Origin of the sequence: Kitasatospora sp. NPDC059973 (assembly GCF_042737525.1) — a bacterium.
Classification (GTDB): Bacteria; Actinomycetota; Actinomycetes; order Streptomycetales; family Streptomycetaceae; genus Kitasatospora.
In genome coordinates, this window is sequence record NZ_JBHWUI010000012.1 from 1 (window position 1) to 53,962 (window position 53,962).

A 53,962-nucleotide genomic window follows, 5' to 3' on the forward strand; every position below is an offset into this window, starting at 1 on the left:
GTGCGGCAGTCATGACTGCCGCACGCCGCTCCCCGTCGTTTCCCGCCTACTGCTACGCGCAGAGGGTCAGTTGATGTAGACGTGCGGGTTGCCCGCGACCGAGCTGTCGATCACCGGCCCGTAGGTGGCGGTGAAGTAGCCGGTGGCGAAGCAGGTGCTCGGGCCGGACACCTTGGCGAACGCCTGGGAGGCGAACCCGATGGTCTGACCGGTGTTGTCGGTGGTGCCGGAGATGCTGCCGGGCGCGCGGTAGACGCAGGTGGTGGTACCGAGGATGGTGTTCAGCACGACCGTGGTCTGGAGCGGACCGGCCGCCGTCGGGCTGAGGGTCACGGGGTTGCCGGCCGCGTCGCTGACCGAGTTGGTGTACGGCAGGTTGTTGACCGTGATGCTCTTGACGCCGGTGACACCGATGACGTTCGCGGTGCAGGAGCTGAAGGTGTGGCTGTTGAGGCTCTCGGTGGCCACGCCCGGGGCCGCCGGGTTGCTGGTCACCGTGGCGGAGAAGGCGGAGACGGCGCACTTGATGCCGCTCGTGCCGGTGGCACTGGAGTAGAAGGTGGCGTAGCTGCCGGGGACCAGGTTGGCGGTCAGGACGTCGCCGACGGCGACGGCGGGGCCGCCGACGGAGGTGTGGGTCAGCACGGCTGAACCGGCGGCCTGGGCCGGGGTGACGGCTGCGGTCGCCAGGGCGACGGCGGCCAGGGCCGCGGCGCCGAGGGTGCGGCTGATGCGCATGAGGGTGCCTCTCTCCGTACGAGCTGGGTGGGGGAGCCCGCGGATTCGCGCTGGGATCGCGCGGCGGGAGCTGCCGCGGTGCACGCGGCAGGGTGGAGCGGAGTGGGGGTGCTGAGAACCTGCGGACACGCGTCCCGTGCCGTCGGCGGGCCCGGCGCCACGGGCCCCGCCGTCCGGCGAGGAGGTGCGGGAGGTGCGGTGGTGCGGGGGATCGCGGCGGTGCGGCCGTGCGATGAGGTGCCTGAGTGGTGCACGTCGACGGCTGCCACCGCCGGGCATGCGTTCGCCATACTGAACAGTCGGAACGCGTGGAGGTTTCCGTCGGCTCAGCGTCGTTCGATTGGAAACCTGCGAGTGTTGTAAACCAGCCCTTGCGTCAATGTCAATACTGAGCACAGGAGTTGGCGATGGACCTGGATGCCGTTCACGGTGCCGAGGCACTGCTGCTGCCTGGGGCGCGGACCGGCCGCGACCCGGCGCGGTCGATCAAGCGCGGCCCGAGCCGGCTGCCCCCCGGCGTGGTCGCCGCCACCCAGCGGGAACGCCTGCTCGACGGACTGGTCCACACCGTGGCCGAGCACGGCTACCAGCGGGCGACGGTGAGCGACATCTGCCGCGCGGCCGGGGTGACCAGGCCGGTCTTCTACGAGCTGTTCAGCGGCAAGGAGGACGCCTTCCTGGCCACCCACCGGCACGGCACCGGCGTGGTGATCCGGCGGATGGCGGCGGCCTTCGCGGCGGCCCCGAACTGGTGCGCCGGGATCCACGACGCCCTGCGCGCGATGCTCGACCTGCTGGCCCGCGTCCCCGCCTTCGCCACCATGGCGGTGATCGAGGTGGAGTCGGTCGGCCCGGCCGGCCGCCGTGAGCGCGAGCAACTCCTCACCCGGTTCCGGGCGTTCTTCGCCGAGGTGCCCCCACTGCCGGGCGGCGTCGAGGTGCAGCCGCTGGTGGACGCGGTGGTCGGTGGCGTCTACAGCACCCTCTACCGCTGTGTCGACGCCGGCCGGACCGGCGAACTGCCGTCCGAGCTGCCGATGTTGAGCCTGTTCTGCCTGGCGCCCTTCCTCGGTCCGGAGGAGGCCGCCCGGCGGCTGGCCGCGGCTCAGGACCTGGTGCCGGCGCCTGCCTTGGCTCCCGTCCCGGCTCCCGTTCCGGCTTCGGAACCGGCCCTGGAAGCGGGCCCTTCGGTCGCGGACGATGATCCTTCGTGCACCCGTATTGACCCGCCGTCTACTGAGCAGTAGCTTCCCAGTAATCCATCTGCGGTCCGACCGGGCCCGCCCCGCTGCCGAGGGGCGGCCCACCCGGCCGGACCGCAGAACGCTGTCCGCGCCAGGACAACGTGCCAGTGCCTGCACATCCCACCACCCTAGGGAGCACACATGGCCACGTCCGATGACGCCGCCCCCACGCCCGAAAGCACCGACGCGCCCGCCGAGTCGAGAGGGCGGGTCCGCCTCCGGCGCACCGCCCTGATGGCCGTACCGGCCGTCGTCGCCGGCGCCGTCCTCATGACCCTCACCGCGCAGGGCGTCCTCGCCGCCCAGTTCGCCATCTCCGGCATGCCGTTCACCGTCACGGCGGACAGCCTGGAGGGCGTCGGCTTCGAACAGTTCGGCAGCCTGGACCACATGATCGAGGGCAGCCCCAACGAGGGTGACACCGGCGGCCAGGTCCTGGTCGCCGTCTCGGCGATCAAGCAGGCCCAGCTCACCAAGCTCTGCCAGAGCGTCGACCTCGGCGGCATCAATCTGCTGATCAAGGCCGGCGACGACGGCACCCCCGTCATCGCCACCGACCTGACCACCGACTCGGACATGCTCTCCGGTGACGCGTCCTTCAAGAACATCGAGATCGGCGGGGACGCCAGCACCTACACCAAGGCGGGCGTCCAGGGCCTGCCGGGCGTGTTCGGGCAACAGGCCGACACCGTCACCATCAACAACCTGCGGCAGCACAACTACGCCACCACCGCGGGTGCGTTCAAGCTCCCCCACCTGCGGCTGAGCTTCAGCTCGGAGGGCTGCTGACGGTGACCGATCCTGTACCCGACGGCGCCGGCCCGGCCGGGCGGGGCGCCGATGCCGCGGAGGCCGGGGCGGCCGTCGGCGCCGGGGTGTCCGGTGCCGCCGGTGGCTCCGCTGCTTCAGGTGCTCCAAGTGCTTCAAGTGCTCCAGGTGGTTCCGCCGCTTCCGACGCTGCCGCGAGCACGGTGGCCGTCGCGCCCGCACCGCCGTCGACGCCCGTGGCGTCCGCCGGCCCCGCCGGGCCGGCGCACACCGGGCGTGGCTGGCGCGCCTGGCGGGGCCGGCGGCCGTTCTGGGGCGGTCTGCTGGTGCTGCTGGGCGGCGCCGAGGTCCTCTTCACGCTGAAGGCACCGCTGCCGGTCATCCTGCACATCGGGATGCAGGGGATGGCCGGCTACCTGGTGCCGGCCGTGATGACGATCTGCGGCGTGCTGATCCTGTTCAACCCGGCCCAGCGGCTGTTCTACTCCGTGCTCGCGGTGATCAGCTCGCTGGCCAGCTGGGTCACCTCCAACCTGGGGGGCTTCCTGATCGGCATGATCCTCGGAGTGGTGGGCGCCTGCCTGACCTTCGGGTGGCTGCCCGACCAGCCCCCGCGCCGGCGCCGGCTGCGCCGTGCGACCGGGGGCGAAGCGGCCGGCCCGGCCGGAGCCTGAGCCGGGCCGGCGACGGCGCGGCGTCCCGCCTGCGGTGAAGGGAGAGCACCGGAGGCGGGACGCCGCGCCCGTCAGGGTGCCGCCCCTGGTGCGGACGGCGGGGTCGGGAGTCCTGGACACGGGGAGCCTGACGAAACCGGTGGGCCAGGGCCGGCCAGTACGGCACCGTGGAACACCCGCGGCTGCCGCACAGCTGGCGGCAGTACGCGATGGGCTGCCCGACGCACTGCTGCTCGGCCCGCCGCTGCCCGGGGAGGACCTTCGCGACCCGCGGCCGGTCGCCACCGGTCTGCCGCCCGCCCGCGACCGCCATGCCCCGCTCCAGGGGCGGCGCTGAGCCCCGGCCCCGACCTCAGCGGAAGCAGTACGAGTCCGAGGAGGCGTCGCCGCCCGCCAGGTGGGTCTGGTGCACCCGCAGACCGCCGAACTCCGCGCCGTGCGGGTAGAAGTGGGGGTCGACGCTGAGTCCGCCCGCCTCGGTGTCCGCGTCCAGCTTGATGATCCAGGGCTCGATGCCGTCCGGGTAGAACTGGTCGTCCCAGGCGCCGTACAGCGAGTTGGTGAGGTAGAGCCGCCGGCCGTCCCGGCTGATCTCGACCATCTGCGGGCCACCGCTCAGCGGCCGGCCGGGCTCGGCCGGGTGCGGCGTCCGCGCGGCCACCCCGCCGAGCCGCACCGAGCCCGCCGGGCGCGGGTGGAACGGGTCCGAGACGTCGAACTGGAACAACTCCCCGGTGCCCCAGGCGGATACGTACAACCAGCGGTCGTCCACCGACAGGTTGAGGTCCGTCACCAGCGGCGGCACCGCGCCGAACGGTTGCAGCGCCGGCGGCAGGTCCTCCGGCTTCGCCGGCTCGGCCGGTATCTCGATCACCTTGCGCGCGGTGAAGGCCGCCCCCTCCCGGTACCAGAGCCAGACCGAGGAGGAGAGGTCCTCGACGTTGGCCACCACGCCGACGAAGCCCCACTCCGCCTGCGGGTCGTGCGCCGGCCGCAGCTCCAGCACCATCTGGTACTGGTCGCCGAGGTCGACCCGCTGCAGGTGCCGCCCCGAGTCGAGCTCCCAGAAGTGCAGCGCGTGACCGTACTTGCGGCCCAGCAGCAGCTCCGGCACCACGCCGTCCTCGACCATCCACGGCGTGCCCCACTCGCTGGTGACGCCGACGTTGGTCCCCAGGTGCCACCAGACGTCGTAGGCGAAGTGCTGCGGTCCGCGCTCCGTCTCCCAGGCCCGCAGGACGTCGAAGGTGGTGTGGTCGAGCAGCGCCACCCCGCCCGGCCCGTCGGCGCCGTCCCCGCTGCCGAGGCAGGACAGGAAGACGCCGTCCGGCCCGCAGTGCAGCGTGTGCGGGCGGGAGTACCCCGCTCTGGCCGCCAGCTCCTCGGCCGGGACGGTCTTCACCAGCCGCGGCCGCACCGGGTCCGGCCGGGTGTCCATCACGTGCAGCCGGGAGGAGCGCAGCCCGGGCAGCAGCAGGTAGCGCCGCTCCGGGTTCCGGTGGCAGGCGTGCGCGAGCGCGCTGGAGCAGGCGTTCCAGCCGAAGTGGTGCAGCTCGTCACCGAGCCCCGGCAGCTCGGCGAAGTTCAGCACCCGGCCGTAGCTCGGCGAGGCCGGATCGGTGTCCACGGTGATCAGCGCGTCCGGCCGCTGCGCCGACCGGTCGAATCCGGCGACGTAGGCCAGCCGCTCCGGTGGTGCGGCGATCGCCTCCGCCGCTGTGCGGTAGAGGGAGGGATCGTGGTGGCCCGGCTGCGGATGGTCTCCGTGCGGCATGTTCGCTCCTCAACTCGCCTCGTGGGCAAGGAAGGTGACAGTGGCCCGGGCAGCGTGCCACAGAACCGCGGGCGCACAGCAGGCGCACGGGGGGCGGAGCGGCCCGGTCCGGCCCCGCCGCGAGGCCCGCCGGCGCGGTCCGCCGGACCTTTCGCCGCGCCCGGGGCGGCTCCCGCCGGGCAGGGCGGAGCTACCGGCCGGTATCGTCGGTGCTCCGGATGGGCGGTCCTGCCACGGCAGGCGGAGCAGAGAACGGGTACGGCGGACATGGAGTTCCGAGAAGACATCCTGGGTGCCCCCTACGAGGCGGTCGAGCTGCCGCTCGCCCCCGACGAGGAGGGCGCCGTCAGCGCCACCCTGGTACGCCGGCTCGTCCCGGGCAGCGACCGCGCGGTGCTCTACGTCCACGGGTACGTGGACTACTTCTTCCAGACCCACCTCGCCGACCACTTCGTCGAGCGCGGCTTCTCCTTCTACGCCCTCGACCTGCGCAAGTACGGCCGCTCGCTGCGCCCGCACCAGTCGCCGAACTTCGTCCGCGACCTCGCCGCCTACGACGAGGAACTCGACGCCGCGGTGCGGGTCGTCCGGGAGACCGACGGGCACCGCGAACTGCTGGTCAACGGCCACTCCACCGGCGGCCTGGTGACCGCCCTGTGGGCCGGGCGCCGCGCCGGGCGGGGCGTGGTCGACGGACTCTTCCTCAACAGCCCGTTCCTCTCGATGCCCGCCGCCCCGGCCGTCCGCACCCTCGGCGGCCCCGCCGTGCAGGCCCTCGGCCGCCTCGCCGCCACCCGCAAGCTGCCCTCCACGCTCAACCCGCACTACGTGCACAGCCTGCACCGCGACCACCGCGGCGAATGGGACTTCGACCTGGGCCTCAAGCCGGCCGAGGGCTTTCCGCTCTACGCCGGCTGGCTGGCCGCCATCGACCGCGGCCAGCGCCGCGTCCGGCGCGGGCTCGGCATCGACGTCCCCGTGCTGCTGATGGCCTCCACCGCCTCGATCGCCACCACCACCTGGCAGGCCAGGCTGCACCACGCCGACGCCGTGCTGCGGGCCGACGACGTCGCCGCCCAGGGCCCGCGCCTGGGCCGGCACGTCACGATCGTGCGGATCGAGGACGGCATGCACGACCTCGTGCTGTCCGGCGAGTCCGCCCGCACCCAGGTCTTCACCGAGCTCGACCGCTGGCTCGGCGCCTACCTGCCGGCGTCCGGATGAACCCGCCGGGCCCGCACGAGGAGGAGCCGGTCCCGGTCGGGCGGCCGACCGACCTCGGGTACGCCAAGCTCATGCCCGACATCGACCGCGACGGCGGCTGGCTGCTGACCCTCGACGGCACCCCGCAGTCCTACGTCGACCTCGGCGACCCGACCCACCTGGAGTTCGAGTACACCCGGCGGATCGGCCACCTGGTCGACGCCCTCGCCCCCGCCGGGCGGCCGGTCGACGCGCTCCACCTGGGCGGCGGCGCCCTCACCCTGCCCCGCTACCTCGCCGCCACCCGCCCCGGCTCGCGCCAGCGGGTGGCCGAGGTCGACGGCCCGCTGCTCGCGCTCGTCGAGGAGCACCTGCCGTGGCAGGGCCCGGGGGCGGACATCACGACGACGGTCGGCGACGCGCGGGCGGCCCTGGCGGCCGTCCCGGCCGGCTCGCTGGACCTCGTCGTCGCCGACGTCTTCCACGGGTCGCGCACCCCGGCGCACCTCACCTCGGTGGAGTTCCTCCGGCTGGCGGCCGCCGCGCTGCGCCCCGGCGGCTGCTACGCCGCCAACCTCGCGGACGGCCCGCCGCTCGCCTTCGCCCGCGCCCAGGCGGCGACGGTGCGCGCCGTGTTCCCGGAGGCCTGTCTGATCGCCGAGGCGCCGGTGCTGCGCGGCCGCCGCTACGGCAACATCCTGCTGGCCGGCTCCACCGGCCCGCTCCCGGTGGCCGACCTCTCGCGCCGTCTCGCCGCGGACATCTTCCCCGCCCGGCTCACCGAGGGCGCCGACCTGGCCGCCTTCACCGGCCGCACGGCGGCGGTCACCGACGCCGCGGCGACGGACTCCCCGCCGCCCCCGGACGGCGCCTTCAGCGTCGGCTGACAGGCTGCCGCCAGCCCGGCGCGCCGGAGCGCCGCGCGCCCTGGTTCACGCCCCGCGGTGTCAGAATCGGCGGGTCCGAGCCAGGAGCACGTCCGAGAGTCCGAGGGAGCGCGTGATGAGCAACGGCGAGCGGCCCGAGCTGGGGGAAGTGCCGGAGACGGCCCTGTGGACGCTCTGGCACCGGGCGGTGGAGGCCCGGCGGCCGGACACCGTGCTCGACGACCCGAAGGCCGTCGAGCTGGTGGAGCGGATCGACTTCCCCTTCGCCGAGCGCTTCGGCGCCAGCGCCCTGTCCGCCCAGCTCCAGGCGCTCCGGGCGGCCTGCTTCGACCGCGAGGTCGCCGACTTCCTGGCCCGGGAGCCGCGCGGCACCGTGGTCTGCCTGGGGGAGGGGCTGGAGACCCAGTACTGGCGGGTCGACAACGGGCGGGCCCGGTGGCTCACCGTGGACCTGCCCGAGTCGGTGGCCCTGCGCGAGCAACTGCTCCCGCCCGGCCCGCGCCAGCGCTACCTGGCCGCCGACGCCACCGAGCTGGGCTGGACCGAGGAGGTGGACCGCGACCAGGCGGTCCTGATCACCACCCAGGGCCTGCTGATGTACCTCCCGCCGCCCCGGGTGAAGGCCCTGATCGCGGGCTGCGCCGAACGCTTCCCCGGCGGCTCGCTGGTGCTGGACGCCGTACCGCGCTGGTTCAGCCGGCTCACCCTGACCGGGAGGATGCGCTCCCACGACTACGAGCCGCCGCCGATGCCGTGGGCGATGGACGCCCGCGAGCGGGGCGGGCTGCGCACCGCGAGTCCGGCGGTGGCCGCGGTGCGCGACGTCCGGCCGGTCGGCGCCCGAGGCCTGCTCGGGGTCCTCCTCCCGCTCGCCCTCACCGTCCCCCCGCTGGCCACCCACCGCCCCTCGGTCACCGTCCTGGACTTCGCCGGACAGCCGTAGCCGGCGGGATCCCCCGGTGGATCAGGAGGGGCCTCGGCACCAGCTAGGCGCCTTGGCCCAGCGCCGTCTCCGGGGTGAGACGCCGTCAGGCCCGCCCCCGGGTGGGGGCGGGCCTGACGGCGTCGGGGTGACCCGGGGGTCAGTCGGAGGGCTCGACGTCGATGTCGACGCGTTCCTGGTAGAAGGCGATCAGCCCGGTCAGGGCCTCCATGCCGCTCAGCGGGACGGGGTAGGACCAGGCGATGGAGCCGCCCTCGCCGTGGGAGGCGAGCGCGTAGTGCACGGCGTTGCCCTTGTAGGGGCAGTAGGTGCTCTCCCAGGAGGGGGCGAGCAGTTCGCGGCGCACGTCCTCGGGCGGGATGTAGTAGCGGACGGGGTAGCGGCCCTCCAGGACCACGATCGGCCGCTGGCTGTCGGCGAGCACGGTGTCACCGGCGCGCACGACGATCCGGCCGCGTCCGGGCTCCACCAGGATGCCGGCGTTGATGTGGTGCACGGAGCCGGCGGCGGAGAGGTCCGGGGCGGCGCCGGGCCGGGTGCCGTGGTCGGAGCGCTGGTCAGCCACGGGACACCGCCGGGCTCTGGACGGTGCCCGCCGCGCCCGCGCCGCCCGCGGTGCCGCCGGGTGGCGGTGCGGCGGCGGGGGTGCGGGCTTCGGCGAAGCGCGCCCACAGGGCCACGCCCGCCCCGACCGCGCACAGCACCGCGGCGACCAGGACGGCGTGGTCGGTCCCGGCGGCCATCGCGTAGCGCGGCCCGCGGTCGTCGGTGGCCTGGCCGGCGACGGTCAGCGTGATGGCGACGCCGAGCGCCGAACCCAGGTAGCGGGCGGTGTTGTTGGCGCCCGAACCCATGGCCGCCCGGTCGGCGGGCACGCTGCTGACGGCCAGCCGGGCGAGGGCCGCGTTGAGGACGCCGCTGCCGACGCCGGCGAGCACGAGGCCGGGGGCGAAGTGCGTCCAGGAGCCGTCGGGGGTCATGCCGTAGAGGGCGGCCTCGCCGATGCCGCACAGCAGCAGGGAGGCGGCGACCTGGGTGGTGGCGGACATCCGGTTGGCGAGGCGGCGGGCCTGGAGGGCGGAGACGACGGACAGGCCGGACCAGATCGCGAGCACCAGGGAGGCCACCAGGGGGGTCTCCCCGGCGGACTTCTGGAGGGCCATCGGCAGGTAGCTCATCAGGCCGACGATGGCCAGGCCGGTGAACAGCGCGCCGCCGCTGGAGGCGATGAAGCCGGGGCTGCGGAACAGCGCGAGGTCGAGCATCGGTTCGGCGATCCTGGCCTCGACCAGGACGAACAGCACGAGCAGCAGCACGCCGAGGCCGAGCAGGAGCAGGACGGGGGTGCGGCCCCAGCCGTGCCGGCCCTCGGCGAGGCCGGCGATGAGGCAGGAGGCACCGGCGCCGAGGGTGGCGACACCCAGCAGGTCGAGCTTGCGGGGCCGGTCGTTGCGGGACTCCTGCAAGCCGTACGCGGTGAGCGCGATCAGCAGGGCGGACAGCACCGCGAGCACCCAGTACACCGAGCGCCAGCCGCCGGCGCGCTCCAGCAGCGCCGCGTAGACCGGGCCGACGGCGATGCCCAGGCCCACCGAGGCGCCCCACATGCCGAGCGCCCGCACCCGGCCGGGACCGACCGGGTAGACGTGGCCGATCAGGCCGAGGGTGGGGGCGAGCACGGCCGCCGCGGCACAGCCCTGGAGGACGCGGCCGATCAGGAACACGGTGGGGCCGGTGGCGGCCGCGGAGACGGCGGTGGAGATCAGGAGCAGCACCGCGCCGGCGCCGAAGACCCGCTTGCGGCCGTAGTCGTCGGCGGCACTGCCCATCGTGAGGAGCAGGGCGGCCAGGCCGACCAGGGTGCCGGTGAGCACCCAGGTCTGGGCGGAGGAGCCGAGGCCGAGGTCGGCGGCGGTGGGCGACAGGGTGGTGAGCGGGGAGGTGTAGTCGACGAGGACGAGGAGGGTGCCGAAGGCGGCGATCGAGAGGGTGAGGGCCGGGCGGCGGCCCTGGGGCGGCGGGCTGGGCGTCATCGGGGTGGTCCTCGCTGCGATGGGAGGTGGGAGAGGGTCCGATCTAAGGTCTGTTCATTGAACTCAACTGAATCTATCACGCCGGGTTCGGTGAAGGAACCTTCGGCTAGACTGGTCCGCATGGCGCTCGGAACCGATTACGCACAGCAGGACTGCTCGCTCGCCCGGGCGCTGGAGGTGGTGGGGGAGCGCTGGAGTCTGCTGATCGTCCGCGACGCCTTCTACGGGGTCCACCGCTTCAACGACTTCCTCGCTCACCTCGACATCCCGCGTGCGGTCCTCACCAGCCGTCTGCAGGCCCTGGTGGCCGCGGGCGTGCTGCACAAGGAGCCCTACCAGAGCTCCCCGGTGCGCTACGGCTACGTCCTGACGGCGGCCGGGCGCGAGCTGTGGCAGCCGATCTACGGGCTGGCGCAGTGGGGGGAGCGCAACGCCTCCAGCGGCGGGCCGCGCACGGTCTTCAGTCACGCGGCCTGCGGGACGCGGCTCGACCCGCTGGGCGCCTGCCCGGTGTGCGGCGGAGTGGTCGCTCCCGAGCACATCACGATGCAGCCGGGCCCGAGCGCACAGGCCCGGCTGCGCCAGGACCCGGTCTCGCGCGCGCTGGCCAAGCCGCACCGGCTGTTGACGCTGGTGTCGCCCGACGCGGACTGACCCGCCGGCCCGGCGCACGCGCGAACGCCCGCCCGCCCGGCCCCGGAGGGCTGGGCAGGCGGGTCCGTCCGGCGCCGGCCGCGCCCGCGCGGCCCGGCAGGGTGGCAACGGCGAGGTCCGGGGTCCGGGGTACAGGGTCAGCGCGGCTCGGCGACCAGCAGCCGGCTGTCCAGCGGCAGGTCGTGGACCGCCGCGAGGGTGAAGCCGGCCCGCTCCAACAGGCCGGAGTACTCCGCGGTGCTGCGCTCGAAGCCGCCGGCGATGGCGAGCATGTGGACGTCGAACCAGGCGGCCAGGGACGGGGTCCCGTCCTCGGGGATGACGCGCTCGATGATCAACAGGGCGCCGTCGGCGGTGACGGCCTCGCGGATGCGCTCCAGCACCCGGACGCACGCCTCGTCGTCGCGCCCGTGCAGGACGCGCGAGAGCAGGTAGACGTCACTGCCGGCGGGGACCTTCTCGTAGTAGTCGCCGCTCTCGAAGCCGATGCGATCGGCGCCGGGGGAGTCGGCGAGCTCCGTGCGGGCGGCTTCGATGACGTGCGCGGTGTCGAACAGGACGCCGGACAGGGCGGGGTGGGCGCGCAGCACGGTGGTGAGCAGGGCGCCGTTGCCGCCGGCTATGTCGACGACGGTACGGGCGCGGGAGAAGTCGTAGAGGGCGGGGACGGGCTCGAAGAAGGAGGAACTGGCGGCCATCGCCCGGTCGAAGCGGGCGGTGAGCTCGGGGGTGCGGGCGAAGTAGGGGTACATGGCGGCGCCGTGGACGTGTTCGAAGGCGTTCTCGCCGGTGCGCACGGTGTGCAGCAACTGGCCCCAGCCGGCGTAGAACTCGTCGCCGTAGAGCAGGGCGAGGTCGCGCATGGAGCCGTGCTCCTCGGTGCGCAGGGTGCGGCCCAGGTCGGTGGTCCGGTAGCGGCCGTCGGCGTCGGTGGCCAGCACGTCGAGCTCGACGAGGAAGCGCAGCAGCCGGGTCAGCGAGGGCTGGTGGGTGGCGGTGCGCTCGGCGAGTTCGGCGGCGGTGGCGGGCTCGGCGGCCAGGAGGTCGGCCAGGCCCAGGGTGGCGGCGGTGTGCACGGCCTGGGTGGCCCAGGGGCCGATGAGCAGGTCCATCATGCGGCGGGCGGCGGTGTCGGTCATCGTGGGGACTCTCCTGCGATCGGGGTAAGGGGGCCGGAGGGACGTGCGGTCAGGCGAGGGCGAGAGCACGGCGGCGCAGGTTCTCCACGCCGGTGTGCAGGCAGCCGCGGGCGATGGCGTCGCCCTGGATGAGGGTGCGGGAACCGACGTGGGGCCGGGCGCCGATGGCGGTGACCCACTGGACGGACTCGACCGGGGGGCCGTAGGAGAAGCGGCCGCGGTGGGCGGTGCCCCCGGAGTCGAGCAGGCGGAAGGAGACCTCGGCGACGTCGAGGCCGCCGGTGGTGTAGGGCTCGCCCTGCGCGTCGGGGATGACGTGGGGGCGGGCTCCGCCGGTCTCGATCAGGCGGCGCAGCAGCGGATCGGTGGCGCGGCGCACGTCGGTGAGGGCGAGGTGGGCCTCCAGGAGGGCCTCGGTGGCCAGCGGAGCCTCGTCGACGAAGGGGGAGGAGACGAGGAAGCGCCCGGTGGCCTCGTCGGCCTCGACCTTCATGCGCGGGCCGACCAGGTGGACGGTTCCGGCGCGCACGAGGGCGTCGAGCTCCTCGACGCGGGCGGTGGGGGGGCCGCTGGCGATGTAGTTGTTGAGCCCGCTGAACCAGCGGTCCACGTGGTCGCGGTAGGAGCCGCCGCGCAGGCCCTGGTGGGATATCACCTGGCGGATCTCGTCCCGCAGGTCGCGCATGATGGCGGCGGTGGCCTTGAAGGGGCTGCGGGCCGGGCCCAGGGCGGACTGTTCGAGGTCCCAGCCCAGGCGGCCGGTGATCCAGTCCCGGTAGGCGGCGCGGTCGGCGAAGCGGCGCTCGAGGCTGGGGCGGTCGACCTGGTCCCAGTCCCAGTGCTGGTCGGGGTCCTCGAACCGGTCGGTGATCAGCTGCCGCATGGCGGGGGTGTCCCAGTCCAGGTCGGCGTAGGCGGCCAGGAAGCCCTCGCGCTCGGCCTCGGGCGCGTCGGCGAGACGGCTGCGGTAGTAGACGTAGCCGACCTCCTTGGCGATGTAGGGCCACAGGTCGGCGCGGAAGTCCAGTTCGCCCCGGCCGGCGGCGCGGCGCAGGCGGGTGATGACCTCGGCGGTGAGGAAGCGCGGCTGGTAGCGGGGGACGACCTCCAGGTGCACCTCGGCGCGGGCGAGGTAGGGCACGCCGCGCCCCGAGCCGGCGTACAGCAGCGGTTCGCGGCCCGACGGGTGGTAGTGCAGCACGCCGTCCCCGTCGCGCTCGAAGCGTCCGCCGCGGCCCTGGGTGAAGAGGGTGACGTAGTCGTAGAAGCTGAGACCCAGGCCGCGTAGCACCAGGGGCCGGCCGGCCGGGATGGCGTCGAGGTCGCATTCGGCGGGGCTGAGGGGTTCGCGGTAGAGCAGGCCGTGGCGGTCGGCGAAGTCCTTCAAGTCCTGCTGGCCCTTGGTCGGGGCGACGTCGAAGTGGCCCTGGGCGAGGACGACGGCGTCGCACTCCAGGGGCTGCTCCTCGCCGTCCAGGTGCAGGAGCTGGGTGCCGCGGTCGGTGTCGTCGACGGCGGTGGCGCGGGTGGCGTGGACGTGGACGGTGACCTGGGCGGGGGCGGTGCGGATGATCTCCTGCAGGGCCCAGCGCAGGTAGGCGCCGTTGAAGGCGCGGCTGCCGTAGGACCAGGGCAGCATGCCGGAGGCCTCCTGCCGTTCGGCGTCGGTGACGTCGGTGACGCGGCCCTCGGCGACCAGGCGGGCGAACTGGTACTGGGTGGGGCCGGGCAGGATGGGGCCCTCGCAGGGGACGGACTCGTCGGTGAAGACGGTGACGTCGGAGGCGACGGTGTTCATCAGCAGGGAGCGGTCCTGGTCGCGTCGCCAGACGCGGCCGCCGCCGGCGGGGTACGGGTCGATGAGGTGCACCTCGACGGGGACCGTGGGCGCCACCAGCGCGGCGTTGGCGCACAGCCGCTCCAGGGCGACGACGCCGCGCGGTCCGGCGCCCACGATCCCGACACGGAGGATGGCTTGGCTGGTGGTCACAGGGCGGGTTCCTTTCCCGGGGTGGAGGTGGCGCTGTCGGCGGCGGAGCCGCCCGGGGCGGCGGCGTCCTGGGGGAGTTCGCCGAACAGCAGGGGGAAGTAGTCGATGTCGCGGCGCAGGGCCTGGAAGAGCTCCGAGCCGGGCAGCTCGGTGGTGCCGGCGCCGGGGCGGGCGGGGCCGTCGAGCAGCCGGCGGTTGCGTTCGGTGCTGGCGCGGGAGAGCGGCAGGCGGCCGGGGGAGTGGTAGCGCACGGCGCCGTCGCGGTCGCGGCGCGGGATGACCTCGGAGCGGGCGTGGCGGCTGGCGCTGAAGGGGATGTCGAGGCGGCCGGCGGCGAAGGCGGTGACGATCGCGCTGTCCAACCGCGGGGCGGCCAGGACGGGTTCCACGATCTCGGCGGTCTCGCGCAGGATCCACTCCAGTTCCTCGGCGACGGCGCCCTCGTCGACGGTGATGAAGTCGAGCAGGGGGGAGCGGGCGACGGCGGCCAGGCGCAGCCCGGCGGCGTTGGCGGCGGCGTCGGGGATGCCGTGGGCCTCCTGGTAGGTCTTGGTGATGAGCTTGGAGGCGCCGCCCAGGCGGGCGGTGATGGCGCCGTAGAAGATGAGGTCGTCGGCGTGGTGGCGCCGGCGGGGGAAGACGCCCATGAACTCGTGGAGCACGGCGTGGACGTCGAGGCCGGCGGGCAGGTAGCGGGCGGCCAGGACGGGCACGGCGCGCAGGGCGGCGATGTCCTGGGCGAGGTGGCCGCTCTGCGGGTAGGAGACGCTGATGCACCGCACGCCCGCCGCGGCCGCGGCGACGGCCTCCAGCACGCTGATGGCCAGGCTGATGGACGGCGGGATCAGGACCGCGGTGAGGGTGCCGAACAGCTCCCGGTCCATGACCACGCCCAGGTGCGCGAGTTCGCCGCAGAGCTGGTCGACCTCGGTCCAGGCGGCCAGCGAGTCGGCGAGGGGCACGTCCTTGGAGTAGGGCAGGTTGTAGGAGATGCCGCCGCCCTCGAAGGAGGTGATGCCGCAGGCCACGGCGGTGGCGAAGAGCTCGCGCGGGTCGGGGGAGCCGTGCCGGATCTCCAGCGGGACGGCGACCAGTTCGTTCAGCTCCCGTCCGCGCTGCCAGCCGTGCGTGACCAGCGGATAGCCGTTGAGGGTGCGGTGGTCGGTGCGCAGGGCCCGGGCGGCGTGCTCGAAGCGGCGCAGCCGGGTGTGCGAGTCGATGGTGAGGGTGAGCAGGTCGGGGCGGCCTTCGGTCTCCAGCTCCTTGAGCAGGACGGCCATTTCGCGGTGCCCGCCGACCCCGCAGCGCGGCTGCAGGGCGGTGCGTCCGCTGGTCCGGGCGCGGGCCAGCACCTCGGCGGCGGTGGGCTTGCCGAGCTGGGTGATGTAGGCCGCCGACTCCTCCAGGGTGGGCGGCGCGGGGGCGGTGGGCACGGGGGTCACCGGGCGGCGGCGGCCGGGACGCGGTCGGACGCGGTGGGGGCGTGCAGGGCGTCGAGGGTGGGGACGAGGTCGGCGGCGCTGGCGAGCACGCGGTCGACGCCCAGGTCGTAGAGGCGGGTGACGGAGGACTCGTCCTTGACGCTGCCGACCGAGAGGTTGCCGCCGACCACGACCGGGCAGTGGATGCGGCCGGAGCGCTTGGCCTCGGCGAGGCCGTGCAGGTCCTCGTGGATCTGTCCGTTGAGGCTGCCGATGAGGACGGCCTCGGCCTGCGGGTGGCGCTCGCACGCGTCGGCGAACTCGTCGACCGGGGTGCAGGTGCCGAGGTTGACGACGGTGAAGCCGTCGGCGCGCAGGGCGTGGGCGATCAGGTGGTTGGCGACGGCGTGGCTGTCGCTGGCCGCGACGCCGAGGATCACCAGGCGGCCGCCGCGGTCGGGGGCGCCGGTCGGACGGGTGGGCAGGGGCATGGGCGTGGGCATGGGGAACCGCCTATCCGTGGAGTGCGGGCGGGTACGGGGTGGTGTGTGGGGCGGAGCGACCCGAGGGCCTGGCGGTCGTCGGGTGCGGGCGCCCGGTCAGTCGTCGAAGGCGGCGAACAGCTCGCGCTTGCTGACCGAGCGGATGCGGGCGACGTCGAACTCCTCCGGGTCGGCCGCGGAGAGCGAGTCGAAGACCCGGTTGATCGCGGCGACCAGGCCCCACTCGGCCGTGTAGGCCGGCCAGTTGCGGTGGCCGTCGACGAGGTCCTGCTGGCGGGCGAAGATGTAGTCGTGCCACTGCCGGCTGGCGGGGTAGCGGTGGTGGTAGTCGTGGACGACGGTGTCGCCCGTCAACACCAGGTAGCGGGTCGGGAAGTGCACCAGCGCCATCCGGCCGCTCCAGCGCAGCCAGCGCAGCGCGGCGGTGGCGGCGGGCAGGCCGGGGGCGGGCGCCGCCTCACCGATGAAGATCGCGTTGGTCAGGCTCCCGAAGTACTCGCGGCCGCGGCGCACCGTGGTTCCGGGCGCGGGGAAGGTGTGCTTGACGCACAGCCGCAGCGTGTTGCTGATCTGGTAGAGCACGCCGACCGGCACGAACCAGACCACCAGCACGGCCGGCCAGGCCCCCAGCAGTACCGCCGCGACCCCGCCGCCGCCGTACAGGGCGACGGCGACGGCCTTCTCGGCGGCGGCGCTGTTGTGCCAGAAGGAGCGCACCCGGGAGATCGCGAAGGCCAGGTGGAACCGGGGCGAGACGGCCTTGAGCAGCACCCTGCGCCACATCCGGCGCCGGGTCATGCCCGGGTGCAGGTCGAGGCTGATGAGGAAGGCCTGGACGGTGGGGTCGCGCAACGTCATGTGGTGCACGGCATGGTGGTCGGCGACATGCTCGCGGCTGTAGCGCTCGAAGTTCTGGATCACCAGGAGGGCTGAGATGACGTTGCCGATGACGGTGTCCAGCCGGCGGTGTCCGAACATGTTCCGGTGCGAGCACTGGTGGTAGATCATCATCCGCAGGTTCCGCTGGCCGTGCAGGGTCATCGCCCAGCCGGGAAGCAGCAGGAGCAGGAACCAGGTGCCCAGGACGAAGCCGGTCGCCGAGACCGCGGCGCCGGCCAGCACGGACAGTGAGGCGGTGGCCAGGTGGAAGCCGGGTGACAGGGCCACCGGGCGTTGGCCGGCCAGCGGGCGCCCGGTCAGGAAGGTGAGCGGCAGCTGGAGCGGGCCGGGCAGGCGCCGCATGCTCTCGCGCACCGGGTCGGCGGCCGTCTCGTCGCCGGCCGGGCGTGCTGCGGCGGCCGCCTTCGCCGCGGCGGTGGTGCGCGGTGCGGTGGCGCCCTGCGGTGCGGTGGTGGTGCGCGGCGCGGTGGTGCTCGGTGGCGCGGTGGTGGTCTGCGGCGCGTCGTCGGAGTCGGTGTGGCGCGTCGTCGGAGAGTGCGACGCGGTGTTGCCAGGTCTCATGGTGGGCGTGCCTTTCTGCCGGGCGGCGGCATGACGCTTCGCCCGCTCCACCCCGTGGTGCGCACGGGCATGGCGGAGCGGGGCACGGCGATGGTCGTGAAACCGCTGTTCGAACAGCACACAGGTCTGGACAACGGGATGGCGCGAGGAAATGCCCGGCCCACGGCCGGTAGGGCCGGATGAACCGGGAGGAACGCGGGGGCGGCCCGAGGGTGGACGTCCCAGGCGGCGGGCGGCGGGCGGCGCGGCGCCATAGTGGCGCAACCTTGTCATGTCGCCTGCGGTCAGTGCGGCTTTACGCTAACCACGGCTCTCGGATCAAGTCAAGCCGCATCCGAGTGGCGAGTGACATCCCGTCAGCTCTGGTCAGTGCGAACGCGAATGGGTTACGCTCGCCAGAACTGGTGAACGAACCTGACTGGCAATCAGGGAGTGACTCCGCCGGCGGACGAGGGAACGCGACGGGGTCCATTCTGATGCCTGGTGGTACGCAAGGTGCCCCCACCTGGGGGTTTCCATAGGGGGAAGGAACTCACAGTGCAGACCATGCGACAGCCCTGTGGTCGAACCGGATCCACGGCCGCGGCCGGCGCCTTCCGTGCGCCGGTCACCAGATCCAGACACCTCGCGAACCCAGCGCTCTCCGCCCGCACCGTCCGCGGCCTTGCCCGGCCCCGCGCCTGCGCACCCGGCGGCAGACGGCGGCCGCACGACATCTGCGCGCACCAGTGGTCATGAAGGGTCGGCAGGTCCCTGTTGCGCGCCTCCTCGACGAAGGACGGCGCGCGTTCGTGGTCACCGTCCTGCCGGCACCCGGAGCGCAGGGGCAGCGGCACCGCCCGCCGGCCGGTACCGCGCACCGGGCCGACCGCCTGCTGCGCCTCGGCGGTCGGCGCGCCGGACCGCACGGCGCACCCGCTGTGCCGTCGCAGCGCGCCCCTTGCCGTCCTCGGTCGCGTCCGGCCCGCCTGCTCGTCATGGCTGTTCGGGGTGGCCAGGCCGTCCAGAGCCCGGCCCGCCGGCCGGTCGGTCTTCGCGGTGCGCCCCTGCCGGCCCCGCGCCCCCGCGCCCGCCCGGTGTGTCGGAGTCGTCGGTACGGGTGTCAAGTGATCGGCGCCGGAAGGCAGTTCTCGTGACTGTTCGACGGCTCGGCAGTGCGGTCCGTCCGTCGCCCCGATCCCCGTCCCGACCGCCGCCCGCGTCGTCGAGACCTGCGACCGCTGGGCCGCGGGTGCCTGCCGGGCCTCCTGTCGGCTCCCGACTCCCGCCGACGGGCGTCCGGGCGTGCGCTCCATCGCCCGGGGCTCCCCGGGCGGCCCGGTCTGTGCGGTGGCGGCCTGCGCCCGCGCGGAACCGGCCCGCGCCCGGTCGGCGCCGCGCTCGGCCGGTGGTACGGCCGGGCCTGCGGCGAGCCGGCCGCGTGTCCGCGGCGAGCGGCGGGGGTTGTCCGTCTCCAGGCGCGAGCGGTGGTCGGGCGACACCTGGCCGACGGCCAGCCGGGTCTGCTCGGCGTGCCGCTCCGGGCGGAAGCGCCTCGGCCGCCGGCCCGTCGCCGGCTGCTCCGCTGTCGTCACCATGTCACCGCCGCTCCCGCTCCGTCACCGTCACCGTTACCGCTACTGCCGCCGTTCCGTCACCGCTCGGTCGTCGTCACCGCTTCCGCCACCGTCACCGCGCCGCCACCGTCACCGCGCCGCCACCGCCGCCGTCCCGGTGCGCCGATCGCCCCCGAGAGGAGGGACCCTCGATGCCGGTGCTGTCGGACGCGTTCGCCACTCGCATTCCGGCTCCGTTCGCCGAACGGTCTCGGGCCCGCGTGGCGCGGCCCCGAGGGCGACCGCGGGGAAGTCCCGCGGCCGGCGGTCGGGCTCCGGCGACCTGGAACGGCCCGGGCCCGCCCCCTGGCGCACCCCGCGAGGGGTGGCCGGTGCGGCCCGCGGCCGTCCCCGCGCGTCCGTTGTTTGCGACAAAGCTATGACAGGGTTTGTCAACTGGCAATGCCCGGAGCGCAGTCGGCGCCGTCGGAGGGTCTGCTGGTGCCGGTCGTGTCCTCCGCCAGGACGAGGGCGAGCAGGCCGGGGAAGCGCGCGTCGAACTCGGCCCGGCGCAGCCGGTTGAAGCGCCGGGCGCCGGCGTCGCGCTGCTCGACCAGGCCGCTCTGGCGCAACACCGTGAAGTGGTGACTCCTGGTGGCCTTGCTGACGCCCAGTTCGAACGTGCCGCAGGCGCGACTCCAGTCCGCGCTGCCGGCCAGCTCGCGCACGATCGTGCGCCGCACCGGATCGGCGAGCACCTGCAGCACCTCGTGCAGCGTCACCTCCGCCGGGTCCGTGTGCTCCAGGCCGCGCGCCCGCCGGGAGAGGCTGTCACCCGCCGGAGTCACCGCACTTGACGAACCGTCACGGCTGCGACTTTCATTCATGGTGATCGACCTCCATCGAACACTATAGACCGCGAACGCCTCTCGCGGACCAGGACCGACGACTTCCCATCCGAAGGAGGGCCGCCCCGATGAGCGAGGCCATCGAGACCCCCGGGCGCGCCCTGCTCCCGCGCCGCCGCCCCGGCGCCGGCGGGCCTGCCGGCACCTCCGGGCCCGGCGCGGGCGCGCTCGGCTCGGTCTGCCTCGGCTTCTTCATGGTCCTGCTGGACGGGAGCGCGCTCAACGTCGCCCTGCCCGACCTCAGCGCCGAACTCGGCGGCTCCCTGGCCGCGTTGGAGTGGACGGTCAACGCCTACACCGTCGCCATGGCCGCCTGTCTGCTCGGCGGCGGCGCCCTCGCCGACAAGCTCGGTGCCCGCCGCCTGTTCCAGGTCAGTCTGCTGCTCTTCGTCGCGGCCTCGGCCGCCTGCGCGGCCGCCCCCGGCATCGGGGCCCTGATCGCCGCCCGCGCCGTCCAGGGCGTGGCCGCGGGCGGCCTGCTGCCCGCCTCCCTGGCGGTTATCGCGCACATGTACCCCGAAAGCGCCGCCCGTGCCCGGGCCTTCACCATCTGGGGCGGCGTCAGCTCGCTGGCCCTGGTAGCCGGTCCGGTGGCGGGTGGCGCGCTGACCGCGGGCGTCGGCTGGCGGGCGATCTTCCTGGTCAACGTCCCGATCGGACTGGCCGCAGCCGTGGTCTGCGGGCGCAAGGTCGCCCCCTCGCCGGTGCGCGCCGTCCGGCTGGACGTGCCGGGCCAGCTCGCCACCGCAGCCCTGGTCGGCTCCGGCATCGGCACCCTGGTCCAGGCCGGAGCGCTGGGCTGGAGCGCGCCCCTGACCCTGGTCCTGGCCACCATCACCCTCGCCGCCGGCGTCGCCTTCGTCGTCGCCGAACGCCGCGCCGCCCACCCCGTCCTGCCCCTGGACGCCTTCCGCCGCCCCGGCTTCACCCCCGCCCTCACCGTCGGCGCGCTCTACCAGTTCGGTGCCTACGGCGCTCAGTTCGCCATCTCCCTGCACCTGCAACGCCATTGGGGGCGGGACGCGCTCGGGGCCGGCCTCGCCTTCGTCCCCTTCGCGCTCTGCTGGAGCCTGGCCTCCTTCGTCCTGGCCCGCGCCGTCCAGCGCACCGGGGTGCGGGTCCTGCTGATCATCGGCGCGGCCACCGCCGCCGCAGGCGCCCTCACCCTGCTGCCGCTGGCCGCCACCCCCGACTGGTGGCTGTTCACGGCCGGCAGCTGCCTGCTCGGGCTCGGCGCCGGCCTGATGGGCCCCTCGCTGCCCACCCTGGCGCTGCGGGCCCTGCCCCCCGACCGTTCCGGGCTCGCCTCCGGCTCCCTCAACGCCTTCCGCCAGGTCGGTGGAGCGGTCGCGATCGCCCTGTTCGGCCCGGTCCTGGCCGGCACCGGCGCCGGCGGCCTGCGCATCTGCCTGGCGCTGGTCGCGGCCGGCTTCGTGGCCGTCAGCTGGGCGGTGCACCGCAGCGTGCGCTGACCCCGAGCAGCTCCGGCCTCCCGGCCTTCCCCCTCCCATCCCGACCGACGATCCGAGGAGAACGAACACCCATGCGTGCAGTGGTGGTCCACCAGCCCGGCGGCCCCGAGGCCCTCACCCCCGTCGACCTCCCCGACCCGGTGCCGGGCCCCGGCGAGGTCCTGGTCCGTACCGGCGCCATCGGCGTCAACTTCAAGGACGTCTACGAACGCGAGGGGCGTACCGGCGCGACCGTCCCCTTCACCCCCGGCTGCGAGGGCGCCGGCACCGTCGTCGCCACCGGCCCCGGCGTCACCTCACCCGCCGTCGGGGACCGCGTCGCCTGGTGGGCCGCCCCCGCCAGCTACGCCGAACTCGTCGTCGTGCGGGCCGACGCCACCGTGCCGGTGCCCGACGACATCCCCGACACCGATGCCGCTGCCGTCCTCCTCCAGGGCCTCACCGCCCACTACCTGACCACCAGCACCTGGCCCGCCCGCAAGGGCGCCACCGCGCTGGTCCACTCCGCCGCCGGCGGCCTGGGTTCCCACCTGACGCGCCTGCTCGCCGCCGCCGGGGTCCGGGTGATCGGCACGGTCTCCAGCCCGGCCAAGGCCGCCGCCGCCGCCGCGGCCGGTGCCGAGGAGGTGATCGTCCGCACCCAGCAGGAGTTCGCCGCCCGGGCGCGCGAGCTGACCGGCGGCCGCGGCGTGGACGTCGTCTTCGACGGCATCGGCCGCGACACCTTCGGCGCCGGCCTGACCTGCCTGGCGCGCCGCGCCACCTTCGTCCTGGCCGGTGCCGCCTCGGGCCCCGCCCCCGCCCTCGACCCCCAGTCCCTCGCCGGCCACGGTTCCGTCTTCCTGACCCGCCCCACCCTGGTCGACCACGCCACCGACCCCACCGAACTGCGTGCCCGCGCGGCCGAGGTCTTCGACTGGCTGCGCGAGGGCCGCCTCACCCTCACCATCGCCGCACGGCACCCCCTCGCCGATGCCGCCGCGGCCCACACCGCCCTCCAGTCCGGCCACACCACCGGCAAACTCCTCCTGCTCCCCACCGCCTGACCGCCGTGCGGGCGCCCCCGTCACCGGCTCCCCGGGGCGCCCGCCGGCCACGGTACGGAGTCGTCACGAGGTCCCCGCTGTGCTCAGCGGCCTGCTGTTCCGGTCACCCGCCGCGGCTTTCCCGGTCCCCCCGCATGTTGCGGATCGCCCCTTCGGCCCGGGAGGGCGAACCGCAGGCCGGGAGGAGCGCCGGAGCCGGCCAGGTCACCGCCCCACCGACGGCTCAGCCGCGGGAATCCCGGCAGGCTACGCCCCTGGCTGCCACGAGTACGGCGTCAGGCCGCGTCCGGTAGGGCCTGCCGGCGGGGCGGCCGGGTGCGTGCTGCGGGTGCGCACCCTCGTCGTCAGTTCCCGTCCGAGTGGGCCCGGAGGTCGGCCAGAACCCGCCGGAGCCCCTCGACCGTCCGGTCGAAGGCCGCGGGCTGCTGCTGGGCCCGGGCCAGGACGTACCCGCCCTGCACGGCCGCCATGACCAGTGAGGCCGTCGCCGCCGGGTCGGTGCCGGGCCGCAGCTCGCCCGTACGCACCCCCTCGGTGAGTACCGCGGTCAGCCGTTCGTCGAGCCAGCCGAAGAACTCGGCCAGCGGGGCGCGGAGGCGCTCGTCGGTGACGATGTCGTAGTCCTGGGTCAGTCGCCCCATGCGGCAGCCCGCCAGCGGGTCGCGTTCGAGGTCGAGGAACGCGTTGACGCGGTCGACGGCCCCGCCCTCGCCGCCCAGCGCGGTCTCGGCCCGGGTGCGGAGCTCCTCGCTCATCCGCGCCATGGCCGCCAGCGCCAGCTCCGCCTTGCCGGAGAAGTGGTGGTACATGCTGCCCTGCCCGGCCTGCGCGCGCTCCAGGACCTTGGCCGGACTGGTGCCGGTGTACCCGCGTTCCCAGAGGAGTTCGGCCGCGGCGCGGGTCAGCGCCTCCTTCTTCGTCATGCCGCTCAGTGTACCTACCACTCGTTACAGCGGAACCGGGCAAGACCGGACCGGAAAGCCGGACCACAGCCCGGTGCACCGGATACGGACAGAGGCGCGACAACCCGCCCGAACCTCAGGCAGACGGTCAGATTCCTACCCTGGTGGTTAGACTCCAGCACGGAGGCGAGTTCCTTGGACCGGCCTCCTCCTTCTGGCCCTGCCCAGTGGTTTCAGTGTGGCCCGGTCACGACTCCGGGCGGCGATCGTCGAGGACGGTGGCTCTTTGATCGGCGCGCAGATCGCCGGCTACCAGCTGGAACGCGAGATCGGCCGTGGCGGGATGGCCGTCGTCTATCAGGCGAAGGATTTGCGGTTGAACCGCATGGTGGCGCTGAAGCTGCTCGCGCCCGAGCTGGCGCGGGATGACGTCTTCCGTCGACGCTTCATCCAAGAGTCGCGTGTTGCCGCGGCTATCGACCATCCACATATCGTGCCGATCTTCGCGGCTGGGGAGTTCGACGGTTTCCTGTACATCGCCATGCGCTGTGTCGAGCTGGACCTGGGAGCCCTGCTGGACCGGGACGGGCGCCTTCCCGTGACGACTGCGCTGCTCATCGCCGGGCAAGTGGCGTCGGCACTGGATGCGGCGCACGAGCACAACCTCGTCCACGGGGATGTGAAGCCCGGGAATATCCTGGTTGCCAGGAGCAGCGGCAGCGAAGATCCCTACTATGCATATCTCACGGACTTCGGGATCACGAAATCACCGGACGCCCCCATCGTGTTGCAGCACTTCATCGGAACCGTGGACTACGTCGCGCCGGAGCAGATCTTGGGCAGTCCGGGGGACGGGAGGTCCGATCTGTACAGTCTGGCCTGCGTCGTCTACGAGGCCCTGGCCGGTGAACCGATGTTCCAGCGTGACGATGACCTCGCGCTGTTGTGGGCGCACCAGTACGAGCCGCCGCCGGACTTGTCCCGGAAGCGCCCGGGGATCGCGCCGACCGTCGACCGCGTGATGGCGAAAGCCCTGGCCAAGCCTCCTGCGGATCGCTACAGATCGTGTCGGGAGTTCGTGACCGCGTTGCGTTCCGCCGCACGCATCGGGGAGACGGACTCTCCGTAGCGGAACGTCGGATCTGACGCGACTCAAGCCGTCAACGCCGATGGCGCCGTGATGCTCCGCTCAGGTGACGTGCGAGAGGCCGGGGGTCCCACGGCCACCTCCAAGTTCCGGGCTCGGGCATGCTGCAGTGGTGACCCGTGGACGCTGGTGGCAACGCCGATCGCAGAATCCAAGCGGTCGGTACGCGCCAGACCTATGGCCTGTGTGGATCGTGGCCTGCCTTGCTGTTGTCGCGGTCTGCTGTGCCGGAATCGGTGGGTACTGGTTGGTGAGTCGGCTCACGGAAGGGCCGGCCGACGGGCCGAACTCCGCAGAGACCACCAGCGCGGCAGACGCCATCAGACTCACCATCGCCATTCTGACGGTGTTTGGTGCGGTGCTCGCCGGCGTCTACGCCTATCGGAAACAGCGAATCGCCGAAGGGGAAGCTCATCGGTCGGACGCCACCCAGTTCGCCGAGCGCTACACCACCGCGGCCGGCCAGCTCGGCCATGACACACCGGCGGTACGCCTTGCCGGCGTGTACGCGATGGCCCGGCTGGCCGATGACTGGGAGGACCAACGCCAGGTCTGCATCGATGTGCTGTGCGCTTATCTGCGCATGCCCTATGAATGGGACCCCGAGTCCGAGAGGTACCGGAAGGGAGAACGGGAGGTCCGGCACACCATCATCCGGGTCATTCGCGACCACCTTCAGGGGCGGCAGGAACGGACGTCCTGGTCGGCCTACGCGCTTGATTTGACGCGCGCCACCTTCGACGGAGGTGACTTCTCCGGCAGCCACTTCCACGGCAGCGTCTCCTTCGCCGGTGCCGAATTCATCGGAGATTCGTTCATCTTCGACGAAGCGCGGTTCAGCGATGGCACGGTCGTCTTTCGCGGCGCACGGTTCAGCAGCTGCACGGTCAGGTTCGACAAAGCCCGATTCGACGGCGGCACCGTCAACTTCGACGAGGCGCGGTTCAGCAGCGGTACTGTCGCCCTTCGTGGCGCTCTGTTCGACCCGTCCGGAACAATCACGTTCCAGGACGCGCGGTTCAGTGGCGGGACGGTCGCCCTCGACGAGGCCGAGTTCAATGGTGGCACGGTCAGCTTCGAGCGGGCGCGGTTCACCGACAGCACCGTCACCATCAACCATGCGAGGTGTACCGCCGGCTCGCTCGCCTTCCACCGTGCGCAGTTCAAAGGTGGCACGGTCAGCTTCGACCACGCGCAGTTCGTCGGCGGCGTGGTCGCCCTCGACGATACGGAATTCACGGACAGCACGGTCAGCTTCTACGCCGCGCGGTTCGCTGATGGCACCATCACACTTGACTACGGACAGTTCACCGGCAGCACGGTCACCTTTCATCACGCACGGTTCGGCGGGGGCAGGGTCACCCTCGACCGCGCCAGGTTCACAGGGGGCATGCTCTCCTTCGTCCGTGCCCAGGTGACCGAGGGCGTCGTCGCCTGCGAGGAAGCGCAGTTCAGCGGCACCAGCGTCCGCTGGGGCCGCCTGCGGCCACCGGAGGGGTGGAGGGCGTGACGTCGTGGCCCTCCGACGTGTCCGGTCGCCGGTCGCCGGTCGTCGGTCGCCGGTCGATCCTCCGTCACCGTCCTGGACTTCGTTCCGGGGCCGAAGGCTGCGACCCCGAGGCACTCACCCCGGAAGCCCAGGGGAGGGTGAGGCTCACCTGGAAGCCGCCGCCGGCGGCCGGGCCGGTGGTGAGGGTGCCCCGCAGCATCGTGGCGCGCTCGCGCAGGCCGGTCAGGCCGTGGCCGCTGCTGGGTAGGCGGAGCGGTGGCCGGGTGGTCGGGTCGGGGGGCCCGTTGTGGACGCGGAGGCGCAGGAGCGTGGGGTCGCGGTCGAGGCGGATGGACACGGTGGCGCCGGGCGCGTGCTTGCGGGCGTTGGTCAGGCTCTCCTGGACGGTCCGGTAGACGGCGTGCACCACGGGCCCCGGCAGCTGGTGCTCCGCAGGTCTTCGTTCTGCACGATTACCCCCCCCGTGATGAGGAACTGCCGACATCGGCACTCGAAATACCCGCTTCATGACCAGGGAGGAAATCCGCCACCCGGGTGGGCGGCCGCTGCGCCCGGCCTACGAGCTGTCGCCCGGGAAAAGGGGCACTGGCAAGGAAGGTAACCGGGCTTGAGGCCGCATTTCAAGAGATTTGGAAGTGCCGGAAATGATGATCGGACCAGGTCTCGCCGGAATGCCCATGGACGAATGGAAGATCCGGACGGCCAAGGGGCGTGAATACGTCTTCGACAGCGAACAGGAAGCCCGCGAAGCCCTGCCGGAATACGGCGACGGCAGCACCGTCTGGAAGCGGAAGGTCTATCGCGGGATCGCCGACGTCACCATGTCACCCGAGGGCTGGACCCAGATCCACTGACCGGCCTACCGGGGTGCGGTGTGGTCCAGGCGGTCGAGGGCCCGGCGGATCACGGGCTGCCGCCGGTACGGGGCCAGCCGTTCGCGGTACCGCCCGGCGATGCCGGGGGCGAGGGCCCCGGTGAGGTCGACGGCGTGGTGGGTCGTGGCCGCGGCGAGGTCGAGCTCGCCGAGCGCGGCCATCGCCGCCCTGAGCCGGCTGAGGGGGTGCGCCATGGGGATCGACCTCGGAGATCGGGGCTGCCCAGGGCGACCGGTTGGCCCCGGACGGTGAAGGCTCGTTCCCAGCGTACGCACACCGCCGGCGCACCCGTCGTCGGGTGATTGATCGACGGTAGGGCTCGATGCGCGGCGGTGGACGGATGGCGCGTCGGGAGGTGCCGTCGCGGCGCAGGGGTGCCGGGCCCCGTTGGGCGGGGCCCGGCGTCGGGGGGCGCGGCTCAGGCGGTCGTGCCCGGGGCGGGGCGTTCCTTCTGGGCGTCGACGACGGCCCGCTCCAGGACGGCGGTGCGCTCGGTGACCGTGCCGGGCTTGATGTCGTTGACCTGCTTGACCTGGATGCCGCGGCTGCCCAGGTAGGTGAAGGTCGTACGGTCGAAGACGAGCTCGGTCCGTTCGCCGTTCTGCTCGTCCAGGCGGGCCAGGGCGAGGCCGGTGCGGCCGACGGCGTCCTGGGAGTTCTGGACGACGACCACGCCGGGGATCTTCGCGGCGGCCCGGTAGAGCGCGGCGGCGCTCTGGGCGGGCACGAGCTGCTCGTTGACGATCGCCCTGATCGTCTCGAACGCCTGCTGGTCCCGGTCCCGCGGACCGGTGACGGTCGTGTAGATCACCTTCAGCAGCGCGTCCGGGTCGGTCGGCTGGGCCTTGAGCCAGTCGTACGAGTGGCGGAGCGGCTCGCCGGGGATGTCCTGGCCGTTCACGGGCTTGGAGTGGGGGCCGTCGCTGTCCAGGGTGATGCCGCCCTCGGCCTGGTAGCCGGGCTCGTCGAGCCAGCCCTTGAGCGCGTCGGGGGTCCGCCAGACCTCGCGCTGGTGCAGCGGCTGCACCCAGGTCCTGGACTCGTCGGTGTCGCCGTTGTGCGAGGAGGACAGGAAGGAGACCTTGCTCTTGACGTAGATGTACTGGCCGGGCTTCGGCTCCGGGGTCGGCTGCGTGCTCACGGCGGCGGCGATCTGCTGGACGGTCGAGACGAGTTGGAGGGCGCTGCCCTCCTCGACCGGCACGACGGGCGCCTCGACGGAGGCCGCTCCCGTACGCGGTCCGCCGACGCCGTTGGTCAGCGCGCCGACGGCGAGGACGGCGGTGAGCGCGGCGGCGGTGACGGGGAGGGCGATCAGCAGGGCGCGCCGGACCGGCCGCTTCGTGGCCGTGGGGGCGGGTGTGGGGGCTGGGGTGCGGATCTCGTTCAACAGGTGCTCCTCGAACAGCAGCTGACGGTCGAGCGACATCGGAGGGGCCGACGGGGGCGGGAGTAGCCTGGCGAGCTCCGCGTGGTCCGACTCCCCGTGGTCCGGCTCCGTGCGGGTCAGGGGCTCGGACCGCTTCCAGAACTTGCGGGTCATCCGTACGTCTCCTCGTGCGACTCGTGCGACTCGTACGACCGGGCCGCGTGAGTGCGGCCGCCCTGTACTTGTCCGGGGCGCGGAAGCGGTTCCCGGTTCTTCGTCAGTTCCTGTCCGGCGAGTTTGCGCAGCCGCGTGCGGGCGCGTGAGAGGCGCGAACGCACGGTGCCGATCGGGACCCCGAGGGCGGCGGCGGCCTCGGCGTACCCCAGCCCGGACCAGACGCACAGGGTGAACACCTCGCGCTCCGCGCGGCGCAGCTTGCCCAGCGCCCGCTGGGCGGCGGCGAGTTGGTCGGCGTCGGCCAGGCGTCCGACGAGTTCGTCGGCGAAGTCCGGGACGGTGTCGCGGGCGGGCAGACGCCCGAGGGCCGCCTGGTGGCGGCGTGCGGCACGACGGGTGTTGCGCAGCACGTTGACGGCGATGCCCATGAGCCACGGACGCGGGCCGGCCTCGTGGTCGAGCAGCCGGTCCCGCAGCCGCCAGGCCTCCAGGAAGGTCAGCGAGACGACGTCCTCGGCGAGGTCCCGGTCACCGCTCACGCGGACGGCGTGCCGATGGACCAGCGGGGCATGGTCACGGAAGAGTTCCCTGAACGCTTCGGGGTCCCCCGCGCGTATCCGGGCGTGCGATGAGTAGTCCACACCGTGCCTTGTCCGCCGCGGGCGCCCGGTTCCGGTGACCTGCCTCACACGGGGCGATGCTCTGAGGGATGTCGGGCGGTGACGGTTCTCCTCCGGGCTCGCGCACCGCACCCGAAGTCAGGGCGAGGCCCTGACCCGGAACTGTACCGGCCGGTCCCGCCGCCCTGACCGCGCCCCGGGCTCCCTGACCAGGGCGGAGCGGGTGTCGGGGCCGGACGTGCGGTACGGGACCGGCGGCGTCCGACTCCGAGGGGTCCGGCCGGCTTCGGCGGCCCGGTCGTCACCGCGGCGGCCGTCGCCCGACCCGCCGACGGCCGGTCCGGCCGAACTCGACCCGGATGGGGGTGCGTGACATTGCTCCGGCGGGGCAGACGGCAGACCCGCCGTGACGAAACTGGGGAGACCAGAGGGATGGATGTGTTCCCGACCCGCACCACGATGTGCCTGCAGACCGACCCGGACACGCTCGTGTCGGTAGCCGTGGAGCTGTCCTACAGCAGCGACGACCCGTACGCCGTCCACTGCTTCTTCCCCGATGAACCGGTACCCGTGTCCTGGACCTTCGGCCGTGACCTGCTGGCCGCCGGGCTGGAGCGCGTCTGCGGCGAGGGCGACGTCCGGATCGAACCGGCCGACCGGCAGCACACCTGGATCGCCATCTCCGACGGGGACAGCCGTGGCGTGGCCCTGCTGCTCGCCCGCACCCGCGACCTGGCCGATTTCCTGGCCCGTACCTACCAGGCCGTACCCGTGGGCACCGAGGGCCGGCACATCGACTGGGACGCCTGCATCGGCCACCTCCTCAACCGGGAGAGCGGCCAGGACTCGCGCACGGCGTAGCGGGCCGGACGCCGGCGGGGTCGAACCCGGCGGCGGGCGCTGCACGAGGTGTCGCGGGAGCGGTGCACCAACCCCGACGGGCGGCGTGCATGTCCGCCGGCCGGGTAGACGCGCAGTGGCAGCCGGCCGTCGGGTCGGAGCCATTCATCCGCCAGGGGCCGGAGTCGTCGTCCGGCCCCTGACCGCGCCCGCAGGCGGCTGACCGCGCCCGCAGGCGGCCCTGGGGTCAGGACAGGCAGGCGGCGGAGATGATGCGCAGCCCTCGCGCGCTCCGCAGGATGCGGTGCTCGCCGGTGCAGGCGATCTCCACCTGGAGGGCGCCGTCGCTGTCGGCGAAGACGCGGTGCCCGGCCGGACCGGTGCGGGTGCTCGCCGTCACGACGGCGGGGCGGACCGTGCCGACCGCGTCGCGCAGGCGCAGGGCGTAGGCGCTGCCGGGGGAGATGGTCATCGGGGTCACCCCGTGAGCGGGCGGAAGCCGAGGAGCCAGCCCAGCGTGTGGGCCGCGCCGCGGGCCCGGGCGCGGTCGGGTTCGGGGAGCGCGGGGTCGCGCGCGGCGTCGATGGCGGCGCGCTCCTCCGCGGCGAGGTCGAGTTCGGCGAGCGGCAGGGCGACGGCCCGGCCGGTGACCGGCGCGGGCCGGTGGGGATCCAGGGCCCGGCGGTAGGCGCGCAGCGCTCCCCGGGCGGCGGCGTCGGCGTGCTGGGCCGGCCGGTCCGCGGTGGCCTGGACGACGTGGCGGGGCCGGACGGCGATGAACGCCTCGCTGCCGTCCTCGGACATGCGAATCAGCTCGCGGACTCGGCGGACTGTGCGCTCTGCACGCGCACGCGACCCACCTTGCCGCGCCGGACGGGGTGCGGCGCGGCAGCGGGACCGATCGTTCGCCCAGCCGGGGGACGGCCCGTACCGGGGCCGTGCCCGCGCGGTCGGCCGCGTCTCAGCGACCGCCGCGGCCTGCCGGCCGGTCGGCGTCGTCCTCCTCGTCCTCGTCCTCCTCGTCCTCCTCGTCCTCGCCGTACTCCTCGTCCTCGTCGTCGTACCCCTCGTCCTCCTCCGCTTCTTCCTCTTCCCCTTCGTCCTCGTCCTCGGCGTAGTCGTCGTCCGCGTCCTCGTCCTCCGGTTCCTCGTCCTCGTCGTCGTACCCCTCGTCGTCCTCGGCGTCCTGGCCGGTCGCCTCGTCAACCTCGCCGTCCTCGGTCTCCTCGCCGTCCTCGGTGTCCTCGCCGTCCTCGGTGTCCTCGGTGTCCTGGTCGGCCGCCTCCTCGTCCTCCATGGCCTCCTCATGGGTGCGGACGACCTCGCCGTCGCGGATCTCCCCGCGCCAGCCGTCGACCTCGTCGTCACCGAAAGTGACGTAACGCTGGAAGTTCTTGAAGTCCAGGCGCAACCGGCGGCCCTGGGCGCGCCACAGGTTGCCGGTCTTCTCGAAGAGCCCCGAGGGGAAGTACTCGACGACCAGGACGATCCTGGTCAGGGTCGGGGTCAGCTCGTGGAAGCTGACGGCGCCGTGCGTCGTGCCCTTGGCGCCCTCCGAACTCCAGACGATCCGCTCGTCCGGCACCTGCTCCTGGACCGTCGCCTTCCAGCTGCGGGTGGAGGGGCCCACCTTGACCTTCCAGTCGCTGCTGACGTCATCGCCCTTGTTGACGCTGCGCACGCCCTTGGTGAACCCGCTGAACTGCTCGTACTGGGTCCACCGGTCGTACGCGAGGCGCAGCGGGACACCGACGTCGAGCACCTCGACGATGTTCATCACCTTGGTGCTGCCGGCCTTCTTGCCGCCCTTCCCGCCCTTGCCGAAGGCCTCCTTGAACTTGCCGACGACGTTGTCCTTGAGGCTCTTGGCCTTCTCCCCGACGAAGGCCTTCACCGGGGAGTCGCCCTGGAGGACGCGGGCGCCGACCGCGGGGAGGGTCCCGCCGTTCGCCGCGACGTCGCTGAGCTGGTCGGTCACCTCGGTGAGCTTGCCCCCGGCCTTCTCGGCAAGGTGTTCGGCCTGCGCGCCGAGGTAGTGGACGACCTCTTCGCGAAGCCTGTCCAGGCCCGAGACGTCGTCCGTGTCGGGGGCGCCGCGCTGCGTGGTGGTCATGATGCCCTCCCGCGCCCGGACCGGGCCGCCGGCTTCGTCCCGGCGGTCTTCTTGGCGGTGGCCTTCTTGGCCGGGGCCTTCTTCGCGGGAGCCCGTTTCGCGGTCGTGGCCGCCTTGCCGGCGGGCTTCGCCCGGGCCGCGGTCGTCGTCTTCTTGGCGGGCGCCGTCTTCTTCGCCGCGGCCTTCCGGGCCGGTGCCGTCTTCCGGGCGGGCGCCGTCTTCTCGGCGGTCGTCTTCCCGGCGGGCGTGCTCCTCTTGGCCGCGGGGCGGCTCTCGCGCGCTGTGGCCGAAGCCGGCTTCTTCCGGGCGGGCTTCTCGGCGGCGGGTTCGGCGGAGTCCGTCTCCTTCGGCGGCCGCCTCCGGGAGCGGGGTGCGGCGCTCGCGCTCGGGCGACGGCGCCGGGGCCGCTCGGGCTCGGGCTCCTCCTCCGCGTCCGCCTTGCGGGCGCTGCGTCGGCGCTTCTGGGGCTCCGGCGGCTCCTCGTCCTCGCCCTGTTCGTCCTCCGGCTCCCGGTCCTCGTCCTCGTCCCGGTCGTCACCGGCCTCGTCGTCCTCGTCGTCCTCCGTGTCCTCGTCGTCCTCCGTGTCCTCCGTGTCTTCCGTGTCCTCCGTCTCGTCCTCCTCGGCGTCCTCCTCCTCGTAGTCGGCCGGCTCGTCCTCGTCCTCCTCCGGCCCGTACTCCTCCTCGTCCTCGTCCGGCGGTTCCTCCTGCTTCTTCGCGCCGATGTTCCTGGTCCGGTCGCGCAGGGTGTCGGCGAGGTTGGTCAGCTGGCGGTCGGCAGCGGCGGCGACCGCCTTGCGTCCGGCCGAGAGCAGCTCGCCGCGGACCTGTTCGTTGAGTTCCGCCATCTGGGGGGTGTCGGCGAGCTTGCGCAACCCTTCGGTCGCCAGCTGACGCGGGTCCAGGCCGAAGCGGCGGCCGGCCAGGTAGGTGGCCGCGGCGAACGCCATCCTGCCCTTCTTCACCCGACCGAGGACGTACCCGCCGGCGACCGCGGCGGCGAGGGCGATCTTGGTGGTGTCGTTCATGAGGTCTTCCCTTCAGGCGGCATGGCCAGAGGGCCGAGGAGCATCGCGCGGAGGGCAGCATTTCGTGCACATGTCGCGGTCCGGGTCGCCGCACCCCGCCCCAACCGACGCGTGTTCCCAGCTGGGATGTTCCTATTCGGCGCGCGCGCGTTTGCCTGATCCCGGCCCGGGGCAGGCGTGCGGCCGGGACAACAGCCCGGAGATGGTCATGGCCGCAGATCCCGAGAGGCCCGCGCGCAGGACGCGGCGTCCTTCCGACGAGGACAGCCCACCGGCCCGTACTCCTACGGCCCGGCGGGCCGCGGCGGCCCCACGGCGGCGGCCGCGCAAGGTGTCCGCTCCGCAGGCCATCCGGTGTGCGGCCCGGCAGCTCGAAGAACTGCTGGGCCGGGCCCCGGAGTCGGTCTCCGCGGTGAAGCCCGCCGAGGACGGCTGGCAGGCGGACGTCGAAGTGCTGGAGCTGGAGCGGATTCCTCCCACCACCAGTGTGATGGCCACCTACCGGGTCACCCTGGACGCAGAGGGTGAACTGGTCGCCTACGAGCGCACGCGACGGTACAGCCGGGGCCAGATCGACCGGCTCTGACTCGGCGTCGCCCGAAGACCGCGCGGTCGTCCGAAAGACGCGTCGTCGTCCGAAGACTCGCCGGCGCCCGAAACGCCGTCCCGGCCGGTCCGCCGTACCGCGGCCGCCGGAACGCCCGACCGACACGAGAGGAACGGCCACCCGCACATCGCTGCGAGCGACCGGGAACGGAGCCCAGCGTGACAGTCGTACCGCAGTCAGCAGGCGGGGGCGTGGCCTCCCGCGGTGCGGGGCCCGGCGGCGCCGGGTCCGGCAACCTGTACGACATCCTCGAACTCATCCTGGACCGTGGCCTGGTCATCGACGTCTTCGTCCGGGTCTCCCTGGTCGGGATCGAGATACTCAAGATCGACGCCCGCATCGTGGTCGCCAGCGTGGACACCTATCTCCGGTTCGCGGAGGCCTGCAACCGTCTGGACCTGGAGTCCGGGCGCAAGGCGCCCGCCCAACTGACCGACATCGTCGGTGAGGTCACCGAAGGCGGGGCCAAGGGCAAGAGCAAGGGTGCGCTGACCGGCGCCGTCGAGGCCGTCACCGACGCCGTGCGCGGCGGCCGCGACGAGGAGAAGGAGCCCGCCGAGAAGCGCGAGCGCCCGGCCCGCCGACCGGCCCGGCACCGCGAGGAGTGAACCATGGCCGTCTACGTCTACTCCATCGTCGCCGGCACGCATCCGCTCGACCTGAGCGGCCTCGCGGGAGTCGGAGCGGACCCCGCCGCCCTGCGGACCGTCGACAGCGGACGGCTGACCGCGGTCGTCAGCGACGCGCCGCCCGGCCTGCGCGCCAAGCGCCGCGACCTCGCCGCCCACCAGGCGGTGCAGGAGCGCCTCATGGCCGGCGGCACGGTTCTCCCGCTGCGCTTCGGCCTGACCGCCCCCGACGACGACGCCGTCCGCGCGGCCCTCACCGAAAACGCCGAGCAGTACGCGGCCCGGCTGAGCGAACTCGACGGGTGCGCCGAGTTCCACCTCAAGGCCACCGAGGACGAGGAGAGCCTGTTGCGCCGGATCCTGGCGGAGTCGCCGGAGGCCCGGCGCCTCAACGACGAGATCCGCGGCGGGCGCGCCGCCCCCGACGCGCCGGTGGTGCTCGGCGAGCTCGTCTCCCAGGAGGTGCGCGCCCGCCAGGAGGCCCTCGCCGCCGGCATCACCCAGGCGCTGCGGCCCCACGCCCGCGACGAGCGATCCTCCCCGGCGTCCGGCGACGTCTTCCTGAGCATCTCCTTCCTCGTCGCCCGGGACGCCGAGGACGCCTTCCTGACGGCCGAGAAGGGCCTCGCCGCCGAACTCGGTGACAGCGTGGACCTGCGCCTGCACGGTCCGTTGCCCGCGTACAGCTTCGTCTGAGTCCGAGGACGCGGAGAAGACGACGCGGAGAAGATGATGCGGAGGAAGCGAGGAAGCCATGGGTCTGATCACGCAGATCCTCACCCTGCCGCTGGCACCCGTCCGCGGCGCCGTGTGGGTGGCCGAACGCATCCAGGAAGCAGCCGAGCAGCAGTACTACGATCCCGCGCCCGTCGAACGCGAACTGGCCGAACTGGAGCAGGCCCTGCTCGCCGGCGACATCGACGAGGAGACCTTCGACCGGCGGGAGGACGAACTCCTCGACCGGCTGGACGAGATCAGGGCATGGCAGCGCGGGGAGCCGTGACCCGCCCGGGCCCGGCCAGGGGCCCGAACCAGGAGAGGAAGGCCGAACGGTCGTGACACAACCCATCGCCGACAGGTTCGGCTCCACCTCCTCCCGAGCCGCACCGCCTTACGCCCAGGGCTCCTCCGCCAACCTCGCCGACATCCTCGAACGCGTCCTCGACAAGGGCATCGTCATCGCCGGCGACATCCAGATCAACCTGCTCGACATCGAACTGCTCACCATCAAACTGCGCCTGCTGGTCGCCTCGGTGGACAAGGCCAAGGAGATGGGCATCGACTGGTGGGAGCACGATCCCTCGCTCTCCTCGCGCGCCCGGGGCGACCGCCTGCCGGCCGCCGACCGGGAGCCGGCACGGGAGCTGGAGGCCGAGAACGAGCGCCTGCGCGGCGAACTCGCCCGGCTGCGGGCGGAGCCGGGCCTGCCACCGGCCGCCGAGGAGCCCCCCGTCCGCCGCCCCGCACGCGCGAAGCGCGCCGCCCCGGCGCCCCGCACGCGACGCACCCGGGAGGAGTGATGGCCGGCACCGTCGTCTACGCCTACGCCATCGCCCGGAGCACCGAAGCCCTCGGGCCCGCCGCCGCCGGCGCGCACGGGATCGCCGGCGCCCCGGTGCTGCTCCTGCACGCCGACGACCCCGGGCTCGCGGCGGCCGTCAGCCGCGTCCCCGCCGAGGACTTCCGCCAGGACGCCCTCGCCGAGCACCTGGAGGACCTCCAGTGGCTCGAAACCGCGGCCCGGGCCCACCACGCCGTGGTCGCCGCGCTCGCCGCGGTCACCACCGTCCTCCCGCTGCGCCTCGCGACGGTGTACTTCGACGACGACGGCGTGCGCAGCGCCCTCGACGCCCGGCAGGACGAGTTCACGGCGGCGCTCGACCGGCTCGCGGCGCAGGTCGAATGGGGCGTGAAGATCTATGTCGAGGCTCCGGCACCGGAGCCGGTGCCCGAGGGTCCGCCGCCCGCGGACGTCGGGCCGGGCCGGGCGTACCTACACGCCCGGAGGGCCGTGCGCGACCGGCACGCGGAGCGCTACCGCGCCGCGGAACAGGTGGCGGCCCGGGTCGAGGCCGCCGCGGCCCGACTGGCGGTGGCCCGGGCGCACCACCGCGTCCACAGCGGGGAGCCGGTGGGGGAGCAGGGCGAGAACGTGCTCAACGACGCCTACCTGGTGCCCGTGGAGCGGGCCGGGGTGTTCCGCGAGGACGTCCTGCGGGCGGGGCAGGGGCTGAACGGGGTCCGCGTCGAGGTCACCGGCCCGTGGGCGCCCTACTCCTTCGCCGTCCTGCCCCAGGACGAGCCGACGGGTGGTGAACGGCCGGTATGAACGGTCAGCAGCCCGGGCCGGGCGACCGGTACGGCGGGCAGGAGCCGCTGCCGGACCGCCGGATCGCCCTCGTCGACCTCCTGGACCGGCTGCTGGGCGGGGGTGTCGTCCTCACCGGCGACATCGTGCTGTCCGTCGCCGACGTCGACCTCGTGCGCATCTCGCTGCGGGCCCTGATCGTCTCGATCAGCGGCCCGGAGCTCTCTCCGTGGCAGGACGGCAGGCGGCTCGGCGGTGATGCGCCGTGAGCCCCTCGGACGCCGGTCGGACCGGCGGTACCGGCCGCGCCGACCGCGATGGCCGGGACCGTCGCTATGCGGAGGTCGCCGCGGCCGCCGATCGCGCGTTCCGCCTGCTGCCCGCGTCCCCCGAGGACGGCCGCCGGGTGCGGGACCGGCAGCCCCACCCGGCCCGCAGGATCAACACCGACGGCACCGACCCCGAGAACGTCGAACGGGACCTGGTCCAGCTCGTGCTCACCCTGGTCGAACTCCTGCGGCAGCTCATGGAGCGCCAGGCGCTGCGCCGGGTCGACGCCGGGGACCTCAGCGAGGAGCAGGAGGAGCGACTCGGTGCGACCCTGATGGCGCTTCACGACAGGATGGACGACCTCTGCGCCCGCTACGGGCTGAACCGCGCCGACCTGAACCTCGACCTCGGCCCGCTGGGAAGCCTCCTACCGCCCCCGTAGCCGGCCCCCGGCATCACCGGCCGTCCCGCCGTCCGCGGCCGTCCCGCTGTCACCGGCCGTCCCGCCATCGGTGGCCCCCCGCCATCGGCGGCCCCCCGCCGTCGGCGGCCCTCCCGCTATCGGCGGTCGCCCCAGACCGAGGCGGCGATGCCGACCCGGTTCCGCACGCCGAGCTTGCGCTGGATGTTCGCCAGGTGGTTCTTGACCGTGCCGGCCGAGATGAACAACTGCTCGGCGATCTCCGCGTTGGTCGCCCCGCCCGAGACCAGCCCGGCGATCTCGGTCTCCCGCGGGGTCAGCGGCTCGGCGGGCTCCGCCTGCGGCGACGCCGGGGCGGGGGCGGCCAGTTGACGCAGCAGCCGGACGGTGACCTGCGGGCTGATCAGGGTGTCACCGGCCACCGCCGCCCGGACCGCCTCGACCAGCAGGGCGGGGCTGGACCTCTTGAGCAGGAAGCCGGCCGCGCCGTGCCGGAGCGCGGCGTGCACGTACTCGTCCAGGTCGAAGGTGGTCACCACGACCACCCGCAGCGGGTCGGCCACCTCGGGCCCGGCCAGCCGCCGGGTCAGTTCCAGGCCGTCCAGCTTCGGCATCCGGATGTCCGCCAGCACCACGTCGGGGCGGAGCAGGCGGGCCTGTTCGAACGCGGCGAGGCCGTCGGCGGCCTCCGCCACCACGGTGAGGTCGGGTTGGGCGTCCAGGATCATCCGGTAGGCCGCGCGGATGTCGTCGTGGTCGTCGGCCAGGAGGACGCGGATGCTCATGAGGCCCCTTCGGCCGGCAGCGGAAACGTGGCGGTGACCAGCCAGCCCTGCCCGGCGCGCCCGGCGTCGAGCGTACCGCCGAGCGCCTCGACCCGGGCGGCCAGGGCGCTCAGCCCGTGCCCGCCCCGGTGCCGGGGCGGGCTCTCCACCGCTCCGCCGTCGTCGGCGACGGTCAACTCCAGCCGCTGCCCGTCGAGTCGGCGGACGGACACGGTGACCGACCGGGCGGCGGGGGCGTGCCGCCGGACATTGGTCAGCGCCTCGGCCACGATCCGGTGGACGGTGGCCCCGGCCTCCCGGCCGACCGGCCGCTCCGGCAGGTCGAGCCGGACCTCGGCGGCCCCGGAGGCGGTGAACCGTTCGGCCAGCGCGGGGAGTTCGGCCAGACCGGGCTGCGGGGCCCGGCGGCCGGCGGCGTCCTCCTCCGGGGTGCGCAGCAGGGCGACCGTCCGGTCCAGCGAGGAGAGCGCCTGCTGGCCGGACTGCTCGATCCGCCGGAACACCTCGGCCAGTTCGGGGTGCGGCTCCGCCAGGAAGCCGCCGGCCTGGGCCAGCGCGACCATCCCGCTGACGTCGTGCGCCACGAAGTCGTGCAGGTCGTGGGCGAGTTCCAGCTGTTCGGCCCGGCGCGCGGCCGCCACCTCGCGGCGCCGGAGGCCGTCCAGCGACCAGAGGTAGAAGCCGACCAGCGCCGCCCCCAGGGCCCCGACCGCGCCGAAGCCGAGCAGTCCGACCTGCTGCCAGCCCTCGACCGGCGCGGCATAGCGCAGCGGCCAGCAGAGCAGCGCCGCCGCCAGGACCCCGACGGCCACCCGGCCCCGGCCGGTGCGCACCGTCATCGTCACCAGGACCAGCAGCCCGATCAGTTCGGCCACCCCGACCGTCCCCGCCGGGCCGTCCTCGCCGAAGCCGCCCAGCGCCGCCCCGACGGCGGTCAGCGCGAGCGAGACCACCCCCGCCGCCGCCGTCGGCCGTGGCCGCCTGATCCGCAGTGCGGCCGCCACCGCGAGCACCGGCACGATGCTCCCCCATTCCCCGATCATGCGCCCAGCCTATGCACCGGGCGGCGCCGCCACCCGTGCCGAACGGCACAGGCCGGGGCGGCGGGGCGCCCGCGGACCTCCCGATCGGCATCTGCCGCCGGTACCGGCCCCGCCGCCAGGCTGGAGGCACACCGAACGACGAGAGGAACTCCGATGCTGGACACCGCGGTCGCCCCCACCACCAGTGCCGTCGCCACCCCGCTCCCGTACCGGCCCGCCGCACCGTGGGCGGTCCGGGTGGCCAAGGTCGCGGCGCTGACCGCCGTCCCGTCCGGGCTCTGGCGGGTCGCCCTGGGCGTCGGCGTCCCGGTCGGATTCTCCGGGGCGATGGAACGGCAGATGACGGCTCACATGCCGGGCTGGGCCACCTTCTACGTGCTCGCCCTGAGCGCGCTCGCCGAGACGCTGGCCTTCCTCACCCTGGGCCTGGTCCGCCCCTGGGGCCGGGTCACCCCCCGCTGGCTGCCGCTGATCGGCGGCCGCCGGGTGCGTCCGTGGGCCGCCGTGGTCCCCGCCGGACTGGGGGCGGCGGCGGTCACCGCGCTCACCTTCGCCGCCGCCTTCGGCGGGTGGTATGGCCCGAACGCCATGGGCAACCCGGAGGCCCCGCACGGCCTGGCCGGTCTGGCCATGACCCTCTGCTACGCCCCGCTGCTGCTCTGGGGCCCGTTGCTCGCGATCGTCACCGTGGACTACCACCGCCGTTCCGGGGCCGGCGCGCGCTGATCCGTCGCCGCGGGGCCGGCCCGGCGCCGCCGGGCGGGCGCCGGATGGGTGCCGCTGGGTGGCATGCGAACGATGCCTCGTCGAGGCTGGGCGGGAGTCCCGCGGCGGAGAGGTGCGGTGTCGATGTTCGATACGAGCTTTGCGTTCCCGCGTTCCCTCCTGCACCCGGTGTCCGGAGCGCGGGGCCGGGTCGCCGTCGTCGGGGCGGGCGTGGCCGGGCTGGTGTGCGCGTACGAGCTGCAGCGGCGGGGACTCGACGTCGTGGTGTACGTGTCCGCCCGGCTCGGTGGCGACCCCGTCCGACCCCTCGCCGCCGAACTCCTCCGCCTCGCCCGGGCCGGCCTGTCCGCCCGCGTCGCCGCCGGCGTCGAGCCTCCGCACGTCCCCGCCTACCTCGACCCGCTGGACGACCTCGTCGAGACCGGCAGCACGTTCGCCGACCGGTGCCTGCGACGCTGGCACGGCGACCTCCACCGGGACCCCGCCCGCTACGTCGCCGCGTACCGCGTCTGACCCCGGACGCCGCCCGCGCTCCGACACCGACCACCGGGCCACCGTCCGCCGGGGCGTGCGGGCCCGGCTCCGCTTCCCGACGCCGGGTGCCGCCACACGGAACCACGGAGGTGTGTCGTACGTCGTAATCGGGGGTGATCGGCCGGGGGGACAGGCCGCCCGGCACGTTAGGCTGCATCTTTCGGGGAGCGGCCTGGTGCCGCCATCGGATCGTCGTCGAGACCCATCCGGACCGGGCACGGCCCGTCCCACGAACGGATCTCGTCCTGCCACGGAGGTACGGCCTTGCACATCGACGCCTGGATCGAGAGCGTCCCGCCGGGTGCGGTGTACGCCCTGGTCGCGCTGATCATCGGGCTGGAGTCCCTGGGCATCCCGCTGCCCGGCGAGATCGCCCTGGTGTCGGCGGCGCTGCTGTCCGCCCGCGGTGTGGTCAGCCCGGTCTGGGTCGCGGTCTGCGCGATCCTCGGAGCGATCATCGGCGACTCGATCGGCTACTCGATCGGGCGCAAGGGCGGCAAGCCGCTGTTCGAGAAGCTCGGACGGAAGTTCCCCAAGCACTTCGGGCCGGACCACCTGGCCAGTGCCGAGCGCTCGTTCCAGAAGTGGGGCATGTGGGCGGTCTTCTTCGGCCGCTTCATCGCGCTGCTGCGGATCTTCGCCGGCCCGCTCGCGGGCGCGCTGAAGATGCCGTACTGGAAGTTCCTGATCGCCAACGTGCTGGGCGGCGTGGTCTGGGCCGGCGGCACCACCCTGCTGGTGTACCAGGTCGGCAAGGTCGCCGAGCAATGGCTGTCGCGCTTCTCCTGGGTGGGTCTGCTGCTGGCCGCGGCCGGCGGCGCCCTCTCGGCCTGGCTGATGAAGCGCCGGGCCGGCAAGGCCGCCCGGGCCCGCGAGGCCGAGGAGGCGGCGGCGGCCGCCGCCGAGCCCGCGGTGGGCGCTCCCGCGGTGGACTGATCGGCACCGGAGCGTTCCAGCAGAGCTGTCTTCCCGCCGGGGTAGCATCGGGCTACCCCGGCGGTGGCATGTAAAGCAGCAGGTGGAGGGCGTTGTGGCAGAGCAGACGTGGGACGCGGTGGATGCCTACTTCTCCGAGCGGCTGGTCGGGCACGACCCGGTGCTGGAGGCCGCGACGGCCGCCGCCGAAGCCGCGGGGCTGCCGCCCATCGCGGTGGCGCCCAACCAGGGCAAGCTGCTGCACCTGCTGGCCCTCACCCAGGGCGCGCGGCGCATCCTGGAGGTCGGCACGCTCGGCGGCTACAGCGCGATCTGGCTGGCCCGGGCACTGCCCGCCGACGGCACCCTGATCACCCTGGAGATCGACCCGGCGCACGCCGGGGTCGCCCGGGCGAACCTCGCGCGGGCGGGCCTGGAGAAGGTCGCCGAGGTCCGGCTCGGCCGCGCCGCCGACTCGCTGGCCGCGCTGGTGGCGGACGGCGCCGAGCCGTTCGACCTGGTCTTCATCGACGCGGACAAGCAGAGCAACCCCGAGTACTTCGCCCGGGCGCTGGAGCTCACCGCCCCGGGCTCGCTGATCGTGGTCGACAACGTGGTGCGCCGCGGCGCCGTCGCCGACCCGGAGAGCGACGACCCGGCGGTGGTCGCGATCCGCCGGCTGCACGACCTGATCGCCGCCGAGCCGCGGGTGTCCGCGACCTCCGTACAGACGGTCGGCAGCAAGGGCTACGACGGTTTCACCCTGGCCCGCGTCCAGCGCTGAGCAGTGCGCGACGGCGCCGGGCAGGGACGAGCGAGGGAGAAGAGAGAGCATGCGGATCGGACTGCTGGGCACCGGCCCCTGGGCGGAGCGGGTGCACGCGCCCGTACTGGCGGAGCACCCCGACTTCGAGCTCGCGGGCGTCTGGGGCCGCCGGCCCGAGGCGGCCGCCGCGCTCGGCGAGGCGCACGGCGTGCCCGGCCACCAGGACCTCGACCGGCTGCTCGCCGAGGTGGACGCCGTCTCCATCGCGCTGCCGCCGACCGTCCAGGCGGACCTCGCGGTGCGCGCCGCCGAGGCCGGCTGCCACCTGCTGCTGGACAAGCCGGTCGCGCTGACCGTCCCGGACGCCCGGCGGGTCGTCGAGGCCACCGAGGCGCACGGCCTCGCCACGGTGGTCTTCTTCACCGTCCGCTTCGGCGGCGAGCAGCTGCCGTGGATCGAGAAGCAGGCCGCCACCGGCGGCTGGTTCACCGGCCGCTCCGACTGGCTCGGCTCGGTCTTCGCCCCCGACAGCACCAGCCCGTACGCGGCCTCGCCCTGGCGGCAGGAGAAGGGCGCGCTCTGGGACGTCGGCCCCCACGCGCTCTCGGTGCTGCTCCCGGTGCTGGGCGACGCGGTCCGGGTGACCGCGGTCGCCGGCCCCCGGGACACCGTCCACCTCGTGCTGCTGCACGCCGGCGGCGCGTCCAGCACCCTCGCGCTCAGCCTGACCGCCCCGCTCGCGGCCGGCGGCACGGGCATGGAGCTGCGCGGCGAGTCGGGCGTCGTCCACCTCCCCGAGCGCGGCGAGGGCCCGCTGGCCGCGCTCCACCGCGCCCTGGACGCCCTGCGCGACTCCGCCCGCACCGGCGAGCCCCACCCCTGCGGCGCGGCCTTCGGCCTGCGGGTGGTCGAGATCCTCTCCGCCGCCGAGCGCTCGCTGGCCACCGCCGCCCCGGTCGACGTCTGACGCGCCGCGCCCGTGCGGCGGCCGTCCGACGTCGACCGCCGCCCCACGGCCGGGGCCGCGCTACCCGGTCCCGGAGCGCGGCCGACGTGCTCGGCCGGTTCGGCGGCGTGCCGAACCCCCCTCTGGCGGCGGGCGGTGTTCGTGCGGAACCGTGGGAGCAGGACGTTCGCGAGCCGGAGAGGGCTGCCCCATGACGGAGACGGTGCTGCGCCACCACCGGGAACTGACGGCGGCCCTGCGCCGGGCGCTGGTCGCGCTGTACTCGGAGGTGCGGGCGCCGTTGCTGCACCTGCCGAACTACGCCGTCGCGGCCTTCGTCGAGCGCCTGGAGCTGCACGGCGGGCAGCCGGGGTTCGAGGCCGTCCTCGGGTACGACGGCACCGAGCCGGTCGGGTACGCGTACGGCAACACCGTGGAGTCCGGCGACCGCTGGTGGGCCCGGCTGGCCAGGGCGACACCTCCGGAGCTGACGGCCGCGCCGACCTTCGCGCTCAGGGAGCTGGGGGTGCGCGCACGCTGGCGCGGCACCGGTGCTGCGCGCCGGATCCACGAGGGGCTCGCGGGCGGCCGTGGCGAGGGGCGCGTCATGCTGATGGTCAACCCGGCGGCCGGCGGCGGCAAGGTGCTCGCCCTGTACGAGGCGTGGGGCTACCAGGTCGTCAACGAGGTACCGCCCACCGCCGAGGCGCCGCCGTTGGTGGCGATGGCCCGGGCCTGCCGACTGCCCGACGGCGGCGCAGCCGGGAACTGACGCCCGGCCGGGTGGCCGCCGGCCTACCGGCCCTGGGGCGGTGCCTCCGGTCGGCGGTCGGCGGGGCGGGCCGGGGGGATGGGCGGGGCGGTGAAGTCGCGCGGGCCGGTCCACAGGGCGGGCACGGCGTCGCTGCGGCGGGCCAGTTCGTAGGCCAGGGCCTCGTAGTTGACGCGCCAGCCGTGGAAGTGCGGCCAGGCGTCGGCGGCGGAGCGTTCGCGGGGGAACCCGGCGGCGGTGATCATCGCCACCGCCGCGTCGAACTCGGTGAAGCTGAGGCGGATCGGGCTGTCCGGCGCCGGGTCCGGGTCGAAGGCGACGCGCAGCGAGCTGCCGACGTCGCGCAGCGCGGTGAAGCCGGCCCGCAGGACGAGGCGGGCCTCGGGCGGCGCCGAGCGCGGGTTGATCGCCAGGTGGATCGCGGCGGCGTCCATGACGGCGATCAGGCCCACCACCCAGCTGCGGTTCGGCTGCGGGGAGCGGAACGACAGCAGTACGGGGTAGTTGGAGTGGCTCTCGCCGATGTCGGCGGCGAGCCGCTCCCAGTCGCGGTAGAGCTGGGGGAGCGCGGTCTCGGTGTCCACGAGGGACTGCCGGGCCAGCAGCTCCGGGCCCCAGGCGGGTTCGCCGGCCCGGGACTTGAGGAGCGTCACCTCCACCTCGCGGCGGTTGTAGGCGCCGTACAGGGTCGGCAGGTAGGCGATCTGCAGGGCGATCACCAGCGGGCCGCTGGCGGCGGCCATGAAGTCGATGACCGAGAGGTGGAGCCGGTCCCCGCTGGCGAAGCCGAGGGTGAAGAGGCTGGAGCCGGCCTCCCGGAAGGAGACCGCCCAGTCCAGCCGCGAGGTGCCGTGCAGCAGCAGGGTGTACGCGAGCAGCATGCTGCCGAGCCACACCCCGAGCATGCCCAGCAGGACCAGCGGCGCCAGCCAGGTCTGCGCCCGGTCCTGGGCGCGGTAGCCGCCGAAGGGCGTGGCGGACAGCCGCAGCAGCGCCCGCAGGCCCCGCCAGAGCCGGTGCACCAGGGAGGAGTACAGGCCGCGCGGCACGACCAGGGTGCGCAGGATGCTCGCGACGGTGAGCACCAGGATCAGCGCGCCGGCCAGGGTGTGGATCAACCTCATGGCGACATTGTGGCGGTACGGCGGCATTGACAGCGCACAGCCCTCCGCTGAATGCTAAGCAAGCGCTTAGTCAGAAACGCTGACCAGGAGAGTGAGCCCATGCCCGACACCCCCGCCGACCCGCCCGGCCTGGACCTCGACCGGCTCCGCGGCCATCTGGACCGCGAACTGCCCGGCACCGTCCGGGGCGCGCTGCGGGCCGAGCTGATCGAGGGCGGCCGCTCCAACCTCACCTACCTGCTGACCGACGGCACCTCCCGCTGGGTGCTGCGCCGCCCGCCGCTCGGGCACGTGCTGGCCACCGCCCACGACATGGGCCGCGAGCACCGGGTGATGACCGCCCTGCGCGGCACCGGCGTCCCCGTCCCCGCCACCCTGCTGCTGGACACCGGCGCGGACGTCCTCGGCGCGCCCTGGTACCTGATGGAGTACGTCCCCGGCACCGCGCACCGCGACGCCGGCCCGCTCGCCGCCCTCGGCGAGAAGCGCGTCCACGCCCTCGGCGAGCAGTTGGTCGACACCCTCGCCGCCCTGCACCGGATCGACCCGGCCGCCGTCGGCCTCGCCGACTTCGGCCGCCCCGAGGGCTTCCTGGAGCGCCAGCTGCGCCGCTGGTCCACCCAGCTCGCCGCCTCCCGCAGCCGCGACCTGCCCGGCGTCGACCGGCTGCACGAGCTGCTCGCCGCCCGGCTGCCCGACTCCCCGGCGCCCGCGCTCGTCCACGGCGACTACCGGCTGGACAACGTGCTCGTCGACGGGCACGACGCCATCACCGCCGTCCTGGACTGGGAGATGTCCACCCTCGGTGACCCGCTCACCGACGTCGGCCTGCTGGTGATGTACACCGAACTCGCCGGTGTCGGCGGCGGCATCATCCCCTCCGCCGCCACCGCCCCCGGCTTCCCCGCCGCCGCCGAACTCGTCGCCCGGTACGCCGAACTCACCGGACGCGCCGCCGCCGACCTCGACTGGTACGTGGCCTTCGCCTCCTTCAAGCTCGCCGTCGTCGCCGAGGGCATCCACTTCCGCTTCCGGCAGGGCCGCACCCTCGGCGCCGGCTTCGAGCGGGCCGCCGAGATCGCACCCGTCCTCGCCGAACACGGCCTGACCACCCTCACCGCCCGGTAGGAGCACCGACCGATGGATTTCGCCTACGACGCCCGGACCGAAGAGCTGCGCGAGCGCCTGCTGGCCTTCATGGACCGGCACGTGTACCCGGCCGAAGCCGTCCTGGAGGCCCAGCTGGCCGACCCCGGCCGGCCCGCCTGGGACGTGCCGCCGATCGTCGCCGAGCTGCAGGCCGAGGCCCGCGAGCAGGGCCTGTGGAACCTCTTCCTGCCGGACCATCCGGACCACCCGGACCACGCGGACCACGCGGACCGGCCGGGGCAGGGCGGCGCCGGCCTGACCAACCTCCAGTACGCGCCGCTCGCCGAGATCACCGGGCGCAGCCCGCAGCTCGCGCCGCCCGCCCTCAACTGCGCCGCCCCGGACACCGGCAACATGGAGCTGCTCGCCCAGTTCGGCTCCGCCGAGCAGCGCGAGCGGTGGCTGCGGCCCCTGCTGGACGCCGAGATCCGCTCCGCCTTCGCGATGACCGAGCCCGACGTCGCCTCCTCGGACGCCACCAACATCGCCACCCGGATCGAGCGCGACGGCGACGAGTACGTCGTGACCGGCCGCAAGTGGTACATCACCGGCGCGATGAACCCGCGTTGCCGGATCTTCATCGTGATGGGCAAGACCGACCCCGGCGCCGAGCCGCACCGTCAGCAGAGCATGATCCTCGTCCCGCGCGACACCCCCGGGGTCACCGTCCGGCGGGGCATGAAGGTGTTCGGCTACGACGACGCCGACCACGGCGGCCACGCCGAGGTCCACTTCGACGGCGTCCGGGTCCCGGCCGGCCACCTGATCGGCGCCGAGGGCTCCGGCTTCGCGATCGCCCAGGCCAGGCTCGGGCCCGGCCGGATCCACCACTGCATGCGGGCGATCGGCATCGCCGAACGCGCCGTCGAGCTGATGTGCCGCCGGACGCTGGACCGGGTGGCCTTCGGGCGCCCGCTCGCGGAGCAGGGCGTGGTGCAGGACTGGATCGCCGAATCCCGGGTCCGTATCGAGCAGTTGAGGCTGCTGGTGCTGAAGACCGCCTGGCTGATGGACACCGTCGGCAACCGCGGCGCGCACGCCGAGATCCAGGCCATCAAGATCGCCACCCCGCGCACCGTCGAATGGATCCTCGACAAGGCCGTCCAGGCCCACGGCGCGGCCGGCGTCAGCCAGGACACCCCGCTCGCCCAGCTCTGGGCCGGCAACCGCACACTGCGCCTGGCCGACGGACCGGACGAGGTGCACAAGCGCTCGCTGGCCCGGCGCGAGCTCAAGCGCCACCGGGCGGGCGACCGCTAGGCGCGGGCCCCTGGGCGCGGGCCGCCGGGCGGGTGACCGCCGGGCACCGCGCCCGGCGTGTCATACCGCGGTAGCACGGCGGCAATTGGCTCCGCGGTATGACGTTCGTGCACCACCCCGGCCCGTACGGTCACGGTACGGGCCGGGCCGGTGGGCGGCGGCCGTCGACGGTGAGGAGCTGGGGGAGCCATGCGGGGAGTGACGCGGGACGTCGTGCGGGGTGCAACGCGCAGGCGGGGGTCGGGGCAGGGCGTGCGGACCGGGATCGCGGCGCTGCTGGCGGCCACGGCGGTGCTGGGCACGGCGGTCGCGCCGGCGGCGGCGCTGGACGCGCCGGCCGTGGCGGAGCGCCGGGCCCGCGCCTGGCTGCCGCAGCCCACCGGGCCGTACCCGGTCGGCACCACCTCGCTGCACCTCACCGACGCCGGGCGGGCGGACCCGTGGCAGCCCGGGCGGGCCCGGGAACTGATGATCAGCCTCTGGTACCCGACCGCGCGCCCCGCGGTCGGCGACGAACGGGCCCGCTCCATGGAGCCGGGCGCCGCCGAGCACTTCGGCGGCGACGGCGGCGCCGCCGTCTTCAACTACCGCGCGGCGAGCGGGCGGACGGACTGGTCGGCGATCCGCACGCACGCCCGCCAGGACGCGCCCGCCCTGCCCGGCGGCGGCCGCCCGCGCCCGGTGGTGCTCTACTCGGCCGGGCTCGGCGACCCCCGCACCTGGGGCACCGGCCTGGTCGAGGACCTCGCCTCGCGCGGCTACGTGGTGGTCACCGTCGACCACACCTACGACGCCTCCGAGGTGGCCTTCCCGGACGGCGGCCTGGCCGCGTCCGTCTTCCCCGGCATGCTCGGCACGCCCGACCTCGACATCGGCGCCCTGCTGCGCAAGGCGATGCGGGCCCGGGTCGACGACACCCGCTTCGTCCTGGACGAACTGGCCGCGCTGCGCACCGACCGGCGGCTCCCGGCCGGCCTCGGGAGCTCGCTGGACCTGACCCGGATCGGCATGGTGGGCCACTCGGCCGGCGGCTTCACCGCCGTCCAGACCATGCACGACGACCCGCGCGTCACCGCCGGCGTCAACATGGACGGCCAGCTGCACTTCCCCGGGCCGACCGGCGAGGGCGTCTTCCTGAGCAGCGTCGCCGAGGACGGTCTGGACCGCCCGTTCCTGCTGATGGGCACCCACAGCGCGGACTCCGGCGACTACCACCACCAGCCCGGCTGGGACGCCCTCTGGCAGCACAGCCGGGGCTGGCGCGCCGACGTCACACTGGCCGGTTCGCAGCACGGCTCGTACACCGACGCGCAGTCGCTGCTGCCCCAACTCGCCCGGCAGGGCGCGGTGGACGGCGAGGCGCTGCGGGCCGACGTCGGTGACGTCCGCCCGGAGCGGGCCGTGCTCGCCACCCGGGCGTACGTGGCCTCGTTCTTCGACCGGTGGCTGCGCGGGCACGACGACCACCTGCTGGACGGGCCCTCGCCGCGCTTCCCGGAGATGGAGTTCGCCCGCTGACACGGGCCCGGGGCGGCCCGGGGGCGGGCCGGGGGCGGCACCGGCCCGGGCGCGGTCAGCGGATCTCGGAGTCCGGGTTGGCGGCGTCCCAGTCGCGCCGGGAGTCGAGGATCGCGTCGTGGTGGTCGTAGGACCAGTCCACCATGGCCCGGATCAGATGGGTCAGGCTGTGGCCGACCGCGGTCAGCTCGTAGTCCACCTGCGGCGGGACGGTCGGGTGGACGGTCCGCGACACCAGCCCGTCCCGCTCCAGCCGGCGTACCGTCAGGGTCAGCATCCGCTGCGAGATGCCCGGCACGGCGCGCTGGAGTTCGCGGAACCGCCGGACGCCCTGGGCGAGTTCGACCACCACGAGGACGGACCACTTGTCGCCGAGCCGGTCCAGCAGCCCGCGGATCCCGCAGTCCACGCCGTCCTCGCACCAGACCACCGGCCGGGGGGTGGTTACCGCGGTGTGCCCCACTGACATCGAAGTGCCTCCTTACGCCGAACGGTCAGGGTACCGAGGATGGTCACCGGGCGGCGCGGAGAGCCGCGGGCCCGGAACCGATCTTGGAGGTCGTGGTGCTTCTCGTCACCGGTGTCAACGGAGGACTCGGCGCTCTGGTGCTGGAGCGGCTGGCCGCGCTGCCGGGCGGGCTCGACGGGGTGCTGGCCGGCAGCCGCACCCCGGAGCGGACCCCGGCGGCCGGCGTACCCGTCCGAACGGTGGACTTCGACCGGCCGCGAACCCTGGCGGCCGCCTTCGCCGGGGTGCGGACGCTGCTGCTGATCTCGGCCGGCTACGGCGAGGACGACGTGGTGATCGCCCGTCACCGGGCCGCGATCGAGGCCGCCGAGCGGGCCGGCGTCGAGCACGTGGTCTACACCAGCCTCTCCGGCGACGGCGACCACCTGGCCTACGCGCTGGCGCACCGCTGGACCGAGCGGCGGCTGCGCGAGTCCGCCTCGCTGCGCTGGACGATCCTGCGCAACGGGCTCTACGCCGAACTGCTGGGCTCGCTGGCCACGCCGGACCGGGACGGTGTGATCACCGCGCCGCTCGGCGACGGCGGGCTGGCGGCGGTCGCCCGCGCGGATCTGGCCGAGGTCGCGGCCACCGTGGCGCTGGCCCCGGCCGGGCACGCCGGGCGGGTCTACGAGCTGGTCGGCGAGGAGGCGGTGGGCGGCGCGGACGTCGCGGCGGCGCTGTCCCGGGCCGGCGCACGGACGGTCGAGTACCGGCCCGGCACGCTGGCCGGGGCGCGGGCGGCCGTGGCGGCCTCGGGCGCCGCGGACTTCCAGGTGCCGATGGTGGCCGGGACGTACTCGGCGATCGCCCACGGCTTCCTGGCCGGGCCGGGCAAGCCGGGGGACCTCGCCGCCCTGCTCGGCCGCCCGCCGCGCCCGGCCCTGGAGGTGATCGCGCAGGGCGCGGGAGCGGCCGCGGACTCGGCCGGGTGACCGGGGCGCGGCCCCGCCGGTGCTACTCCCCGAGCACCACCAGCCGGCCGGTGCTGCGGCCGTCGGCGACCCGCTGGACGGCCTCGGCCGCCCCGGTGAGCGGGAGGCGACCGCTCACCAGCGGTCGCACCACACCGGCCCGGGCCAGCCGGGTCAGCTCCTCGTGGGCGGCCAGCACGGCCTGCGGGTCACGGGTGTTGTAGAGGCCCCAGTGCAGCCCGAGGATGCTGTAGTTCTTCACCAGCGCGTGGTTCAGCGCGGGCGTCGGGATCTCGCCGGCGGCGAAGCCGACCACCACGATCCGGCCCTCGAAGGCGACGCACCGGGTGGAGCCGGTGTAGGCCGCGCCGCCGACCGGGTCGAAGACCACGTCCGCGCCGTGTCCGCCGGTGGCCTCCTTGACCGCCGCGGTGAAGTCCTCGGCGGTCCGGTCCACCACCAGGTCGGCGCCGAGCTCGCGGGCGACGGCCGCCTTCGCGGGGCCGCCGACCACGGCGATCACCCGCGCGCCGGCCGCCCGGCCGAGCTGGACGGCGGCGCTGCCGACCCCGCCCGCCGCCGCGTGCACCAGCAGCGTCTCGCCGGCCCGTAGGGCGGCCCGCCGGTGCAGCGCGAACCAGGCGGTCTGGTAGCCGATGTGCAGGGCGGCGGCCTCCGCGTCGTCCAGCGCCGCCGGGGCCGGGAAGGCCGCCGCGGCGTCCAGCAGGGCGTACTCGGCGAAGGCGCCGGCGGGCAGCAGCGGGGTGCCGATCAGCCGCTCCCCGGCGCGCTCGCCCGCGACCACCTCGCCGCAGAGCTCGACACCCGGGGTGAACGGCAGCGGCGGGCGGACCTGGTACTGGCCGCGCACCATCAGCGCGTCCGGGAAGTTGACCGCGGCGGCCTTCACCCGGACCAGCAGCTGCCCGGGCCCGGGAGCCGGGCGCGGTACGTCCTCGGCCAGCCGCAGCACCTCGCGCGGCTCGCCCAGCTCGGTGACCTGCCAGGCCCTCACAGCGCCTCGTTCCTTTCGAGCTCCCGCTGGAGCCGGTTCATGCCGCCGAGCCAGCGGTCCGGCTCGGTGGCGCGGGCGGCGTAGTACTCGGCGACCTCGGGATGCGGCAGGACGAGGAAGCGGTCCTCGCGCAGCGCGGTCAGCAGGGCCCCGGCGACGTCCTCCGGGTCCAGCGCGGTCGGTGCCAGCAGGGCCTCGCCGACCGCGCCGGTCGAGGCCAGCATGTCGGTGCGCACCCCCTGCGGGCAGAGGGCGTGCACCCGCACGCCCCGGTGGCGGTAGGTGGCGGCGAGCCACTCGGCGAACGCGAGCGCGCCGTGCTTGGTGACGGCGTACGGGGCCGAGCCGAGCATGGTGAGCAGCCCGGCGGCCGAGACGGTGGCGACGAACCGTCCGCTGCCGCGCTCCAGCCAGCGGGGGAGCAGCAGGTCGGCGGCGCGCACGTGGGCGAGCACGTTGACCTCCCAGGCGCTCGCCCAGGCGGCGGCCGGCGCGCCGGCCCCGCCGACCGGGGCGACGCCGGCGTTGGCGCACCAGACGTCGATGTCGCCGAGCGCCGCCCGGGCCGCGTCGACCAGCGCGGCGACGCCCTCGGCGGAGGCCGCGTCGCCGGGCACCGCGGCGGCGCCGCAGTCCGCGGCCACCTTCCGGGCGGCCGCGGCGTCGAGGTCGTTGACGACCACCCGGGCACCGGCCGCGGCGAAGGCGCGGGCCAGCGCGGCCCCGATCCCCCGCCCGGCGCCGGTGACCACCACGCCCTGGCCCGCGTACTCGGCGGCCGGGCTCCCGTGTTCGTCCGTCACGGCGGTCACATCCCGCCGCCGAGGGTGACGCCGCCGTCGACGACCAGGGTCTGGCCGGTGATCCAGGCGGCGTCGGAGGAGAGCAGGAAGGCGACCGCGCCCGCGACGTCCTCCGGGACGCCGAGGCGGCCCAGCGGGTACGCGGCGGCGACCTGCTCCTCGCGGCCCTCGTAGAGCGCCGCGGCGAACTTCGTCTTGACCACGGCCGGTGCCACCGCGTTCACCCGGATGCCCCGGGGGCCGAGTTCGGCGGCCAGCTCGGTGGTCAGCCGCATCAGGGCGGCCTTGGAGACGCCGTACATGCCGATGCCCAGGGAGGCGCGGATACCGGTGATCGAGGCGACGTTGACCACCGAGCCGCCGTGCTCGCCCATCCAGGCGGCGTGCGCGCGGCGGGTCCAGCCGAGCGGGGCGAGCACGTTGACGGCCAGGATCTTGGCGGCGGCCGCCTCGTCGGTGTCCAGGACCGGGCCGAAGACCGGGTTGATGCCGGTGTTGTTGACCAGGTGGTCCAGCCGGCCGAAGGCCTCCATCGTGCGGGCCACCGCTTCGTCCTGGTGGGCCGGGTCGTCCGCCTTCCCCGCGACGCCGATGGCGACCTCGGGGCCGCCCAGGTCGCGGACGGCCTCGGCGAGCGGCTCGGCGGTGCGGGCGGTCAGGCAGACCCGGGCCCCGCGGGCGACCAGCTCGCGCGCGATCCCGAGGCCGATGCCCCGGCTGGATCCGGTGACGACGGCCACCTGGCCCTTGAAGGAGTGCACCACGGAGGGTCCTTTCGCACGGTTCTGCGGAGTTGTCGGGTCCCGCGCCGTCCGGCCGGCCCGGCCGCCAAGGGTTGCCGGGCCGGCCGGACGGACCACCCGACCGGGCTCGTGACTAAGCGCTTGCTTAGCATGCTGTCGGTGCGGGACCCTGTCAACAGTCGGCCGGGCCTCCCGGCCGGCGCAGCCGGAATTCCGGTACGACTCATCTGCGAGGATGGCGCCATGACCAGCACGCCCATCGCCGAGCTCTGGCCGGCCCTGCCCGGCGCCGCCGACGCCCGCCCCGAGGCGGCGTTCCGGCTGCTCCAGGCCGCCGTCGAGTCCTTCGCGGAGCGCGGCTTCCACGCCACCACCACCCGGGACATCGCCACCGCCGCCGGGATGAGCCCGGCCGCGCTCTACATCCACTACCCGTCCAAGGCCGCCCTGCTGGCCGAGATCAGCCGGGCCGGCCACGCGGCCACCCTCACCCTGGTCCGCGACGCGGTGGCCGGCGAGGGCGAGCCGGTGGCCCGGATGCGGCGCCTGGTGGAGGAGTTCACGGCCTGGCACGCCCGGGCGCGGACGGTCGGCCGGGTGGTCAACTACGAGCTGCACGCGCTGCCCGAGGACGCCTACACGGTGGTCGCCGCGCTGCGGCTGGACATCGAGCGCGAGGTCAGCTCCCTCATCGCGGCGGGCGTCGCGGCCGGCGCCTTCGAGGTCGCCGAGGTCCGCACGGCGGCCCGCGCCGTCACCTCGCTGGGCATCGACGTGTCCCGCTGGTACACCGACCGCAGCAGCGAGAGCCCGGAGGAACTCGGCCGCCGCTACGGCGAGCTGGTGCTGCGGATGCTCGGCGCGCGGGTCGCCTGAGGGCGGGGCGCGGGTCGGACGCCCGGGGCCCGGGCAGGGTGCGGGGCTAAGGCTTCACGGCGGTGTGCACGAACCACGAGACGTACTCCCGCACCTGGTACATCTCCACCACCGACCGCAGGTTGAGCCACTTCTCGGCCGGGCCGAACAGCCGCAGCAGGGCGTACGGCAGCCGGAAGTAGGCGTAGAGCGCGTCGGAGGTCGGCCGGTAGCGGGCGGTGGCGTCCAGGGCCTCCTCGACCCGGAATCCCGCCCGGGCGAGCAGCACGCTCAGGCTGCGGGAGTCGTACCGCTTGGCCCCGGGGAAGACCATCGCGTCCATGAACGGGTCCAGCACCGCGTGCCCCTCGGGGCTG

The 53,962-nt window shown here is 74.3% G+C and carries 59 protein-coding genes (1 of these 59 cut by a window edge); 32 read left to right on the forward strand and 27 right to left on the reverse strand.

Annotated elements, in window-relative coordinates:
* Positions 1–66 precede the first annotated feature (66 nt).
* A complete protein-coding gene (locus tag ACFWA9_RS05475; protein WP_359808001.1) occupies positions 67–738 on the reverse strand; it encodes a Tat pathway signal sequence domain protein in 672 nt (223 codons plus the stop codon).
* Between the two features lie 407 nt (positions 739–1,145).
* Between ACFWA9_RS05475 and ACFWA9_RS05480 the strand changes: the two genes are divergently transcribed.
* The 3 genes from ACFWA9_RS05480 to ACFWA9_RS05490 all read left to right on the forward strand — a co-directional run bounded on the left by ACFWA9_RS05480 (position 1,146) and on the right by ACFWA9_RS05490 (position 3,424).
* The gene (locus tag ACFWA9_RS05480) at positions 1,146–1,985 is read left to right on the forward strand and encodes a TetR/AcrR family transcriptional regulator (protein ID WP_380383325.1); all 840 of its coding nucleotides are present in this window, start codon (positions 1,146–1,148) and stop codon (positions 1,983–1,985) included.
* Positions 1,986–2,123: 138 nt separating this feature from the next.
* Entirely contained in the window at positions 2,124–2,771 is a 648-nt protein-coding gene (locus ACFWA9_RS05485; protein WP_380383326.1) for a DUF6230 family protein, read from the forward strand.
* Between the two features lie 215 nt (positions 2,772–2,986).
* The gene (locus ACFWA9_RS05490; RefSeq protein WP_352292930.1) at positions 2,987–3,424 is read left to right on the forward strand and encodes a DUF6114 domain-containing protein; all 438 of its coding nucleotides are present in this window, start codon (positions 2,987–2,989) and stop codon (positions 3,422–3,424) included.
* 352 nt (positions 3,425–3,776) lie between these two features.
* Here ACFWA9_RS05490 and ACFWA9_RS05495 read toward each other — a convergent pair whose 3' ends face one another.
* A complete protein-coding gene (locus ACFWA9_RS05495; RefSeq protein WP_352292932.1) occupies positions 3,777–5,198 on the reverse strand; it encodes a selenium-binding protein SBP56-related protein in 1,422 nt (473 codons plus the stop codon).
* A 267-nt stretch (positions 5,199–5,465) separates the two neighbouring features.
* Between ACFWA9_RS05495 and ACFWA9_RS05500 the strand changes: the two genes are divergently transcribed.
* The 3 genes from ACFWA9_RS05500 (at position 5,466) to ACFWA9_RS05510 (ending at position 8,231) form a co-directional block, all read left to right on the forward strand.
* Positions 5,466–6,422, forward strand: a complete 957-nt coding sequence (locus tag ACFWA9_RS05500; protein WP_380383329.1) for an alpha/beta hydrolase — start codon at positions 5,466–5,468, stop codon at positions 6,420–6,422.
* A gap of 71 nt (positions 6,423–6,493) precedes the next feature.
* A complete protein-coding gene (locus tag ACFWA9_RS05505) occupies positions 6,494–7,288 on the forward strand; it encodes a spermidine synthase (protein ID WP_380383331.1) in 795 nt (264 codons plus the stop codon).
* 115 nt (positions 7,289–7,403) lie between these two features.
* Complete coding sequence (locus ACFWA9_RS05510) at positions 7,404–8,231, forward strand: class I SAM-dependent methyltransferase (protein ID WP_380383333.1); 828 nt, start codon at positions 7,404–7,406, stop codon at positions 8,229–8,231.
* A 139-nt stretch (positions 8,232–8,370) separates the two neighbouring features.
* Here ACFWA9_RS05510 and ACFWA9_RS05515 read toward each other — a convergent pair whose 3' ends face one another.
* Together ACFWA9_RS05515 and ACFWA9_RS05520 are read right to left on the reverse strand one after the other, a co-directional pair.
* Entirely contained in the window at positions 8,371–8,796 is a 426-nt protein-coding gene (locus ACFWA9_RS05515) for a DUF427 domain-containing protein (RefSeq protein WP_359837582.1), read from the reverse strand.
* Positions 8,789–10,264: an MFS transporter gene (locus ACFWA9_RS05520; protein WP_380383335.1), complete on the reverse strand. Its 1,476-nt coding sequence runs from the start codon at positions 10,262–10,264 to the stop codon at positions 8,789–8,791. Before ACFWA9_RS05520 ends, ACFWA9_RS05515 begins: the two co-directional genes overlap by 8 nt.
* A gap of 120 nt (positions 10,265–10,384) precedes the next feature.
* On the opposite strand from ACFWA9_RS05520, the gene ACFWA9_RS05525 reads away from it, so the two are divergent.
* Complete coding sequence (locus ACFWA9_RS05525) at positions 10,385–10,918, forward strand: helix-turn-helix domain-containing protein (RefSeq protein WP_329486093.1); 534 nt, start codon at positions 10,385–10,387, stop codon at positions 10,916–10,918.
* Between the two features lie 137 nt (positions 10,919–11,055).
* On the opposite strand, the gene ACFWA9_RS05530 is transcribed toward ACFWA9_RS05525, so the two are convergent.
* From ACFWA9_RS05530 to ACFWA9_RS05555, 6 genes are all read right to left on the reverse strand, one after another.
* On the reverse strand, positions 11,056–12,057 hold the full coding sequence (locus tag ACFWA9_RS05530; protein ID WP_380383337.1) for a methyltransferase: 1,002 nt from the start codon (positions 12,055–12,057) through the stop codon (positions 11,056–11,058).
* A 49-nt stretch (positions 12,058–12,106) separates the two neighbouring features.
* Complete coding sequence (locus ACFWA9_RS05535; RefSeq protein ID WP_380383338.1) at positions 12,107–14,047, reverse strand: FAD/NAD(P)-binding protein; 1,941 nt, start codon at positions 14,045–14,047, stop codon at positions 12,107–12,109.
* Entirely contained in the window at positions 14,044–15,480 is a 1,437-nt protein-coding gene (locus tag ACFWA9_RS05540; protein WP_380383340.1) for a methylaspartate mutase, read from the reverse strand. The genes ACFWA9_RS05535 and ACFWA9_RS05540 overlap by 4 nt, the downstream gene beginning before the upstream one ends.
* Before the next feature lie 5 nt (positions 15,481–15,485).
* Positions 15,486–15,959: a cobalamin-dependent protein gene (locus tag ACFWA9_RS05545; RefSeq protein WP_380383341.1), complete on the reverse strand. Its 474-nt coding sequence runs from the start codon at positions 15,957–15,959 to the stop codon at positions 15,486–15,488.
* 108 nt (positions 15,960–16,067) lie between these two features.
* Positions 16,068–17,432 carry a fatty acid desaturase gene (locus tag ACFWA9_RS05550; RefSeq protein WP_380383343.1) on the reverse strand — a complete coding sequence of 455 codons (1,365 nt, stop codon included), beginning with the start codon at positions 17,430–17,432 and terminating at the stop codon, positions 16,068–16,070.
* 1,987 nt (positions 17,433–19,419) lie between these two features.
* Positions 19,420–19,854 carry an ArsR/SmtB family transcription factor gene (locus ACFWA9_RS05555; RefSeq protein WP_380383346.1) on the reverse strand — a complete coding sequence of 145 codons (435 nt, stop codon included), beginning with the start codon at positions 19,852–19,854 and terminating at the stop codon, positions 19,420–19,422.
* 89 nt (positions 19,855–19,943) lie between these two features.
* Here ACFWA9_RS05555 and ACFWA9_RS05560 point away from each other — a divergent pair, with 89 nt between their 5' ends.
* Both ACFWA9_RS05560 and ACFWA9_RS05565 read left to right on the forward strand, forming a co-directional pair.
* The gene (locus ACFWA9_RS05560) at positions 19,944–21,347 is read left to right on the forward strand and encodes an MFS transporter (RefSeq protein WP_380383349.1); all 1,404 of its coding nucleotides are present in this window, start codon (positions 19,944–19,946) and stop codon (positions 21,345–21,347) included.
* 71 nt (positions 21,348–21,418) lie between these two features.
* The gene (locus ACFWA9_RS05565) at positions 21,419–22,393 is read left to right on the forward strand and encodes a quinone oxidoreductase (protein ID WP_352292957.1); all 975 of its coding nucleotides are present in this window, start codon (positions 21,419–21,421) and stop codon (positions 22,391–22,393) included.
* A 344-nt stretch (positions 22,394–22,737) separates the two neighbouring features.
* On the opposite strand, the gene ACFWA9_RS05570 is transcribed toward ACFWA9_RS05565, so the two are convergent.
* Positions 22,738–23,316: a TetR family transcriptional regulator C-terminal domain-containing protein gene (locus ACFWA9_RS05570; protein ID WP_380383352.1), complete on the reverse strand. Its 579-nt coding sequence runs from the start codon at positions 23,314–23,316 to the stop codon at positions 22,738–22,740.
* Positions 23,317–23,638: 322 nt separating this feature from the next.
* Here ACFWA9_RS05570 and ACFWA9_RS05575 point away from each other — a divergent pair, with 322 nt between their 5' ends.
* Together ACFWA9_RS05575 and ACFWA9_RS05580 are read left to right on the forward strand one after the other, a co-directional pair.
* A complete protein-coding gene (locus tag ACFWA9_RS05575; RefSeq protein WP_380383494.1) occupies positions 23,639–24,424 on the forward strand; it encodes a serine/threonine-protein kinase in 786 nt (261 codons plus the stop codon).
* Between the two features lie 202 nt (positions 24,425–24,626).
* Complete coding sequence (locus tag ACFWA9_RS05580; RefSeq protein ID WP_380383355.1) at positions 24,627–25,952, forward strand: pentapeptide repeat-containing protein; 1,326 nt, start codon at positions 24,627–24,629, stop codon at positions 25,950–25,952.
* Between the two features lie 64 nt (positions 25,953–26,016).
* Here ACFWA9_RS05580 and ACFWA9_RS05585 read toward each other — a convergent pair whose 3' ends face one another.
* Positions 26,017–26,361: an ATP-binding protein gene (locus ACFWA9_RS05585; RefSeq protein WP_380383358.1), complete on the reverse strand. Its 345-nt coding sequence runs from the start codon at positions 26,359–26,361 to the stop codon at positions 26,017–26,019.
* Between the two features lie 268 nt (positions 26,362–26,629).
* Between ACFWA9_RS05585 and ACFWA9_RS05590 the strand changes: the two genes are divergently transcribed.
* A complete protein-coding gene (locus ACFWA9_RS05590; RefSeq protein WP_380383361.1) occupies positions 26,630–26,806 on the forward strand; it encodes a hypothetical protein in 177 nt (58 codons plus the stop codon).
* Positions 26,807–26,811: 5 nt separating this feature from the next.
* Here ACFWA9_RS05590 and ACFWA9_RS05595 read toward each other — a convergent pair whose 3' ends face one another.
* From ACFWA9_RS05595 to ACFWA9_RS05605, 3 genes are all read right to left on the reverse strand, one after another.
* Positions 26,812–27,021, reverse strand: a complete 210-nt coding sequence (locus ACFWA9_RS05595; protein ID WP_380383364.1) for a hypothetical protein — start codon at positions 27,019–27,021, stop codon at positions 26,812–26,814.
* Between the two features lie 224 nt (positions 27,022–27,245).
* Positions 27,246–28,370, reverse strand: a complete 1,125-nt coding sequence (locus ACFWA9_RS05600) for a CU044_5270 family protein (protein WP_380383367.1) — start codon at positions 28,368–28,370, stop codon at positions 27,246–27,248.
* Positions 28,367–29,014, reverse strand: coding sequence for an RNA polymerase sigma factor (locus ACFWA9_RS05605; RefSeq protein ID WP_380383370.1), 648 nt, complete (start codon positions 29,012–29,014; stop codon positions 28,367–28,369). The genes ACFWA9_RS05600 and ACFWA9_RS05605 overlap by 4 nt, the downstream gene beginning before the upstream one ends.
* Positions 29,015–29,425: 411 nt before the next feature.
* Here ACFWA9_RS05605 and ACFWA9_RS05610 point away from each other — a divergent pair, with 411 nt between their 5' ends.
* Positions 29,426–29,854, forward strand: coding sequence for an SsgA family sporulation/cell division regulator (locus tag ACFWA9_RS05610; RefSeq protein ID WP_380383373.1), 429 nt, complete (start codon positions 29,426–29,428; stop codon positions 29,852–29,854).
* 226 nt (positions 29,855–30,080) lie between these two features.
* On the opposite strand, the gene ACFWA9_RS05615 is transcribed toward ACFWA9_RS05610, so the two are convergent.
* The 4 genes from ACFWA9_RS05615 to ACFWA9_RS05630 form a co-directional block, all read right to left on the reverse strand.
* Positions 30,081–30,305 carry a DUF6296 family protein gene (locus ACFWA9_RS05615; RefSeq protein WP_329486077.1) on the reverse strand — a complete coding sequence of 75 codons (225 nt, stop codon included), beginning with the start codon at positions 30,303–30,305 and terminating at the stop codon, positions 30,081–30,083.
* A gap of 5 nt (positions 30,306–30,310) precedes the next feature.
* Positions 30,311–30,637 carry a hypothetical protein gene (locus ACFWA9_RS05620; protein WP_380383376.1) on the reverse strand — a complete coding sequence of 109 codons (327 nt, stop codon included), beginning with the start codon at positions 30,635–30,637 and terminating at the stop codon, positions 30,311–30,313.
* A gap of 157 nt (positions 30,638–30,794) precedes the next feature.
* On the reverse strand, positions 30,795–31,946 hold the full coding sequence (locus ACFWA9_RS05625) for an SRPBCC family protein (RefSeq protein ID WP_380383378.1): 1,152 nt from the start codon (positions 31,944–31,946) through the stop codon (positions 30,795–30,797).
* On the reverse strand, positions 31,943–32,974 hold the full coding sequence (locus tag ACFWA9_RS05630) for a histone protein (RefSeq protein ID WP_380383381.1): 1,032 nt from the start codon (positions 32,972–32,974) through the stop codon (positions 31,943–31,945). Before ACFWA9_RS05630 ends, ACFWA9_RS05625 begins: the two co-directional genes overlap by 4 nt.
* 208 nt (positions 32,975–33,182) lie before the next feature.
* On the opposite strand from ACFWA9_RS05630, the gene ACFWA9_RS05635 reads away from it, so the two are divergent.
* From ACFWA9_RS05635 to ACFWA9_RS05670, 8 genes are all read left to right on the forward strand, one after another.
* On the forward strand, positions 33,183–33,560 hold the full coding sequence (locus tag ACFWA9_RS05635) for a gas vesicle protein (RefSeq protein WP_380383384.1): 378 nt from the start codon (positions 33,183–33,185) through the stop codon (positions 33,558–33,560).
* A 179-nt stretch (positions 33,561–33,739) separates the two neighbouring features.
* Positions 33,740–34,189, forward strand: coding sequence for a gas vesicle structural protein GvpA (locus tag ACFWA9_RS05640; RefSeq protein ID WP_329486070.1), 450 nt, complete (start codon positions 33,740–33,742; stop codon positions 34,187–34,189).
* Positions 34,190–34,192: 3 nt separating this feature from the next.
* Positions 34,193–34,906 carry a GvpL/GvpF family gas vesicle protein gene (locus ACFWA9_RS05645; RefSeq protein ID WP_380383387.1) on the forward strand — a complete coding sequence of 238 codons (714 nt, stop codon included), beginning with the start codon at positions 34,193–34,195 and terminating at the stop codon, positions 34,904–34,906.
* A 58-nt stretch (positions 34,907–34,964) separates the two neighbouring features.
* Complete coding sequence (locus ACFWA9_RS05650) at positions 34,965–35,213, forward strand: gas vesicle protein GvpG (RefSeq protein ID WP_329486068.1); 249 nt, start codon at positions 34,965–34,967, stop codon at positions 35,211–35,213.
* Positions 35,214–35,265: 52 nt separating this feature from the next.
* A complete protein-coding gene (locus tag ACFWA9_RS05655) occupies positions 35,266–35,730 on the forward strand; it encodes a gas vesicle protein (RefSeq protein WP_329486067.1) in 465 nt (154 codons plus the stop codon).
* On the forward strand, positions 35,730–36,539 hold the full coding sequence (locus ACFWA9_RS05660) for a GvpL/GvpF family gas vesicle protein (RefSeq protein ID WP_380383391.1): 810 nt from the start codon (positions 35,730–35,732) through the stop codon (positions 36,537–36,539). The genes ACFWA9_RS05655 and ACFWA9_RS05660 overlap by 1 nt, the downstream gene beginning before the upstream one ends.
* Positions 36,536–36,787, forward strand: coding sequence for a gas vesicle protein (locus ACFWA9_RS05665; protein WP_352292977.1), 252 nt, complete (start codon positions 36,536–36,538; stop codon positions 36,785–36,787). Before ACFWA9_RS05660 ends, ACFWA9_RS05665 begins: the two co-directional genes overlap by 4 nt.
* A complete protein-coding gene (locus tag ACFWA9_RS05670; protein ID WP_380383394.1) occupies positions 36,784–37,230 on the forward strand; it encodes a gas vesicle protein K in 447 nt (148 codons plus the stop codon). Before ACFWA9_RS05665 ends, ACFWA9_RS05670 begins: the two co-directional genes overlap by 4 nt.
* Before the next feature lie 116 nt (positions 37,231–37,346).
* Here ACFWA9_RS05670 and ACFWA9_RS05675 read toward each other — a convergent pair whose 3' ends face one another.
* Both ACFWA9_RS05675 and ACFWA9_RS05680 read right to left on the reverse strand, forming a co-directional pair.
* Entirely contained in the window at positions 37,347–37,994 is a 648-nt protein-coding gene (locus tag ACFWA9_RS05675; RefSeq protein ID WP_352292981.1) for a response regulator transcription factor, read from the reverse strand.
* A complete protein-coding gene (locus ACFWA9_RS05680) occupies positions 37,991–39,037 on the reverse strand; it encodes a sensor histidine kinase (protein WP_380383397.1) in 1,047 nt (348 codons plus the stop codon). Before ACFWA9_RS05680 ends, ACFWA9_RS05675 begins: the two co-directional genes overlap by 4 nt.
* Before the next feature lie 153 nt (positions 39,038–39,190).
* Here ACFWA9_RS05680 and ACFWA9_RS05685 point away from each other — a divergent pair, with 153 nt between their 5' ends.
* The 6 genes from ACFWA9_RS05685 to ACFWA9_RS05710 all read left to right on the forward strand — a co-directional run bounded on the left by ACFWA9_RS05685 (position 39,191) and on the right by ACFWA9_RS05710 (position 43,696).
* Positions 39,191–39,763, forward strand: a complete 573-nt coding sequence (locus tag ACFWA9_RS05685; protein WP_380383400.1) for a hypothetical protein — start codon at positions 39,191–39,193, stop codon at positions 39,761–39,763.
* Between the two features lie 123 nt (positions 39,764–39,886).
* On the forward strand, positions 39,887–40,276 hold the full coding sequence (locus tag ACFWA9_RS05690) for an FAD-dependent oxidoreductase (RefSeq protein WP_380383403.1): 390 nt from the start codon (positions 39,887–39,889) through the stop codon (positions 40,274–40,276).
* A gap of 285 nt (positions 40,277–40,561) precedes the next feature.
* Positions 40,562–41,233, forward strand: a complete 672-nt coding sequence (locus ACFWA9_RS05695; protein WP_329486058.1) for a DedA family protein — start codon at positions 40,562–40,564, stop codon at positions 41,231–41,233.
* Between the two features lie 94 nt (positions 41,234–41,327).
* Positions 41,328–41,996, forward strand: a complete 669-nt coding sequence (locus tag ACFWA9_RS05700; protein WP_380383406.1) for an O-methyltransferase — start codon at positions 41,328–41,330, stop codon at positions 41,994–41,996.
* A 49-nt stretch (positions 41,997–42,045) separates the two neighbouring features.
* Positions 42,046–42,945 (forward strand): Gfo/Idh/MocA family protein, encoded by a 900-nt coding sequence (locus tag ACFWA9_RS05705; protein ID WP_380383409.1) that lies wholly within the window; start codon positions 42,046–42,048, stop codon positions 42,943–42,945.
* Between the two features lie 190 nt (positions 42,946–43,135).
* Complete coding sequence (locus ACFWA9_RS05710) at positions 43,136–43,696, forward strand: GNAT family N-acetyltransferase (RefSeq protein WP_380383412.1); 561 nt, start codon at positions 43,136–43,138, stop codon at positions 43,694–43,696.
* A gap of 23 nt (positions 43,697–43,719) precedes the next feature.
* Here the strand turns inward: ACFWA9_RS05710 and ACFWA9_RS05715 are convergent, their stop codons facing one another.
* Positions 43,720–44,820 (reverse strand): hypothetical protein, encoded by a 1,101-nt coding sequence (locus ACFWA9_RS05715; protein WP_352292993.1) that lies wholly within the window; start codon positions 44,818–44,820, stop codon positions 43,720–43,722.
* 99 nt (positions 44,821–44,919) lie between these two features.
* On the opposite strand from ACFWA9_RS05715, the gene ACFWA9_RS05720 reads away from it, so the two are divergent.
* The 3 genes from ACFWA9_RS05720 (at position 44,920) to ACFWA9_RS05730 (ending at position 48,747) form a co-directional block, all read left to right on the forward strand.
* Positions 44,920–45,948, forward strand: coding sequence for a phosphotransferase family protein (locus tag ACFWA9_RS05720; protein ID WP_352292995.1), 1,029 nt, complete (start codon positions 44,920–44,922; stop codon positions 45,946–45,948).
* 12 nt (positions 45,949–45,960) lie between these two features.
* Complete coding sequence (locus ACFWA9_RS05725) at positions 45,961–47,229, forward strand: acyl-CoA dehydrogenase family protein (RefSeq protein WP_380383414.1); 1,269 nt, start codon at positions 45,961–45,963, stop codon at positions 47,227–47,229.
* A gap of 252 nt (positions 47,230–47,481) precedes the next feature.
* Positions 47,482–48,747 (forward strand): alpha/beta hydrolase family protein, encoded by a 1,266-nt coding sequence (locus ACFWA9_RS05730; RefSeq protein ID WP_380383417.1) that lies wholly within the window; start codon positions 47,482–47,484, stop codon positions 48,745–48,747.
* A gap of 55 nt (positions 48,748–48,802) precedes the next feature.
* On the opposite strand, the gene ACFWA9_RS05735 is transcribed toward ACFWA9_RS05730, so the two are convergent.
* On the reverse strand, positions 48,803–49,216 hold the full coding sequence (locus ACFWA9_RS05735) for a helix-turn-helix domain-containing protein (protein WP_329486049.1): 414 nt from the start codon (positions 49,214–49,216) through the stop codon (positions 48,803–48,805).
* A 95-nt stretch (positions 49,217–49,311) separates the two neighbouring features.
* Between ACFWA9_RS05735 and ACFWA9_RS05740 the strand changes: the two genes are divergently transcribed.
* On the forward strand, positions 49,312–50,190 hold the full coding sequence (locus ACFWA9_RS05740; RefSeq protein ID WP_380383497.1) for an NAD(P)H-binding protein: 879 nt from the start codon (positions 49,312–49,314) through the stop codon (positions 50,188–50,190).
* 22 nt (positions 50,191–50,212) lie between these two features.
* Here the strand turns inward: ACFWA9_RS05740 and ACFWA9_RS05745 are convergent, their stop codons facing one another.
* Genes ACFWA9_RS05745 through ACFWA9_RS05755 form a run of 3 tightly spaced genes read right to left on the reverse strand, consistent with a single transcriptional unit; the run spans position 50,213 to position 52,751 of the window.
* Positions 50,213–51,184 (reverse strand): NADPH:quinone oxidoreductase family protein, encoded by a 972-nt coding sequence (locus ACFWA9_RS05745; protein ID WP_380383419.1) that lies wholly within the window; start codon positions 51,182–51,184, stop codon positions 50,213–50,215.
* Positions 51,181–51,987, reverse strand: coding sequence for an SDR family oxidoreductase (locus tag ACFWA9_RS05750; protein ID WP_352293003.1), 807 nt, complete (start codon positions 51,985–51,987; stop codon positions 51,181–51,183). The genes ACFWA9_RS05745 and ACFWA9_RS05750 overlap by 4 nt, the downstream gene beginning before the upstream one ends.
* Before the next feature lie 5 nt (positions 51,988–51,992).
* A complete protein-coding gene (locus tag ACFWA9_RS05755) occupies positions 51,993–52,751 on the reverse strand; it encodes an SDR family oxidoreductase (RefSeq protein ID WP_329486046.1) in 759 nt (252 codons plus the stop codon).
* A gap of 222 nt (positions 52,752–52,973) precedes the next feature.
* Between ACFWA9_RS05755 and ACFWA9_RS05760 the strand changes: the two genes are divergently transcribed.
* A complete protein-coding gene (locus tag ACFWA9_RS05760) occupies positions 52,974–53,606 on the forward strand; it encodes a TetR/AcrR family transcriptional regulator (protein WP_352293005.1) in 633 nt (210 codons plus the stop codon).
* Between the two features lie 46 nt (positions 53,607–53,652).
* On the opposite strand, the gene ACFWA9_RS05765 is transcribed toward ACFWA9_RS05760, so the two are convergent.
* Positions 53,653–53,962 carry the 3' end of a class I SAM-dependent methyltransferase gene (locus ACFWA9_RS05765; RefSeq protein WP_380383424.1) on the reverse strand. The gene runs 536 nt beyond the window's last position, so only the last 310 of its 846 coding nucleotides appear in the window; its start codon lies off the right edge, out of view; its stop codon occupies positions 53,653–53,655.

Coding starts and splice junctions, on each gene's coding strand:
- ACFWA9_RS05475 (WP_359808001.1), bottom strand. CDS start 738: ATGCGCATCAGCCGCACCCTCGGCGCCGCGGCCCTGGCCGCCGTCGCC.
- ACFWA9_RS05480 (WP_380383325.1), top strand. CDS start 1,146: ATGGACCTGGATGCCGTTCACGGTGCCGAGGCACTGCTGCTGCCTGGG.
- ACFWA9_RS05485 (WP_380383326.1), top strand. CDS start 2,124: ATGGCCACGTCCGATGACGCCGCCCCCACGCCCGAAAGCACCGACGCG.
- ACFWA9_RS05495 (WP_352292932.1), bottom strand. CDS start 5,198: ATGCCGCACGGAGACCATCCGCAGCCGGGCCACCACGATCCCTCCCTC.
- ACFWA9_RS05500 (WP_380383329.1), top strand. CDS start 5,466: ATGGAGTTCCGAGAAGACATCCTGGGTGCCCCCTACGAGGCGGTCGAG.
- ACFWA9_RS05505 (WP_380383331.1), top strand. CDS start 6,494: ATGCCCGACATCGACCGCGACGGCGGCTGGCTGCTGACCCTCGACGGC.
- ACFWA9_RS05510 (WP_380383333.1), top strand. CDS start 7,404: ATGAGCAACGGCGAGCGGCCCGAGCTGGGGGAAGTGCCGGAGACGGCC.
- ACFWA9_RS05520 (WP_380383335.1), bottom strand. CDS start 10,264: ATGACGCCCAGCCCGCCGCCCCAGGGCCGCCGCCCGGCCCTCACCCTC.
- ACFWA9_RS05525 (WP_329486093.1), top strand. CDS start 10,385: ATGGCGCTCGGAACCGATTACGCACAGCAGGACTGCTCGCTCGCCCGG.
- ACFWA9_RS05530 (WP_380383337.1), bottom strand. CDS start 12,057: ATGACCGACACCGCCGCCCGCCGCATGATGGACCTGCTCATCGGCCCC.
- ACFWA9_RS05545 (WP_380383341.1), bottom strand. CDS start 15,959: ATGCCCCTGCCCACCCGTCCGACCGGCGCCCCCGACCGCGGCGGCCGC.
- ACFWA9_RS05550 (WP_380383343.1), bottom strand. CDS start 17,432: ATGAGACCTGGCAACACCGCGTCGCACTCTCCGACGACGCGCCACACC.
- ACFWA9_RS05555 (WP_380383346.1), bottom strand. CDS start 19,854: ATGAATGAAAGTCGCAGCCGTGACGGTTCGTCAAGTGCGGTGACTCCG.
- ACFWA9_RS05560 (WP_380383349.1), top strand. CDS start 19,944: ATGAGCGAGGCCATCGAGACCCCCGGGCGCGCCCTGCTCCCGCGCCGC.
- ACFWA9_RS05565 (WP_352292957.1), top strand. CDS start 21,419: ATGCGTGCAGTGGTGGTCCACCAGCCCGGCGGCCCCGAGGCCCTCACC.
- ACFWA9_RS05570 (WP_380383352.1), bottom strand. CDS start 23,316: ATGACGAAGAAGGAGGCGCTGACCCGCGCCGCGGCCGAACTCCTCTGG.
- ACFWA9_RS05575 (WP_380383494.1), top strand. CDS start 23,639: ATGGCCGTCGTCTATCAGGCGAAGGATTTGCGGTTGAACCGCATGGTG.
- ACFWA9_RS05590 (WP_380383361.1), top strand. CDS start 26,630: ATGGACGAATGGAAGATCCGGACGGCCAAGGGGCGTGAATACGTCTTC.
- ACFWA9_RS05595 (WP_380383364.1), bottom strand. CDS start 27,021: ATGGCGCACCCCCTCAGCCGGCTCAGGGCGGCGATGGCCGCGCTCGGC.
- ACFWA9_RS05600 (WP_380383367.1), bottom strand. CDS start 28,370: ATGACCCGCAAGTTCTGGAAGCGGTCCGAGCCCCTGACCCGCACGGAG.
- ACFWA9_RS05610 (WP_380383373.1), top strand. CDS start 29,426: ATGGATGTGTTCCCGACCCGCACCACGATGTGCCTGCAGACCGACCCG.
- ACFWA9_RS05615 (WP_329486077.1), bottom strand. CDS start 30,305: ATGACCATCTCCCCCGGCAGCGCCTACGCCCTGCGCCTGCGCGACGCG.
- ACFWA9_RS05620 (WP_380383376.1), bottom strand. CDS start 30,637: ATGTCCGAGGACGGCAGCGAGGCGTTCATCGCCGTCCGGCCCCGCCAC.
- ACFWA9_RS05625 (WP_380383378.1), bottom strand. CDS start 31,946: ATGACCACCACGCAGCGCGGCGCCCCCGACACGGACGACGTCTCGGGC.
- ACFWA9_RS05630 (WP_380383381.1), bottom strand. CDS start 32,974: ATGAACGACACCACCAAGATCGCCCTCGCCGCCGCGGTCGCCGGCGGG.
- ACFWA9_RS05635 (WP_380383384.1), top strand. CDS start 33,183: ATGGCCGCAGATCCCGAGAGGCCCGCGCGCAGGACGCGGCGTCCTTCC.
- ACFWA9_RS05645 (WP_380383387.1), top strand. CDS start 34,193: ATGGCCGTCTACGTCTACTCCATCGTCGCCGGCACGCATCCGCTCGAC.
- ACFWA9_RS05650 (WP_329486068.1), top strand. CDS start 34,965: ATGGGTCTGATCACGCAGATCCTCACCCTGCCGCTGGCACCCGTCCGC.
- ACFWA9_RS05660 (WP_380383391.1), top strand. CDS start 35,730: ATGGCCGGCACCGTCGTCTACGCCTACGCCATCGCCCGGAGCACCGAA.
- ACFWA9_RS05665 (WP_352292977.1), top strand. CDS start 36,536: ATGAACGGTCAGCAGCCCGGGCCGGGCGACCGGTACGGCGGGCAGGAG.
- ACFWA9_RS05675 (WP_352292981.1), bottom strand. CDS start 37,994: ATGAGCATCCGCGTCCTCCTGGCCGACGACCACGACGACATCCGCGCG.
- ACFWA9_RS05680 (WP_380383397.1), bottom strand. CDS start 39,037: ATGATCGGGGAATGGGGGAGCATCGTGCCGGTGCTCGCGGTGGCGGCC.
- ACFWA9_RS05685 (WP_380383400.1), top strand. CDS start 39,191: ATGCTGGACACCGCGGTCGCCCCCACCACCAGTGCCGTCGCCACCCCG.
- ACFWA9_RS05690 (WP_380383403.1), top strand. CDS start 39,887: ATGTTCGATACGAGCTTTGCGTTCCCGCGTTCCCTCCTGCACCCGGTG.
- ACFWA9_RS05705 (WP_380383409.1), top strand. CDS start 42,046: ATGCGGATCGGACTGCTGGGCACCGGCCCCTGGGCGGAGCGGGTGCAC.
- ACFWA9_RS05710 (WP_380383412.1), top strand. CDS start 43,136: ATGACGGAGACGGTGCTGCGCCACCACCGGGAACTGACGGCGGCCCTG.
- ACFWA9_RS05715 (WP_352292993.1), bottom strand. CDS start 44,820: ATGAGGTTGATCCACACCCTGGCCGGCGCGCTGATCCTGGTGCTCACC.
- ACFWA9_RS05720 (WP_352292995.1), top strand. CDS start 44,920: ATGCCCGACACCCCCGCCGACCCGCCCGGCCTGGACCTCGACCGGCTC.
- ACFWA9_RS05725 (WP_380383414.1), top strand. CDS start 45,961: ATGGATTTCGCCTACGACGCCCGGACCGAAGAGCTGCGCGAGCGCCTG.
- ACFWA9_RS05735 (WP_329486049.1), bottom strand. CDS start 49,216: ATGTCAGTGGGGCACACCGCGGTAACCACCCCCCGGCCGGTGGTCTGG.
- ACFWA9_RS05760 (WP_352293005.1), top strand. CDS start 52,974: ATGACCAGCACGCCCATCGCCGAGCTCTGGCCGGCCCTGCCCGGCGCC.